Below are 57,671 nucleotides of genomic sequence, written 5' to 3'. Positions count from 1 at the left end.
CAGCTGTGCCTGAACCTCTGGGTCTAATTTATCACTCAAGCTTAATTCAGCCAATTTCTTAGCCGTTAAATACTGCACACGCTGTGCTAGTTTCTCGCTCATTGCGGTGTCTGAACGATGGTCAAATACATATCCATATGTCTGACTCAGTAGGTCATCTAAGCTAAACGCTGCTGATGTTCTTGCTCCTTGCTGCGCAACACGATTTAACCTCTGAGTATTAAATAACAAATTAAGTGTATGGTTCACTGATACTTCAGGTAATGCCATAGCATCAAATGTTAAACCGGTACGTCCATAAACACTTTCTCGTGTTTTAGACTCCCCATAAGCTTTGGGGGGTAACAACGCCAAAATTGATTCTGGTATTTGCAGTGTCTTTACATCAAGGGTTGCCAACATCGCCTTTAGTGCCTGTTGTTGCTGTGCTTTTGCAACAACTTGTGCCCCTTTTATGGGATGTTCACCACGTATTTCGTAATCATAATCAACGCCGCCAATCAATTTAACCGCTGACTCAACTTGAAAACGATGAAATAAATATAATGGCACTAACTTTTCTTCCAATTGTGATAGCGCTTCACCCGTTTGCAAATTATTAATCCCAAACGTGCTCAAAGCTTGGCTACGCACATCTAACACCCTTAATAACTCTAAAGATGGATCATTACCATTATCCCAAAGATGCGCTGTCGGGTGAGCACCGCCTTTCGCTCGCGCATCTCTATCAGAAATAAACTCCAATCCTTGGGTGCGATTTTCAGCCAAAATGGCTTTCAACCCTTGTGCTTCATTAGTCGCTGTGAAGTCACTGTACCCATACTTTATAACTTGCTTATCCCATGCCCCCATGCCTTTTGCATAGCCCTGAGTAATATCCAACTTACCTTCGTTATTAAAGCTCACTAACGGATGTGGATAGTCCATTACTGACGCCCTATCTTTAATCGATGCCGAAAAGTTATGTGCAATACCTAAAGTATGCCCTATTTCGTGTGCACTTAGCTGACGAATACGGTCAAGTGCCATGGCATGTAAACGCTCAGTTACTTCATCGCCCTTAACAAAAGGTGCAGCTAATGCTTGAGCAATTAAAATATCTTGTCGAACACGCAAAGAACCCAGCGTAACGTGTCCTTTAATAATTTCACCGGTTCTCGGATCTATGACTGACGCTCCGTAAGACCAGCCTCGTGTTGCTCTATGCACCCATTGAATAACGTTATAACGAATATCCATAGGATCGGCATTTTCTGGTAATATCTCTACTCGAAATGCATTTTTGTATCCTGCAGCAATAAACGCATCATTCCACCATGTTGCGCCATCTAATAATGCGGTTTTCACAGGCTCTGGCACACCTGGATCAAGGTAGTAAATAATAGGTTTTATTGGTTCACTCACCGCAGCCATAGGATCTTTTTTTGCTAAACGATGACGCGGAATATATCTTACATACATCGACTCCCCCAGCGGAGCAGAGTAATCTTTATGCTCAATACTCCAATACCCTGACTGCGGATGAAATTGACGAGGTGTGTAATTGCTATCAGGCAACTTTACCAAAGAATGGTGCTGATGGACCGTGATTGCATATGGGTCTGCACTGACTTGACGTACAAATTCACCCGGTTTATTGCCTTTAAATGTCAATAAAGCTTCTAATTCGGTATTATCAACAAATGCTTTTGAACGTGGCATAAATACGGCACTTCGTCCGCTATCTAAACTGAAGTTCCCTTGCTTACGTGCTGCAAGGGTGCGACTTACCCCGTGTACATCACTTAAAAGATAAGGGGTATAGTCGACCAATACACTGTCATCATCTTCAGCAACCACTTTAAAGCCATGGAGTATGCTCGATGCAAATGCTTCTTTCACACTTTGTTGTTCTGCTGCATTGTCTGAACTGGCTTGATAATACGAATTTAAAGCACGTAACATCACTTTATTTCCGAAACGTTCAAATTGCACCATATACGTGCCGCCTAGCTGACCTCGGTCTAAACCAATGTCATTTGAGCCAACACCGTATGGCAAGCTGTGCTGTAATAGGAATGGCTGTTTAAGTTTATCAATGTCTAAGTAAATTTTGCCACTGTTGTTATCGGCAAAAAACGTATAATAGCCAGGAAAATGATTAAGTTTATCGGTAAACTCATCAATAGACTTAATTGCTGCGTGCGCTTGAGTTATCATAGCGCCTAGCAAGGTGCAGAGAATATAAGGTAGTAACCTAAATTTTTGCATATTCTTACCTTTGTTATTAGTGGTTTTAATGGTCATCATGAGCCAAGTATATAAAATTGTATACAAAGTTCAGCCATTTTAAGACGAAATTCAGCGCGGTTGCTGTTATCTCTCACATTAATTAACTGCAACCAAAACGTTATCAGGATCCAAAACTATGCGTAGACTGCCCCCAGTGTTAATTGAAGATGGTTGTTCTAGAGAATTACTTTCACTTATTCGTACTATTTTAGCTGCATGTAAAGAAATTTCATTTCGTGTTGGTCAAGGCGCACTGTCTGGCGTACTGGGCTCAACATTAGATGAAAATATTCAAGGTGAAACACAAAAGAAACTTGATGTGTTATCAAACCAACTTCTAAAAGACATTCTACTTGAATCAGGTTACGTTAAGGCGATTGCTTCTGAGGAAGAAGATTATACCGTTGCCGGAAACCCTGATGCAGACTATATCGTGGCTTTCGATCCACTTGATGGCTCATCCAATACCGATATCAATTCATTGGTTGGCACTATTTTTTCAATAATGGTTGCCCCAAAAGATTCTGATCCCGCGGATCCTGCTATTTTTATGCAACCGGGTCACCAACAAGTGGCTGCTGGATATGTCTTATATGGGCCCTGTACCACATTGGCACTGACGATTGGTAAAGGCACGCGTATTTTTACACTTGATAAAACACATGGCAGTTTCTTACTTACTGAAGAGTTTGCGCGTATTCCTGAAGAAACTCAGGAATACGCTATTAACGCCTCGAATCAGCGCCATTGGCAGCCAGCCATGCAGTGCTATATCAATGATTTACAAGCAGGAAGTGCGGGGCCACGCGCAAAAAACTTTAACATGCGCTGGATTGCGGCAATGGTAGGTGATGTACATCGCGTGTTATGTCGTGGTGGCCTATTTACCTACCCTGCCGATACTAAAAACCCAGAAAAGCCCTATAAACTGCGTTTACTTTATGAGGCAAACCCGATGGCTATGCTTGTAGAGCAAGCTGGCGGCGTTGCTCATACAGGTGAAAAACGTATTATGGATATCGAACCGGATGCTATCCACCAACGCGTAGCTGTGATCTTAGGGTCGAAAAATGAAGTAGAAACCTGTTTAAGTTACCACAAGTAAATTATTCAGTTAAATAAGAAAAATAGCGGCTCTTGCTGCTATTTTTCACAGGCCGCAGACTCGCGAATTAATTGCAACCACGTCTCAAGCGCAATCGAACGTCCAACCAGTGCTATTTTTGGCAATCCCCATGCGTGTTCAATCCAATCACAAATGCTTTTCTCTAGCGTTGCTTCTAACTCTAAACACCCTGCATCCAACCAATAATACAGCTCACAATCGAAATCGTCACAGCGGCTCGCATCTAAATAAACACTACCAATGCATTGGTTATTACTTACGGAAAAGACACTAAATGCAAATGCAATTTGCTCTTTAAATTCCTGATGATGCTGGGCAAGTGAAGCACGATTTTCCTCAAGAGTCATGTCGGCTTTAGGCCAATCCATAATGCCTTTAAAGAAGGTGCTCAAGCGCGTTTGATTACGCATAACAACCGCATAGTCAACCTCCGCAACACTAGGCTCTAAAATCACGAGCTTAAACTGGTTATCTTGATAACCATTGAAAATAATTTTTGGTGTCAACACATTCACTTAAAGCCCTTATTTTTGCTTTTACTTGCTATTCTATCAATGTCTGCAGCGTACGTACTTTCTCTAACGTTAATGATCCCATTTGCTCTGGGTTCGCTAGCGCATACAATGCCCCTTCAATTTGACGATGATCTATATCGCCCCTTATCTCTAACAAGCCAGCCCACAATTCTAACTCATCAATAGCAATATCCAACGATAGAACACGTTGTAAAACATAAGCTAAATCCTCACGAGTTAACGTATAAACAACTTTATCTTGCGCAAAGTGTATTAACGCCGAATAAGCGCTTTCTTGCTGCTCTGTAAAACGTACAACGGCAGTAAGTGCATCTAGGTGGGAGAGAGAGTTAACCATAAGTTCCTGTATCTATTAAATCTGTTGTGCAATTTAGCCACATATTGAGCAAAGCATATATTTGCTCAATAACACCTGCCTTCTCAAAGTTATGGTAGTATCTGTGCCTCTTTAAGCATTTTATCTATATGGGTCAAGTTTATGCACTGTGATGACTGCCAACAAGTTTTATCTTGCACCACAGATGAAAAATGCTGGTGTATGACGCTACCAAACATTATGCCTCTACAATCAGATAAAAACTGCTTCTGCCGCAGCTGCTTAATCAAAAATACACGTAATTATATTGAAAATATGGCAAATCAACCTATTCAGCAGCAACTCAAGCTTGCACAACAGCACGCCTCTTCCAACTCCTTTTTAGAGGGGCTTGACTACGATATAGAAAATGGCTTGATGGTCATGACCCGATGGGCACATTTAAAGCGCGGTAAATGTTGTGGTAATGGCTGTCGACATTGTCCATTTTCAAAAGCTTAGTGCGGTTATATCATCGTTAATCACTTTGATTTACTCTCCACTTTCACACCTAATGGGCAATTCGTTACAAAATTGCATACTTCCCCATTCATTCCATGAACCATCATATACTCCCAGCTTAGTATAACCGCATTCATCTGCTGCCAACGCCAATATACAAGCGGTTATCCCAGAACCACAGCTAAATTGTAAAGCTTTCCCTTCACACCCTAGCAACCTGAATAGCGCCTGCAGCTCCCCTATGGAACGTAATAAGCCTCGTTCAGTTAATAATGCGTTATAGTGTAAATTTTTACTATTGGGGATATGACCACTGCGCATACCTGTTCGCGGCTCTTGTTCACAGCCCGAAAAACGCAATGGGCTTCGTGCATCTAACAACAGACTAGACTCGTCTAAAATCGTTCTAAGCACTTCATAACGTTCAATAAACTGCCAACCATCAGCTCCTTGGATAACGGTAAAGTTACCCATTGAGTTAGGCGTACTGTGTTGCTGTTGAACTGGAAAACCATGGAGTAGCCACTCTGGCAATCCGCCATCCATTATAAATACGTGTTCGAACCCCATACTCTTGAGCATCCACCAGCCTCTCGCAGCTGAAAAAAGCCCAGAATCATCATAAAGTACCACCGTATCATTTTGATTCACGCCTAATTGGCGCATGTGTGACTGGAACTGTTTCGCATTACACATCATATTTGATAATTGCGTTTTTGGATCTGATAGTGCATCACTAATATCAAAGCGACCAGCACCTCGCACAACGGCACAAGGCTTGTAAGGGCCTGCCATTCCTGGCTTCACTATCCCAGCATCAAACACAGATACTTTATTTAGATTCTCTGCAACCCAACTACAACTTTTCACATTTTTCATAAGGGCTCTATGTTATAATTTAACTTCAGATATCACGTACTCTAGTACTAAGCCGAATAAAAACAGTAATACACTTTACCCATTGCTATGAAAATAATAAATAACAAAAAAATTATTGGTCCAATATTAATCGTATTACCCAAATTTATTGGGGATGTCATTAATACGCTGCCTGCATTAGAATTATTGAGTAAACTGTATCCCAAGCAAAGCATTTGTGTACTAGCACGTCCCTACTTATGTGAATTATTAAAAAAAACCACCATATCCAACCTCCAAATTATTGAAGACAAGCGTGATGCCGCTTTTCAAAAGCAATCTTTATTGAGCTTGGCCAAATATCTAAAATCTTATAATTTTTCACTGGCAATACTGTTTAGAGGCTCATTACGAGAAGCTATTTTATGTAGATTAGCGCGTATAAAACTCACCGTCGGATATGCACAAAACTTGCGCTCAGGGCTACTGAGTCACGCGCTTAAACTCAACCCATGCCATCACTATATTCATAGATACTGTCGATTAGTCAACGATACTCATGGTCAGCCTTTTAATGATTACTCTCTACCCACATTAGTACCGAGCCCATTAGAAAAGGCCCTGCCTTCAAACTCACTCTTAAAAATCGGACTCTATTTTGGTGGTGAGAACAAAGGCAGTCGTCACTACCCCATTGGGTTATCTCAGCAAATACTCACTCAGTATGCCGATCAGTTTCCGTGTCACTTTTATCTCTTTGGTGATAAAACCGAAAGCAAAGATAATGCACGCTTACAACAACGTTGTACTGATAAGAATATACAGCTGACAGACCTAAGTGGTGCCACGACTTTACCCGTACTTATCGATTATATTGCGGTCATGGATTTAATGATTAGCATCGATTCCGGCCCGATGCATATGGCTTGTGCTGTTAATACCCCCTGTGTCGCGCTTGTCGGTTTCGGCACATCAGCCTGGTCCTCTGTAGAACCCAAAAACAACGCCTTCAAAGTAATTAGAAATACGAGTAAGAGTCTAATCGAAGCCAATATCATCACGTCAATTACACCAAAAAGCGTGGTGATTGCCGGCAAAAAACTGCTAGAGCGCTAACATTCCCAAACACGCATAGTTTTTGGTATTATGCTTAAAACTTCTTTTACTTATACTGATATGTCATTACCTATATTTGTTATCAATATGAAGAACAGCGTTGAACGCTGGCAGAAAACGTATAACCGACTCCAGACCTTAGGTCTTGAATGTCAGAGATTTGAAGCCACTGTTGGCAAGTCACTCGATGAAACAGAAACCTCAAATTGGTATGATCCCACCGCCAATTTAAAAAAGCATCATAGAAATATGACCCCCGGAGAGATTGGCTGCTATGTCAGTCATATGAGAATTTGGCAACATATGGCTGCACACAATATTACTGCTGCTATTGTCTTAGAGGACGATTTAATCATTGAAGATCACTTAAAAGAAACGATTGAGCAAGTGGGTGAATTAGAAAGCTGGGATATGATAAAACTCTCAGACAATCGTGCAAACCCCTTTATTGAAAGTGCATCTTTATCTAAATCACTGACACTCGGCAGCTACCTTAAAGTGCCCAATGGTACACAGGGCTATGCAGTGAGTTTATCTGGTGCTAAAAAGTTATTGCAGAGAAAGCCTTTTTTCAGGCCTGTCGATGTTGATATTCAGTTCCATAGTGAAGTAGAGCTAAATTTAGTGGGTATTAAGCCTTACCCTATCAGTGAAGATCTCTCTTTTGAGAGCGAAATAGCCAATAGCAACTCCGGCACACATTCCAACCAAAGTACATTTTTGCGAAACTTAAAACACCGCTTTGCCATGTATTTACAGCGCAAACACGCCTCAGGCGATATCAAACGCATAATCAAATCTTAATTATTTCGCTACGTAGAGGCGCCATTCTTGCTAATATTTGGTTCTGTAGCACATGAGAAACACCTGCTTCATTCATTGCTGTAATAAGTAGCTCAACGACTATGTTAAAGTCTCGAGTGGTAATATCCATACCTGTGTGTATTTGCACCATAGAATCCCCAGTATATTTGCATGGGCCATCCAACAATGCACACATATGCTGGATAAAACCAGTACGAAAGTGCATAACATTGGCCTCTTTAAAATACTGAATGATTGTTGGGTGTCTTCCTATTTCATTGATAAATGAGTCGATAATTCGCTCAATAGTAGGTTCACCACCGAGCTGATGGTACAAACTGACGTTCGCTTTAGACGTAACACACGCATTTAACAATATCACAATGCAAAGCAGCCCTGTAACACGACCAAATAACCTCCCCATCAAAAGTTACCTGCTAAAGACAAGTACAAACCCTCTTGTGATGGCACTCCTGCAATCGACCCCAAATCTAACCACGCAGCTGTCACGTTCAGTGATTTCATAGGAAACCACCCAATAAATAAATTACGCCAGTGAGATTCGCCAAGTCCTAAATTGTGTGGTTTTTCTCTAAATTCAAACCCCAAAGCAAGCTGTGGAGCAACAAAAACAGCGGAGCTCATTTCAATATGCCAGCGCTTTGAAGCATATTTTCCACCAAAACCAAGCAACCCAATCTGATTTGCTTGTGTGTATCGCGCAGTGATATTCCAAAACCAATTGCGCCCATACAATGCGCCAAGGTGCAGTTTACTGGCTGAAAAATAAACGTCATTTCCTTGGCTAGCATCTGCGCCTAACGCACGAGCAATCGCACTATCACCTAATGACTTGTGCATCAGCCCCACACTCAACTGTGGCCAGTCACTATAAATTACATCACCATATAAACGTATTTTTGCCCCGAGTACCGATTGCTCAATCACACGATTAGACACCGCGACCGTAAAATTTTGTTCTGCGACACTTAGTTCAAGACGATCAAAAAAATTAACTTGTGCACCACAAACGTCTAATTGATAGTCTTGTAATTTAGCCCCACTGCAAAACGCACCCAAACTCCATTCGTCTTCTGTTGCATATCCTGATAATTGAGCCCATGGCACAATGCCGCCACCGCCACTCCCTTCTAATTGAGAAACACCTGGCGTTGCTAACAGCTTTCCTCCAGCATATAACATAGAGTGATACATCAAACATGCAATAACTACAACCCAGAAGCTAGCCCACTTCATGGTATCGACCTAGCCAATCAGAAAAGTCCGTTGCGGTCAGTGGTCTGCTTAAATGATAACCTTGTGCATAATCACACTGCATGTCTTGCAATAAAGTAAGTGATGGTTGATTTTCCACCCCTTCAGCTACCACACAAAATCCAAGCTGATGGCCAAGTGTGATTGTCGAATGAACAATACATTGGTCTTGGTGCGATTCATCTAACTTTAAAATAAAAACTTTATCTAATTTTAACTCATCTATTGGCAGCATTTTTAAACGGCCTAATGACGTTTGCCCGACGCCATAATCATCTAAAGAAATCATCACACCGAGTGCTTTCAATGCTTTTAGTACCGCAATACCTTTTGCTTCATTTTCAATCATATCGCGCTCAGTCAACTCAACGGTAATTAACTGTGCTGGTACATTATTGTCAAGAAGCACTTGTTTTAAATGTGGTAGAAATCCGTCATCTGCAATATCTTGTGCCGACACATTAATGGCCGCTTTCATCGTCAACCCTTCAGATAACCAGTTACTTACCTGCTTAACTACCGTTGCCACAACCCACTGTGTCAATTCAACAATAAGTCCTGACTGTTCAGCTAAATCAATAAATAATTCAGGAGACACCCAGTCACCGTTAGTTCTTTTCCAGCGTATCAATGACTCAACTTTGTCTATTTGCTGATTGATTAAATTCAGCTTCGGTTGATAAGTCATAAATAATTGGCCATCGTCTGCAACCAATGCCTGTTTTAACTCATCTATAATTTGCAAACGCTCTAAATGCTCTTCATCTTCCCCATCTTGGTAGTAATAAATCTCTTCACCCGTTTGCGCTGCCGTGTCTACCGCAATTAACGCTCTACGAATTAAATCATCCGGTGTTTGCGCCTGCGCAGGGTAACACACAACCCCTACACTAAAGCGTAATGTAATGTCTAAACCTTGAATGGTATAAGAGCTTGTCAATGATTGCAGCAATTGGCTTACGCATGCTTGCTTAGTACTATCCGGCTTTGCTGCTAGCACGGTTAAAAACTCATCGCCTCCTAAACGTGCATTAAAGCCATTCAATGATTCTGTCGCTGTTTTCATTCGCTCAGCAACCGCTTGAATACAACTGTCCCCAACTCTTGGGCCCAACTTATCATTGATATGGCGCAAACCTTTAATATCAATCGCCACCAAATAAAATTGCTGTGACGCCGATAAATGCTTACTGAGCAAATCGAGTGCCGCACTGCGATTATAAAACCCGGTTAAATTATCATGACGAGCTTGAAAGCGAATTTGCTTCTCACGAGTTTGAATATCCTCCCCCATCTCGTGAAACGCATCAACCAGCTCACAAATTTCTTTACTGGGTCTCGTCTCGGTTAATGATGCTAAATAATTGCCCTGAGCAAACTGTTTGGCCATCACGGTGAGCTGTTGAAGCGGGGTCGTCAGATTATTCGCCAATATGCCACTGGTAATGAAACCAATTAAGATTGTGCCACAAGATAAGAAAATAATGGTCAGCACTAATTGATCAAACTCGTGATAATGGCGACTCAGGTCGGCACTCAATACAACACTAATAGGATTATTCGATAAGGCAGCTAAGGGCACCTCGGCACTGATAAATACAGGATGCTCTTTAAACCAGCGATTAATTCTCTGGCCATGAATATAACCTAGTAAATCCTGCTCCGCAGGATGTTCAATAATCGAGCTTGCCTTTAGTCCACTCCCATGCCCAATAAAGCTCATTTCCATGCCTGTTAGCTCTTTCAACTCCAAAGCCACTTTTTCGTCAATGGCAAACCCAACAATACTAAATGCAATGGTCCTAGGCGCTTTGATAGGTAAAATAATTGCTTGATAAAGCTTGCCGCTGATCACAATGAAAGTAGAGCGCTCACCATTCGCTAACAAATCCTTCATCAATTCTCGGCTATCATCTGGTAGCACAATATCAGTTTGATTTGCTGAAATGAGCTTTCCTCGTACATCCAATAACAGCATTAAGTCAGCATCAATTCGCTGACTATGGTTGAATAACACACTGCTGATTGTATCTGCGTCTCGCGTTGCAACCGCTTGCTTAAACCCAAAATCCGCGGTAAGTACCGTTGCAGCTGTTACCAATAAGCGCTCTTTTGCTTTTAAATACTGTTGGTATACATTCTGTGCAACTTTTATATCTTGCTGAACTCGCCGCTCATTAAAATGGCTAGTTGACCACCAGAAGCTGACTAAACTCGCCATCGAAGTTAGTAACACTAACCCCACACACAATAAAATAATTCGATTCTTTAGACTAGTGCCCATGATGTTCCTTAAATACTTCACCAAAGGTGTTGCGAGGCAAAGGTGCTAACGTTGTTATTATAGTTATTTGTTGCTGTTTTCGCGCTGACCATTGATGCTGTTCACGCTGATTAATATCACCTACTTGTGTCTCATGCCATACTGTATAATCTTGCGTAAAGTCAGGTAATTCAACCAATCCTTTGTCATTACTGATATATACATGAGGGTGGTTAGCTACATATATATAGCCAACCATTGAATCATGAATATTGCAACCTAGCACAACAATCCCACTTTGTTCAAAAATGATGGGCTTTTTAGGAGTGCCAGCATACAATTTTAATTCAAATGACTTCGCTTGCGAGAAAGAATAGACATGATGACGGATATCGTCACTGTTTGGAAAGCGCACTGATTGCCCTTTAGAGATTGCCAATAACCGTGGCGCAAAGCGTTTGCCTACTTGATCCATTACAGCAACCTCTGATGGCACAACTTTTATCATATCACCATCAAGCAGTTCAACAACAACGCCTGAAAGCGGTTTATGATACTGATCTGTTAGCAGCAGTGTTTTCGCCAATAGCGCCTGCGGGCTCAAACAGCACAATATACATAAAATTATAAAAGTACGAATAACAAACATGAAAGGCGGACCTTGCCATCAAATTTTTACTTTAATTACTCTAAGTAAAAGTGACAGCCAGTCTAATTGCAAGGTATTTGCGAGATAACCCCCAATAAACAACATAAAGTGCTGTTTATTGGGCGAATAATATACTCTATGAAGAATAAATGTTTAGATAATTAATCCATAGTCAGTATCAAGAATCGCAATGACTTCTGCACGAGGGTCTGCTGGTATCTTTAACGGTCGCCCAACAATTTTACTCGCAATGCCCACATAGGTATCAGACACCGACATCATTACCTCTACTGGCAGTTTGTAGCCATGTGCGAGCGCTTCTCGCTCAGTCATACGATCTTTATTAAGCAGCACATCGCTGTCTGGCACGTTATTGATCAATAACTGTCGGAACCCTTCTTTTGAGTTTTCAACAATTTTACCATCACGGTACGCCGAGCCATCCCAAATTCGGCTTGAATCTGGAGTACCTACCTCGTCGATATAAATCAACTTTTGGCTGCCATCTTGCTGCTCTACATAACCAAATTCAAATTTGGTATCTACAAAGATTTGATCGAGCTTGGCCAACTCATCACTAATAAGCGCGAAACCTTCGCTAAGTAGTTGCTCATATTTAGCAACATCTTGCTCAGAGTTAAAATTGAATGCAGCTAAATTATCAGTAATATTTTTGCGGGTAATATTCACATCATCAACGGCTGGTACATCAGCAATACCGGTAATGATCCCTTTCGTTGAAGGGGTGATCAAAACATCGTCTAACTTTTGATTCGCTTCTAAACCTTCAGGTAAATCAATACCACAGAAATTACGGACACCTTTGCTATAGTCGCGCCACATGCTACCAGTAATGTATTGCCGAGCGATTGCTTCTACTTTCACTGTACTGGCTTTTCTCACAATCCACACATATGGGTGTGGAATATCAACAATATGATTGCCAGCAAGACCGGCATCATCAAATAGCTTAAACCAATGCGCTGCCACACTGTTTAACGCAATACCTTTACCTGGTACACCATTCAAACCATTCTCACCTTGCCAAATACAGTCAAAAGCTGAGATACGATCTGAAATAACCATAATCGCTAATTCAGTTCCATGGGGGACATCATACTGTTTATCTGTAATTAAACGGGCACTGTCTTCATCAGTTAACCAATACACTGAGCGTACCTTGCCACTATGTACAGCACCTTTAGTGCGAATTGGCAGATCATCATTTATGTCTAAAACTTTGTAGCTACTCATTATTACTCCAAGGCCGGATGCACCTTGCTAAAGGGCACAAAAATATGAGGGGGTTAGGAGGCGCTATAATAAGCTTTTGGGGCTTAAATCACAATCTATAGCCGCAAAGTTCGTACGAAAAGACAGCCACTCGCCAGAATTCCCTCATGTTGGTGTTTCATCGCCAAAAGCCGGCGATTAAACCAAACTCAGTGTTGCTAAGACGAAAACTGTAATATTATCTCATTGACATTAGCCCGCTTGGTTTCATTATGATCACAATCACAGACCTTATTCATACTTGGCCTACTCAACCTCAACCCACGCTCAACATTCAAGCGTTGCACATAAACAAAGGTGAACGCGTTTTCCTACACGGCCCAAGCGGTTGCGGAAAATCGACGTTGCTCGGGTTGCTAGCAGGTATCAATATGCTGAAATCGGGTCAAATTAAAATATTGAATACTGATTTATCAACTTTAAACAATGCACATCGAGACCGTTTCAGAGCCGATCATATTGGCACTATATTTCAAAGTTTTAATCTGCTTCCGTATCTGAACCCGCTCGAAAATGTGATGTTAGGATGTGAGTTTTCTAAGCTGCGACGCAAGCGTCTAGCTGATAAAAAAACCGATGTTACAACTGAAGCGACTCGGCTGTTAAAGGCACTGGGGTTAAAGGACATAGTGCTAACACAGCACGTGTCAAAACTGAGCATTGGTCAACAACAGCGTGTTGCCGCCGCCCGAGCCTTTATTGGTGAACCTGAACTTATCATTGCCGATGAGCCCACCTCATCACTCGATGCCGACAACCGCCACACCTTCATAGAAACACTATTTAACCAAGCTAAAGATTATCAAGCCACGGTGCTATTTGTTAGTCATGATAATAGCCTAGCTTCCTTATTTGATCGTCAGATCAGTTTGTCTGATATTAATGGGGTATAAAATGACATTGCTTAAACTCGCGATTAAAAGCAGCTTAAACCGTAAAGCCAGTGTTTTTCTCACACTCTGTACCATCGCTATCAGCGTCATGTTGCTGTTAAGCATCGAACGTGCAAGACAAGATGCGAAAAGCAGTTTTAGTAATACGATTTCAGGCACTGATTTAATTGTTGGCGCCCGAACAGGAGATATTCAATTACTGCTATCGAGTGTCTTTCGCATCGGACATACCAACAATGCAGTCTCATGGCAAAGTTATCTCGACATCAGAGAAAAAAAAGGAGTCGCTTGGACCATCCCTATCAGCCTAGGAGACAGTCATAAAGGTCATGCCGTACTCGGCACCGATGCAGCGTACTTCACGCACTATCGCTACGGGAAAAAACAACACTTGGCGTTTCAACACGGTCGACCTTTTCATAATGCCCAAGAGGTGGTGCTTGGCAGTGACGTGGCAAACACGCTGCATTATCATATAGGGCAACAAATTGTCATATCCCATGGCATGGGCAATACCAGTTTTCATCATCATAATGATAACCCAATGACCATTGTCGGTATATTAGCACCAACCGGAACTCCAGTAGATAAAACACTGCATATTCCTTTGATTGCAGTTGAAGCAATGCATGAACAAAATCATAAAAAGCCGATGATGATTGGCAAAAAACCACAACAAAGCAGCCAAGTAGAACATCAATATGGCAACGCACATAATCATGACGAGGGTGACGACAAACCTCATGATAATCACGACCACCTTCATGCTACTCTAGACTCAGAGCCAAGTGATTTAATTGGAACACCGCAACAAATAACCGCTTTTTTAATGGGCTTCGACTCCCCCTTATATACCCTACAAGTCAGACGTAATATTAATATGTATAAAGCCGAGCCTTTGCTGGCTATCATGCCTGGCCTCACACTCCGAGAACTATGGGAAATGCTCGATATTGTAGAAAAGATCCTACTGTTATTCTCTATCGTGGTGGTACTCGTGAGCTTATTGGGTATGTTAACGACATTACTTGCTACACTCAGTCAGCGCCGCAGAGAGTTGGCTATTTTACGCTCAGTAGGTGCTCGTCCAGCTCACATCTTTGCTTTAATGAGTAGTGAAGCCATTCTTATTACGTTTGTTGGTTGTCTCGTTGGCTGTATCTTATTTTATGCACTCTTGATTGTTGCAAATCCAATATTACAAAGCCAATTTGGTATTGGTTTAACCATAGGCTGGCTGACAAACTATGAACTCACACTTTTAGGCGCTATTATGGCCGCAGGAACATTAATGGGGTTGCTCCCCGCCGCCAGAGCCTATTTTTATTCATTGGCTGATGGCATGAGTATAAAAATTTAGGAGCACAATAAGTACTATGAGATTTTTGACGTTAATACTGTTCACTTTACTCAGCTTTTTAGGGTATGCAGCCGCCCCAAAAGAAATTTTTTGGGAAGACTTAATCCCTAAAGGACATGTACAAATCAGCAACCAAGATGCTGCCAGTCATGATGGCGCAGACCAAAACTGGGTGCAACCTGATCTAAACGCTCCGGTCGTAAAAAGTTTAGATGGCCAATCAGTAAGCTTACCTGGTTTCGTTGTGCCGCTTGAAGGCGACAGTGAGATCATTACTGAGTTCTTGTTAGTACCCTACTTTGGTGCTTGTATTCATGTGCCTCCACCGCCACCGAATCAAATAGTGCATGTGAAAATTAAAAATGGCGTCCCTATTGATAGCCTTTATGATGCCATTACAGTTACTGGCATAATTAAAGTAGAAACATGGAAAGGTGAATTAGCGCAAACAGGTTATACCATGCAGGCTGTGGGTGTGGCCCCTTTTCAGCTATAAACGCAGCACGTAATAAACAACTCAATAATAAGTGCAGTAAGCATACCGTTTTACTGCACCACTTTCTTATGCTGGACGGGTGATTTTAAAAACTTCTCCTAAACTTGCATACCCACCACCGCCTAAGCGCGCAATAGGATCTAACGCTAGCGCATCGACTTTACTACGCCCTTTGTGGTCAGTTTCAACTATATCATCATCGATATACGCATGAGTCACCTGTACAAACATCAACTTCATGGGCAATTCTCCCATTTCAACCACTTTATGCAGTTTACACGCAAATGCAACTTTACATTGCGCGACCCTTGGCAAAGTTGATCCGGCAAAGTCGGTGAGCGTCAAATCCAATGTATCCAGTTCAGACTGATCGTTCGGTAAAGTTGCTGCTGATAAAGTCACTTCATCTGCTAGGCGACTATCTGCAATATGAATCACCAGCTCTTCTGTTGCTTCAACATTTAGCGCCGAGTCTTTATATTCGCCACAAGGTTTTACCCCTACCGCATACATCAACACTGCTGGATCGGAGCTTACCGCCGTAAAGTACGAAAATGGTGCTAAGTTTAATGTGCCTTGGGTATTTTCAGATAACACCCATGCAACAGGACGAGGCACCACAGTTTGCGTTAACGTATGGTATACCTTATTTGGAGACAAACTATCAAAATCAAGGATCATAAAACACTCTTACTTAAAATTAAAAACTAAAATCATTAATTCATTACTTTTCAAAAATTAAGTCGCAAATCCTTCTGGCATCGTCGTTTGATGGCCATTCACGGATAATTTTTGAATGACCTTCTCTTCATTTGGGTAGGCTTCAATCAGCGCGTCGGCAATCCCTGCAGTAAAGCAACTCCCCGTGAAGCCTGGTGCCATTGTACAGCCAAATAACGCATACTGGCCGCCCTCGACCAAACATCCTCCCTGCCAAACCCCCGCAGGTATCAAGTACTGACAAACCTGACCATTGGTAAAGTCAGTGCCGAGCACGACTTGCTCCGAATCTCCATTCTGGTATAGAAGCGTCAATTCTAGCGGATCACCACCATAAAAATGCCATACCTCATCGAAGGTCAATTTATGAAAACAGGATACACTGGTTAAGCTATCACAGTACAAGCCTATCATCGCAGTACCCACTGGTTCACCGTGCGTATTGTTACTGCTGGAACGCCATGTACTTTTAAAAAGTGTACTTTCGACAGGTAATCGTTCAAAACGATAATGTCGTAATACCGCCATTATTTCCGGCGTTATAGGTTGATGTTTAAAATGCACTAAGTCACACACATCAACAATCGCATCTGTGTTTAACGCCCCATAAATATGGGGGAAAAGGGCAGGTGAAGACATTGTGGTACTTGGTGCTTCATAACGTAACGGTGAGTTGATTAAACCCACATCAACAACCAACACAGACAAGGCTAAGTGATTATCAAAAAAACGCGATACCACTTCAGCAACTTGGTGATACTCACAAGCATGGATAAATCCTTCACTGTTTAATGATGCGGGTACATAATTTAATTCAGAAGTAATCGATGTAACATCGGCTGTAGGAACAATAATAAATATCGCACTCGTATCAGTCATCTCTGTTCTCAGATAAAAATAACAAAGCACGTATCATGGCATCATAACCCTTTATAGAACATCCTTATTTCTAAAAAGCAATAATTTAGGTGACTTTATCTAGAGGCTGTTGATTTTTGCAGTTCTATTTTTGTTCTCTTTGAGCATGCTTTTATCGCGGCGCTTAATATGTGGCCAAGTAATCTAAGCGAATATTAAGCAACAAAGAGAAAGGGCTGCTCAAAAAAACCGGTAGGCAGCGCTTGATTGGCTTTTCTACTGTGTTATCGGCTGACTCACATGGCATAACCATGCTATGCAGCCTCCATCTTGTATGAAATCCAATCAAATTGTTGTAAAAATGAACCTAACAGATCAACAGCCCCTAATATCAATCAAATCATTAACTTACTTATTGCCCTTACCTGAGTAATAAATCACCACAGGCTCAGAGTAGTTCGGCGCATGATCGTAACTAAATACACCATAATACTTACTCAAATCGGCATTACCAAAATTATCCAGTGTATACGTATCTGGCCCGCCATATAGCTTGACGCCATCAAAAGGAGAACGCGGCGGATGAAAGCGATTTCTGACCACAAAGCAACCCACTAAATCGCCGCTATCTGGATTATCCCAAGTTAACTTAACAACCCCATTCTCATTGTGTGTTTGTAAATTAGTGGGGGAAGGCAGCGGCTCATTACGACGTTCAATATACTGAATATTCAATGTCGTCGCTTGCTCTGCGTGGCAATCAGCCCAATTTATTAAAGCATTGCTCGCTTGTGATTCTGCGGTTGCGCGAATAATAAAGTAATAAGGAGAATTTGCCTTATGCAATCGCGCCAGCTCTTGCAGGCTGTAGCTGTCAAAAATAAAGTTATGCGCAGTACGCTCTTTCAGCTGCTCATTACTCACTTCATAGCCTATGTACTCTATTTTTTGTCGCTGCTTTACATGCTTAAAGTCAACATCTTTAAGCTCGACCAATTCAACCGTAAACCGCACATCTTTCGCTGACGACAAACTATTACGGCTATATAAAGTTAAGCAAGCTTGCGTGAACACCGTCTTTAGTGGGTCTAGATGCTGCAAATGCTCAAATGCCAATTGTCCGTACACGATTTCACCTTGACCATCAAATCCAGATGCCAATTTGTCTGCGACTACTTTGTCTTGGTAAATCGTATTACACGCAGACATTGTCAATGCTAAGCGTTGCTCCGGTAACTGATAAATAAGCTCTAAATTAGGTCGATAATGTAAACCACTACCAAATGGACCGTAGCCGATATCAAACTGCATTACTTGTGAATCATTACCTAACGGCAAAGTATCTGGGCCTTGTATCCGTAATAATAGCGTTTTATCCGCTAATAACTTGTTTAAAAGCGTACGTTCTACGCCATTGAATGACCACTTTAGCCAAATTCCTTGCGTCATTTTATCTGATTCAATGGTTTCACCTAACGTATGTAACGGCGTCGCTTCCATCACTTTATCAAAGTCATAAATGTCCTCTATCAAAGAGGCATCTAAAACAGAAATTGACCACTCACCATACTTCTCTATTTTTGTGGCAACACGATTCATCGGGTATAAGAAGAATTGTGCGGTCTCAATACGTGAGCCATCCTCTATCGTACTTAAATCATAAGCGACTACACCTAAACTCACGCCCCGGCCTTTATCCACTCCGATAAACATGGAGTTATATCCAAAATGTTCTTTATTCTTATTACTAAAATTTTGTGATAAATATCCGACATGCTCTCTCGCTGGAAATAATGTACGGCCGCATTGGTGCGAGGCTAATGTGGTTTTCAATCGTAATTCAGGTCTAAAAGGGGATTTTATCTTGGTGACTTTGTCAACTGCGCGAATATTATAAAAATAGAACTGGCCGCTATTGAGTTGTGTATCTACAAACTCAAGTGACTTAGTAATTGCCACCAAATTAGCTTCCGTACACGGACTTTTATTATGCTCACTGCGATATACTTCAAAATATATATCCTCTCGTGCTTCATATTGCCATTGCAGCTCTACGCTGTCATGCGTGACGTGCCCTATGGTAAAGTCACTCACTCGACTTGGCGCCAATGGAGAATAATTAATTGCTTCGCTTAAAGCATATAACACCGCAGGAATATTTTCCGCGACACTTTGTGACATGTTTTTCATGTAATCTGGAATATTGCGCGTACCCACCTCAACAACAGTTGCAATAATCCCTTTACGATAATAATACTCTCGGCCACTCCCATTAATGAGCTGCGCCGGTGGCTTTCCGCGATGAATGCCATATTGTCGCCCTGTCACTTTGCGAATTTCGTTGTTCATGTTCGCGCAAAGCACATTAAGATCAGTGCCTTCAATTTCAACTTCATGGTTAAACTTATGCGCAGGGAAAAATACATTCCCTTGTGAATGGTAATCTAAAGCAATACGAATATTGTCATGTGCTTCTACAAAATCGCGGATGGCACAGGTTTCCGGTTCAGAAAAAGCATGAGGGCCACCATAAGTATTAGTATGGGTATTGTGGTTGCGCATAAATTTTGCGTCGAAGTTACGATTCAGATCAACGCCAAATGTACCATCTCCGTTATTACGACGGTTCTTTCGCCAAAATGAAAAATGGTTACGTGAGTACTCAAAACCATCGGGGTTTAAGCACGGTACCATATATAAAGTATTGCGCGTCAAGGCTGTTTGTAATTTCGGGTTGAAGCGGTAATTATCTATAACATACTCAATAAACTTAATTGCCAATTCATTACCAATCCATTCTCGCGCATGAATTGAACCGGTATAAAGTAAAGCGGGTTTGTCGTCTGCATAAGTGACATCGAGCGATACCGTGACCAACATGATGGGCCTATTTTCCCAAGTGTTTCCGATGCTTTGTAAGCGAATTAAATGTGGGTGCTCACTCATTGCCTGCTGTAAAAAATCAATGGTATCTTGATACGATGCATATTGGATTTTCATAAATATCTCTTTGGCTAAAAAGTTTAAGACAAAAAACCCGTGCTTAATGGCACGGGTGAGCTGTGGCTATTTGCTGCCAGTGAGAAACTATTTTCTGCAGCTTTTTGTCTTTTAGATTTTTAACAACACACAACTGTTCCGGATCGCTATTGAGTACATCCACCACGCCATGGGCGCCAAATGTGTGCATGATGTCATCAATCATTTTTTGACCAATGCCTTTCACTTCAGCGAGTATGGCACGAACTTGTTCCTCGCTATAAACGGGTAAATGTACGTTATTATCATTCGCCGCTTCATCACTGGCAGGTAAGCTTGGTGACTGTTTACCTGTGCTTATTTCTGATGACGTCAGCACAAAATTATCCTGCAGATTCCAAACTTCACTCGGCCACTCTTCTTTGCTCAAGTAACGAGTATCTAAAATAGGATAGTTTTGTTCATCTAAACCATTGAATACTTCTCCACTGTCTTGGCTGGGTGTATAACGAGAAAAGCCTATATGGCGCATGGTTCGTAATAATCGCGTATCAATTTTCCCAAGCTCCTCCCAATTATAAATGGGTATATTTGGCTTGCTAAACCGGCCATCTCCAAGTAACCACATGAGATATTGCCCAATCCAGTCTCGAATATACGGAAATGCAGCAAAAGCAGTGGCACATTCTAAGATACGCAACTTACCATCTTTACCTAGAGCAATATCACATGCCCAATATTCCGCATTCGCCGATTTTGAAGTGCGAATAGCCAACTCTAATACGGCATCCGGTACGCCTTGATAATCCATGCTACCCCCTTGACTGGTATTAGTTAACCATTCACCTTCGGGGGGTCTGCGCCAAAATGCACACACAGGTTTATGGCCAATAAGCATCACTCGAATATCCGCTTCCATCGGCACAAAATCTTGTACATACACAGGGTAATACTTTTTTTCACTCAAAAGCTGCTGGGCTTGTGCTTCACTATCCACTTTATGTACGAAATACCCACCATAGTTAGAAGGCCCATATGAGCGCTTAATGATTTTTGGATAAGTTGCTTTCGCTAAAAATGCTTGCGCTTTTTCTGGTATATAAAAAATTTCGGTATGTGGGGTTGGCAAATCATATTTACGACAAAAGTGGGTCACATTTTCTTTCGATTTATTTGAGAACTGACTGTCAAGCGACGGTAAAAAACGGACATTAGGGAGTGCTCTGGCAATATCTCGAAATGCTTCATAAGCAGTAGCCGGAATATTACCAATGAGTACATCGATTTTTTTCTTTTTAACTTCATTAATAAAGCGCGCTTTATCGTCTCCCCAATGATAAGTCACTTGCTCTATTTTATCCGGCCAACCTTTAAAGTTTGATTTATCAAAAAAGCGTAATACATAATCTAAATACAGTAATCCAATCTTTGGTAGAGGTGTATGTGTTGTCATTATTTAGGCCACCTTGGCTGAGTGAAGTGCGAGTTTGCGTTGTACTGTTTTATCGATAAGGTCGACCATAGCGTCGAGCTTGTTTTGATTAAAATTAATCCCAAGCGCTTCTTGTTCTGGGGTTGCAAATGCTGGGATAGTGTTGATTTCTAGGACGACATACTCTTCTTTTTCACGATCATAAATAAGATCTACACCCGCAATCTCAAGCCCTAATAACTGAGTAGCTTGTATCGCTAAGTCTATGACTTCTTGTCCGGGCTCACGTACAAACACCGAGCCACCACTGGTGATATTAGTTTTCCAATCATCTTTAGGCGCTTTTCGGCCATAGCACCCAACACACTTACCATCGACAATATCAATCCGATAATCGGTATTGTCATAATTAATAAAGCGCTCGACATAAAAGTACCGAAGATCTGTTCGACTCAAAAAGGGCAATAACATATCAAGTGCTTGTTCACCATCTATCTTAACAATACCCACGCCTCCCCACCCATCCGTTGGTTTGTAGACTAACTTACCACCAAAATCTCGAATCGCACCTTTTAAGCCGTCAATATCATTTTTATGGCATAAACGATAATCTGGGGTTGCAACACCATGACTGCTCAGCAAATGGGATGTGCGAAACTTATCTTCTGCAAGTGAAAATGCATTGAAATTATTAAGTGTCGGAATTGCTTGGCTAAGCACTTGATATAAATATAACTGGTATTGAGTTTGCTGCCCGGCGTTATAACTTAAAAAGACATCAAGCTGCTCCATGGCGACACCATTGCATATCACTTCACCACCTTGTGCTCGCGCATCGCGTAAATTTAACCCGGTACTGGTTTGGATCCCTCGCTCTGCCAATGCATGAACTAGTTTTCTCTCGATGGCCGATCCCCCACCATTTTCATACATCCAAATACCCACATGTGGTGCTGTCACTTTTTTCTCCTTGGTAAGCTGTATTGTTTTTAAACTGAACGCTAATTTAAAAGGATCTGTATGACATATTTTTGACCAAAACCGACGGACAAAATTTGTTCATAAAAGCTTCACTGAAATGCAACCCGATATCGCGAGGATCTGCCACAACGAAATTCAGGGAGTTGATAATGACACAGATAAACTTTGATGAATTAGCGAGCCTAATTCGTTGTAATTCTCATAGTAAAAATAAAGTAAATGTAGACTTACATGGGGAGCAAATGATTGAGCTGCTAGGGCCGCTCGGCTTTTCGCTGACACGTTACCAAAGGGAGCATATAGGTGATCATTTATTATTTCATACTCCAAAGAAAACGGGTCGAAAAGTCTTGCTGTTAGGCCATTTAGATACTGTATTTCCCGATGGGACTTTTAATGAGTTTCATCAAGATGACGAGTGGGTGTATGGCCCTGGCGTATGTGATATGAAAGGCGGAAACTTTGTTGCTTTGAATGCGCTGAGACAATTGCGTCAACAATGTGGCCCCCTTTATAACATAGACTTTTTACTCGTCAGCGACGAAGAGATTGGTAGTGATGACAGCAAAGCCTTAACAACCGAGCTCGCCACGCATTATGATGCGTGTTTAGTTTTTGAAGCAGCAGGGAAAAATCATGAAGTTGTGGTTGCTCGCAAAGGCATCGCAACTTTTGATATCTGTATAACAGGCAAAGCGGCGCATGCTGGCAACCATTATAGTGAAGGCATTGATGCCAACTTTGCTTTAGCCAACTTATTACTGGAAATGACCAGTCTCAGCGACTTAAAGCGCGGTAGTACCGTCAACGTTGGGAAGATTTCTGGTGGATTAGGGGCTAACACTATTTCACCGAAAGCCAACATGTTAGTCGAAGCGCGGTTCACATCAAAAACAGAACAACAACGATTACTCAAAGGCATTGAGAATATTTGTTTGGCGGTTGAAATTACGGGCGTAGAAATCGCTATCAATGGCGGTTTACAACGTGGTGTCATGGTACCAAACGACGAGCAGCAGTATCTACTCGAACAAATATCAAAAATTTTAGGCTCCCCACTCGCTGTAGAACATCGTGGTGGCGTCTCCGATGCCAATACAGTCTCCGCTGCTGGCACAGCCACACTAGATGGCTTTGGCCCTTATGGTGATGGTGATCACACCATTCATGAGCGTGCGCTAAAATCAAGTTTTGCACTGCGTATTGAACAAGTCAGTAAAATTCTATCCGCTTGGTGCTTTAATACACCTTTTGAATCCATTAATACCTCTGAGCAGGTGGTGACCTCTTAGATCTAAAACTCACACAGCGCATGCACCATTACTTCTGACACTTATGACAAAAAATGGTGCTTCGCTGACCAAGCCTAATTTCTTGTAATTGGGTATCGCATGTAAAACACGGCTCACCTTTACGTCCATAAACAAGCAGCTGTTGAGCAAAATAACCCGGTTTTCCATCCGTTTGTGAAAAGTCTTTCAGTGTCGTGCCACCTTGCTCAATCGCAGCTGAGAGTGTGTCTTTAATGATTGGGGTTAATGCTTGAAAACGCTTTAACGATACTTTTCCTGCTTCTTTTTTAGGGTGTATTCCTGCTTTAAATAAAGATTCATTCGCATAAATATTGCCTACACCTACCACCACATGGTTATCCATAATAAATTGCTTAATAGGTATTTTTTTACCTCGAGAACGCTCATATAAATGTAGCGCAGTAAACGCCCCCGTTAATGGCTCTGGTCCGAGCTTTGCAAATAATGTATGGCTTGTACCTAGTGCCTGCCATAAGCATGCACCAAAACGCCGCGCATCATTTAATCTTAACGCCTTACCATTCTCAAAGTGAATTTCCACATGATCATGCTTTTTCAATGGCTCCTCGATAGGTACTATCCGCAAATGTCCAGACATACCTAAATGTAAAATGACGCTACCGACCGCCGTATCTAATAACAAATATTTGGCTCTGCGCCGTACATTCTCAATCTTCAAATTAACAATGGTCGTTACATCATCGGGTATCGGCCATCGCAGGCTTGGGTTATGAATAAGCACTTGTGTTACCGTTTGATCTTGAACGTGTGGGTGTATGCCTAAACGGCTCACTTCTACTTCTGGTAATTCAGGCATAAAATACTCTGTAATAATTAATTCGCAAATCCCGTGTTTTCAGACTTGCCAATTTCTAAAGGTAAAAATAATTGCGGTACTAATTCCATCGGCACCGATAACCAGAGGTGCTGCTGTTTATCAAATAAGTAGTACTGCTCATTATCCAAATATAGTTGATAACTTAACGGTAATTCTTGCCCGGCTAGCCAAAACCGTGCAACTGTTATGGCTTTATCTGCACTTAACCTTATGTCGACAACTTCTAGCTGCAATGATAACCATAAGTTTACCAAAGACTGCATTTTCTCTGGCTTTGCTTGCCAAGGTCCATCTATACGCCACGACGTTCCTATACGCTCAATTTTATAACCTGGAAACGCTAACGTCAGTACAAAGCTTTGCGCTGGTAACAAGGCTTTTGGCCCGGAAACCTGACTCTCTGGAGCCAATTTATGGTGTACACCATTGAGAAAAAAAATCATCAAAAGCATCGAGAAAATCACAACGTTATTCCACGCTTTACGACTTAAGCCCATAGCAGTTTCCTTCATAAATATAGCTCGCAGTGTAGCTACATTTAGCTACACACACAAACCCAACTATACTAATATTAATTCTTTCAATCTGTTAGCTCACTGCCATCACAATAACTGTATGCCAGCCAAGCATCATAAGGGCCAGCCTTATCTGGTTGGAAGTTATAGCTCCAATGTTTTACTTTATAAATAATTCCTTGAAAACCCACTTTCTCAGCAATGGCTGAATAAGCTCTATTTGGTTGCCATTGCGGCGCGGCACACTCTCCTAATCGATAGCCAACGGTAAAAGGGACAGACAATTTTCTGCCAAAATCAGCTTGTAAAGCTTCCACCCTACGACCCCGTCAACGAGTGACGGATCATGAATAGCGATACTTCCTTGCCCTTTACGCTGATTTAAAAATGGAAATGCTAAACCATCTTGCGCTGTATCATTCACTTCTAGATTGTAACAGCCTACTGGCAAATCCAACTCTAATATATGCTCAGACGAGGCGTTAAACTGATGCCATTGTTTAACAAGATGATGATCTCGATCTTTGATGCTTACGCTGGTTTCGTCTGCAAACTTACCGGTCGTTAAATACAATTTTGCCCGATTACTAAAAGTCTGAGGTAAATCAAAGTTACTCACAGCAAAATCATTACGACTATTTTCATCTTCTGCCGTGATAGCCTGTACTTTTAAGCGTGCATTGGACGATGTGAATTCTCCCCAATAACGAGCAGGTAAGGTAAGGATTTGGCGTTCGCCTGGATTTAACTCTCCATGCCATAAATAATGTTGCTGCTTAGTGACTCCATACCAAAAATCAATGTCTGTAATATCCGTTTGCCCTTGATTTACCACCGCAATGGTTACCTCGCCACAACGCGTATTTGTTCGGCTATCTATGTCATTATTTGGTGCTAAAATCTGCTCAATAGCCAAATCTGTATTCAGCCTGACAGGTCCATATGTCACCAATACAGCACTCACAATATACCTCGGTGCATCAGACCCATATTGTGATGGCTGCCAAGTATAAGTCTGCCAATCGATATCTAACATAGACTGAGCGCGGCGTGTATCAAGCTCATAACTAAATGGCTCAACCACTTCTCCTGGGCACCAATTTGCTCGGGCATAAATATAGGTGCCACCTTGTGGGAATGTTGCACTTTGATCGCAATCGGTACGCCAAAGCGGTGTACGTGCTAACACACGCTCATTTTGTAATAGCTCAAAATAACGCTCGCACCACTCGCCACATAACTCCGCCTCTTGCGCTGGGTTATCAAAAGAAAGCGCGTGACCATGTGCGGAAACAATTACCTTCAATTGAGCTTTGATGTCATCAGCAGAAAAAGTCACTTCTTTTGCAGGTAAAAACGACGAAAATTCATTCGCCGATTTATAAGGCCACCCGGCTGACGCTGAATAATACACTGGTACAACTTTATTTACTCGCCTTGCAACAGTACCTCGTGTTATCAATTGTGCGCTAAAGCCAAATGCTGACTTTTTGACGCCCCAGCCACCATAATGCACATTCAAAGTTCCCTCTCCTTTGAGTACCGGCGCCAAATGTGAAATATCAAAGACATACTTTCGCCTCCAGCTACGGTTAAAACCATGCATTCCCCTTTGCATATAGCCCGCATAAGGGGTAATTAAACGACCGAATTCATATCGATGCCCGTCTTTTAACCATTCGAAACGCACTGTGTAATCCCAATCACTGCACCCTTGCACTGCACAACCTAATTCAACCTCTAAAAACTGCTGCTGCTTAAAATTGGCTTCACTTGGCAGCGTAAGTAAATAAGCATGATCGCCATGGTGTTCAAACGATTGATAAGAAACTAGCTCAGTCTCTCCAGCGTATAAAACACACGTGAATAGTGAAAATATACTGTATAAAAAACCATATTTAATGAATGCCATTACATTTCCTTGTTAATAAAAGGTTAAACAATATCAACAAAAAATAAAAATACCATCGAACAAATACGCCTTATTCACTTTCATAGCACCTGAGATATTTAAAATCTCATGCTCGGAGTAACACTTATGTCTAATTTAACGATACAAGGCTATTTTATTACCAACAGAGTTTGATAGAATATCGGCCAAAATTTAAGGAGCTCCGTCCATGGCAATGTATGTAGTGGGTCATAAGATCCCAGATTCAGATTCTATTTGTGGTGCAATTGCACTTGCGTATTTAAAGAACCAAATTGGTGAAGCAGCCGTACCTACACGTTTAGGTGATATTTCTCCTGAAACACAATTTATTCTTGATCGTTTTGGCTTTGAAGCACCTGAGCTGAAGCTTAGCTATGCAGGTGAAGAAGTATACATCGTTGATCATACTGAAAAAACACAAGCCCCTGATGATATAGACGAGGCAACAATTGTTGGCGTTGTGGACCATCACAAATTAGGTGATTTAACCACCTCTACACCGCTAGAATGCTGGATCCGCCCTGTTGGCTGCAGTAATACCATCATTAAAATGATGTATGACTTCTATAATATCGAGATCCCAAAAGATATCGCTGGCTTAATGTTATGTGCAATATTAAGTGATACTGTTATTTTTAAATCGCCAACTTGTACTACAGCGGATATCAAGTGTGTTGAAGCTCTTGCTGAAATTGCTCATGTTGCAGATGTTAAAGAACTAGGTATGGATATGTTCAAGGTGAAATCTGCCGTTGAAGGTACACCAGCTCGTGATCTAGTAATGCGAGACTTTAAAGATTTCAACATGAATGGAAAACTTGTTGGTATTGGCCAATTAGAAGTCATTGACCTTTCTGTATTTGACGACATCAAAACTGACTTAGAAGCTGATATCGCTAAACTGAAAGAAGAAGGTGGACGCCACTCTGTATTATTACTCCTGACAGATATTATGAAGGAAGGCTCACAAATGCTTATTTCATCTGATGATGAAGGCATTATTGAAACAGCCTACGGGGTTAAACCAGAACACAGTCGAGTTTGGCTTGATGGCGTATTAAGTCGTAAAAAGCAGGTAGTACCGCCACTACAAGATGCCTTTGCGTAGTAACCTCAGCGCGTAAAAAAACCGAAGCAATTGCTTCGGTTTTTTGTTAGTTTAATTACATGACTATACTTTTCATCGAACCCGGTATTTTGGCGGTCCATACGCAAGTATTAGATACCACCTCACATCAGCATGCCTTGCAACAAGTTACACTCCCTATGAGTCACATGAGCTTGACTATTCAATTAGATCAACTCACTACCTATCGCTGTAACAGCACTGCATTCATACTCAAGTCTCATGTCTCACATCAACTCTCGATGCAATCAGGCTGGGTCATTCTTATCGAACCCAGCAGTGCTTTAGGTCAATGTATTGATACACGATTGGCGCAAAACTCCTTAATTCAATGTCCACTACAAACAATGCCCACAATACACAGTGATTTAAAAGACTTACTGGCGCTTTGCCATTTAAAATACGTGCAAAACAATCGTCATTTAGATGTGCGGATCCAATCACTTTTAGTCCAGTTAGATCAATGCTTCACAACCAGCTGCATTAAACCAGAACATTGGCTTGCAAAAGATATTGCTACACAGTTAAATTTATCAGAGAGTCGATTTTTGCACTTATTCAAACAAAATATGCAACTACCTTGGCGCCCATATTTACTATGGCGACGACTAATCTGTGCTATTAAGGTTATTAGTAAAGGTGGAAGCGCGACTCAAGCTGCATATATTGCGGGGTTTTCAGACAGTGCTCATCTAAGCCGCACTTTCAAAAAGCAATTTGGTATTACTTTACAAAAACTTCTTTCCAGAAAAAACACTCAACAGTAACTTGCGAAATACTGTATAAAAATAAAATCAAGTTCAAAAATCAATCAATTAATTGACTTCCTGTTAAATTTTAATCAACATAATGGGCCACAAGGTCTTGTGGGTAATAAATTTGGACTCTGTCCCTTTCAACCATTTAAAAGGATTAATTTATGAAGAAAGCACTCATACTTGCTCTGTCATTATTTTCAATGAGCACCTTCGCCAACACGAATGACTTCACGATTGAAGCACAAAAGTCAGGTATTCAAGGTTCATTCACGGATCAGGCATATTCCACAAGTAAAGTCGGGAAAAATAACCGTATTAATTTTAAGGCATCTGGCTCTGCGGCTGATATCTTTAATGCAACCATTGAATATAAAGATAATGTATTTCTCCTGGCGCTTGATAATGTTAATAAACAAGTTGTAATTAACGGCTTTACTAAGCAAAAATCGGAGCTTGTTGTTACCAAAGAACTGCAATCTGATATCAAAAATATGCTTCATAGTGCACAACTGCATGCTGAAAAAATTAAGGGCTTTCAATCTACGCTCGATAATGAGTCTAATACTGCTTTATTGAAGTTTTTCGAATTTTTAGCAACCTACCCAATTGATCAGCCAATCCAACAAACGCTGAGTGCATCTACGGGTTCACGCATCCAGGGGTGGACGGATATTTGTTATGCAATGGGAAACAGAAAAACCGCTGTTTGGGACCTTGATAATGGTTCTGTGAAAACAAAGTCCTACATTGTTGGTGGTCACGGGTTTTGTGCTGGTCGCTGTGGTGCGGGTTGCCCAATGTTTGGTGATGGGCAATACAGTCAAGATTGCTTAAATCACGACGCATGTGCTGATGTAGAAGGTGAACAACTTGGTAATTGCAGTGATGAGTGGGTATCTGCCTCTGATGATTTCTGGTTTTCACCTGACTGTGAAACACCGCATTCATCTTAATAATCTATACGCTTTATACAGAGAGAAGTTATTCTCTGTATAAAGTTAAAAAGCATTCTAAGCACACCATGTGTCGTTCAATTAAATACGTCCTTCGCCTCTATAGCCAGTTTATTCAATTTTTATTGCGCGTATTCAGTCATAGTGCCTTTCTAAAAAAGAGAGGATACTATGCACAATTACTTATCAAATACTAAGCTTTTAAATTATCAACACATTCAAATCCAAACTCTTATTACCAACAAAAATTGGTTGGTAATAAATCAAACTCAAGCTTTAAAGTCTATCTATGATTTTGTTATGAATGACATAAAATTTGCCTACAGCAGCGAGGATTCTTTAAGTGCATCTACAGTTTTATATCAAGGCTATGGCCAATGTAATACAAAAGGAACCTTACTGATGGCACTATTAAGAGCGGTGGGTATTCCCTGTCGATTACAAGGCTTCACCATTAGTAATAATTTAAAACAAGGTGTTATTCCTAATTGGATTTTAACGTTAGCACCAGCGCAAATTATTCACAGTTGGGTTGAAGTATATCTAGACGATAGATGGCTAGAGTTAGAAGGTTACATTATCGATCAGGATTATTTAAATGCAATTCAATCGCGTTTTAAAACGCATCTTGGCAGCTTTATAGGCTACGCAATTGCAACTCCCTCCTTGCAAAACCCCAACAATCAATTTAACGGACAAAATACTTATATTCAGCATAAGAGCATTATTGCATCTCTAGGCCACTTTGATAATCCAGATGATTTTTATCAACGACATCATAATCTATCTGGCGTGAAAAAGTGGCTATATAAATACTTATTACGGCATATAATTAACCGGAGAATAGCTGGGATTAGACACTCAATAACATCGAACGTCAAATTGGAATCGTGAAATATAAGGAAATACAAAATGTTATGTAAAATAAAACTGCAAAGACTGGCGAGATACCTTGCAATACTGGCCATGTTCCCCTTGCTCATTGTAATGAGTGCAGAGCTCACAGTAGCGCTACTACAATGTACGGTGAAAGAAGCACTACCGACGGACTGTAGGATTTTTAATTATGATATTGGCATGATACTCGCCGTAAGTTACACCGCAGGTTGGGCTGCACTATTAACGCTGCCAATCGCTGGTGTGGGGGCATATATCTGTTACATTAAATCATTGAGGCTGAGAAAACCTTAAGCGTATCTGCATCGTTCACTTAAAATAAATACACCACCAACAAAAATGGCGCTCAATGGCGCCATTTCATGTGTAATCAAATCATTATGACTTATTACGGTTTTCTTTAGTAAATGCTCTGAGCTTACGCTTTTGCGACAGCGTCATCTTATTTGTGCGTCCTGAGAATGGGTTGTCCCCTTCTCTAAATTCAATTTTTATCGGTGTGCCCATGATATTCAAAGCTTTTCGATAATAGTTCATCAAGTAACGCTTGTAACTATCAGGCAAATCGTGGACTTGATTACCGTGAATCACGATTCTTGGGGGGTTATAACCCCCTGCATGGGCATACTTGAGTTTCACTCGACGACCACGCACCAGTGGCGGTTGGTGATCGGCCTGTGCCATATCCATTATACGACGAAGCATTGCTGTACTAATACGCTTAGTTGCAGACGCATACGCTTCATCTACCGATTCAAATAAATGACCAACACCTGTGCCATGCAGTGCCGAAATGAAATGCAAGCGGGCAAAATCAATAAACCCGAGACGACGGTCAAGCTCAGTCTTAATTCGCTCTTTTACGTAATCATCTAGGCCATCCCATTTGTTGACCGCGATCACCAGTGAACGTCCTGCGTTTAACGCAAAACCTAACAAGCTTAAGTCTTGATCTGAGATACCTTCACGTGCATCCACAACAATCAACACCACGTTCGCATCTTCAATGGCCTTCAATGTTTTGATGACTGAGAACTTCTCCACAACATCGCTGACTTTCTTACGTTTTCGAACACCAGCGGTGTCAATCAAAACATACTCGCGTTCATTACGCGTCATTGGAATATAAACTGAATCTCGGGTCGTACCGGGCATATCATAAACAATAACCCGTTCTTCACCTAAAATACGGTTGGTTAACGTGGATTTACCTACATTAGGACGACCAATAATGGCAAGCTTTACGGGCTTGTCTTCAAAACCAGTTTTACCATCTTCATGCGCCCCTTCATCACCTTCGAGATATAAATCAGCCAAGTCAGCATCATCTTGCGCTAGTTCATCTTCTTCAGCCGCTAGCTCTGCAATCACAGGCTGTAAAGTGAGATCTAACAACTGGGTAATACCACGGCCATGCGCAGCAGCAATCTGATATACTTCGCCGATCGCTAGCTGGTAAAACTCTGCACAATTTGAATCGGCATCAATCCCATCCGTTTTGTTCGCAACAAGAAAACATTTCTTTTGCTGTTTACGCAAGTGCTGTGCAATAGCCTGATCTGCAGCGTTCATTCCTGCTCGAGCATCCACTAAAAACAGAACAATATCCGCCTCTTCAATCGCCAACAGCGATTGCTCAGCCATTTCCGTTTCAATGCCTTCTTCAGAACCGTCAATACCACCGGTATCCACAACGATAAATTCATATCCATCGTAACTGGCTTGGCCATATTTACGGTCACGTGTTAGACCTGGGAAATCCGCAACCAACGCGTCACGAGTACGTGTTAAACGGTTAAATAGCGTGGATTTACCCACATTAGGTCGCCCTACAAGAGCGATCACAGGAAGCATAGACTACCTCTTTAATAAACAACAAAAGGCTTCGCAAAGCGAAGCCTTAACAAACTTAATAATAACTAAGTGTTATGGAATTTTAACGGCGCTAACTTCACCATCACGGGTGTATACAATTAGCTTGTCGCCAGCAATCACTGGTTCAACAAAAAACCCAGAACTATCAAAACTTTCTCTTGATACTAGCTGACCACTCTGTTTATCTAACCAGTGTAGATTACCTTCTTGGTCACCTACAACTAAATAGTTCCCAGCCACTGTAGGCGTCGTTAAGTACCACCCACGTAACGCAGGTTGACTCCAACGTTCAATGCCTGAGTCCTTATCTAGTGCATAAATAACACCTTCGCTATCTACAATATAGATGGAATTGGTTTCAATGCTAAAGTCTCTATAACTACTGTACTCTCGTTTCCAAACGACATTACCGTTTCGTACGTCAACAGCAGCTAAATTGCCATTATACGCAATTGCGTATACATTGGTGCCACTCACTAATGGTTTTGTATCAATATCAACCAATCGCTCAAACTCTGACGCACCTTTTGCCAAGGCAACATCAACGCTCCACGCGGAATAACCGTTTTCAGCAATTAATACTGATAGTTTACCACTTTCTTCACCGAACAGCACTCCACCATTTGCACTCGTAGGTGAACTCAAACCTCTCAGTGTTAATGCCGGGACTTCTTGTTCATGCCGCCAACGTTCTTCACCGGTATCTGGGTGTAACGCAAGCAACTTACCTGACCCTAGGTTGACATAAATTAACCCATCGCCCGCCGCAGGTGAAGATAACGCTTCTCCAGGCACGGCTTTACGCCACACAATTGCACCCGTTTCACGGTCTAAAGCAATCACTTCACCATGCTCTGAACCAATATAAATTTTACCAAAAGCTTGTAAGATACCACCAGAAAGCTTCGCACTATCGCTGTCTTCCCAAGGCCAAAAGGCTTGGTTTTTACGTGAATCGGTTTCCCAGAGTGTTTTACCTGTATTTACATCTAACGCTTTAACTTCACCATAGCGTTCAGCAACAAAGACGGTGTCTTCGTGTACAGTCGGCGTTAACCTAGAAAAGTAATGCTCGACACCACCTCCCACACTTTCTTGCCACTGAACTTGTGTTTCAAACTGGTTATTAATCTCAGGTAATACTAAAACCTCTTCATCTTCATCATTTGATGAACATCCACCCAACAACGACGCCATACACAGCGCTAAAGTGGCTATACTAAGCTGTTTCATTTTAGCTCCTTATACTGCGGTCTGCGCAATGGCTAAATCATCTAGCTTATTTTGTAGTAACGTATTATTGCCATCTTCACTTGCAGAAACAGCAGCTTGATAATGTGTTCGAGCCGATTGCTTATCACCTTTTTCAAGGTACACATCACCTCTAATTTCTGATACTTGGGCATTAAAACTAGTGGGCATTTCGGCTTCTAAAGTAGCCAGTGCATCATCTAGCTTTTTATCTGCTAGTTGCACTCGTGCTAAACGAGTTAAAGCTGTTGCCTTTAATTCTGGATTCTTTACGGAATCTGCAGCAAAGCGCAATTTCTCAGCCGCTACACCGTATTGATTACTATCTACAGCTTCTTTTGCCGCAACAAACGCAGCCAACACCGCATAGTTTGACTCGGCATTATCTTTAATAAAAGAGTCTGCACTAGCTAAAATCTCCCCACTTTCAGCAATACTGCTATACGCACTAGACGCAGCTTCTGCATTGCTAATTTGGTTTTGGTTATATGCCTTCCAGCCATATAAACCACCAAGGCCAATCACAATACCTAGCGCTAAAGACACCCCATTATCACGGAAAAACTGCTTTATTGCTTCTGCTTGTTGTTCATCTGTTGAATAAATTTCCATTCTTACCTCTTATCCAGCCAAGTCTGATAGCAAGGCTTTAACCTCAGCTATTGACAAGGTAACTTGTTCTTTTTGTTCGCGAAGATATTTAACGGTTACTTTACCTTCAGCCAATTCATCTTCACCTAAGATCAAAGCAACAAGAGCGTCACTTTTATCTGCGCGTTTTAATTGTTTTTTGAAGTTGCCGCCACCTGCGTGCACCATAACACGTAAACCCATTACGTCGCTACGCAGTTCCTCTGCAATCACCGGTGCCTGAATGCTGGCTTTATCACCCATTGCCGCAACGTATACATCCGCGTTACGACGAAGCTCGCCAACACACTCTAACTCTTGCAGCATCAACACTAGACGTTCTAACCCCATAGCAAATCCAACCGCTGGGGTTGCTTTACCACCGAGTTGTTCTACTAATCCATCATAGCGGCCACCGGCACATACAGTCCCTTGTGCGCCTAAACTATCTGTCACCCACTCAAATACAGTGCGATTGTAATAATCTAAACCACGAACCAGCTTTTCGTTAACCTGATATCTGACGCCAGCTGCATCCAAACGTTCACATAAATTTGCAAAATGTGTGCGAGATTCTTCATCTAAATGCTCTGAGAGTTTTGGCGCATTAACTAAAATAGCCTGCACATCAGGGTTTTTACTATCCAATACTCGTAGCGGGTTTGAATGCATGCGGCGCTTACTATCTTCATCTAAATGCTCAATATGCTGTTCTAAAAACGCCACAAGCGCATCTCGATATTCAGCACGCGCTTCATTTGAGCCCAGTGAATTTAGCTCCAATCGTACATGTTCTGTTATACCAAATGCTTGCCATAAACGCGCCGTCAATAAAATAACTTCCGCATCAATATCTGCGCTGGCCATGCCAAATGTTTCTACGCCAAACTGATGGAATTGACGATAGCGACCTTTTTGAGGACGTTCATGACGGAACATTGGGCCCATGTACCACAAGCGTTGCTCTTGGTTATATAACAAACCATTTTGATTACCAGCACGCACGCATACCGCAGTCCCTTCTGGTCGTAAAGTAAGACTATCTCCACTGCGGTCTTCAAAGGTATACATTTCTTTTTCAACAATATCGGTAACTTCACCGATAGAGCGTTTAAATAAGTCAGTAGATTCTACAACAGGAAAACGGATCTCTTGATAACCATAAGACGCCACCGTTTGACGTAATGTTTGCTCTACTTTCTGCCAAATCTGTGTAGTACCTGGCAGACAATCGTTCATTCCACGAACTGCCTGAATTTGTTTCGCCACTGAAAATCCTAACTAAAAATTATTAAAACTGATACAAGCACGCTAAACGCACAATAATGCGCTGAAAATTAATCGCTCATTATACCGCGCTCGCTTAAAACGTAAACGACTCAACGCAGATAATCCCATATGAGTCGCTTAGTTATTTCCATTATTCGACTATTTTTATATCTATCGCAGGCTGCGCTTCTTTCTTTGCGACAAAATCACGTACTTGCGCTTCTAACTGCTCAACAATATTATCATTATCAATACGCATTTTTTGGCGTTCGCCATTAATATATAACCCTGAGCGTCGGTTTGCACCTGCAAGGCCAATATCACTGATTAAGGCTTCACCCGGTCCATTCACCACACAGCCAATTACAGAGACTGACATTGGTGTTACGATATCTTCTAAACGTTCTTCCAGTTGGTTCATGGTATTAACCACATCAAATTCTTGACGTGAACAACTCGGACATGCAATAAAGTTAATGCCTCGCGAACGAATGCGTAACGACTTCAATATATCAAAGCCCACTTTGATTTCTTGAACCGGATCCGCTGCTAATGATACCCGCAATGTATCACCAATACCTTCAGCCAATAACATGCCCAGTCCCACTGCTGACTTCACTGAGCCAGATCTAAAGCCACCCGCTTCCGTGATCCCTAAGTGTAATGGCTGATCGATTTCTTTTGCTAACAAACGATAAGCCCCAACAGCTAAAAATACATCAGAAGCCTTAACAGATACTTTAAACTGATCAAACTTCAAACGTTGTAATATTTCTACATGACGCATCGCTGACTCTAGTAACGCCTCAGGTGTTGGCTCACCGTACTTTTCTTGTAAATCTCGCTCTAGAGATCCGCCATTAACCCCAATTCGAATTGGGATATTGCGTTCACCCGCCGCATCAACCACAGTACGTATTCTGTCTTCGCTGCCAATGTTACCAGGATTAATACGCAAACAATCTGCCCCATATTCAGCTACTTTAAGCGCTATACGGTAATCAAAATGAATGTCCGTTACCAAAGGAATATCAACTTGCTCTTTAATACTCTTAAACGCTTCAGCAGCATCCATGGTTGGCACTGAAACACGTACAATATCAGCCCCGGCATCTTGAATTGCTTGGATCTGTGCAACCGTTGCGTCAACATCCATGGTATTAGTGTTAGTCATTGATTGCACGGCAATAGGGGCACCGTCACCAATAGGAACATGGCCTACGTTTATTCGGGTCGACTTTCTGCGCTTAATAGGTGATTCTGAAAACATGACGGTTACTCTACTAACGGTAATTTAAATTTTGCTAATCGGTTCTTCGGTAAAGATGTTAAATCAACACGTTGACCATCTAATTCAACATCTACCATCAAATGCTTGTTTAGGATCACAGCAAACGGTGCCTTACCCTGCACTGTCATAGTATACCCTGCTTTTTTAATCCCAAATGCTACGCGCTCTTGTGTTGCATCAAATATTTCTACCCAACAGTCATCACTGAATCTCATCACTATTGTGCTAACACCTTCTGGTAAAGCTTGCTCTTCGGTGGTTGATGTCTCTGGATCTGCCACCGTATTTAATGACATGTTTTGAGTCTCTAAAACAATGTCATCACTATCTATACCTGCTTCACCAGAGTTTTCTCTTGATTCCAATACAACCTCAGCCTGATTTTGAACTTCAACTCTCTCTTCATCCACATCTTCATTTATCTGCTCGTTGATTGATCCGTCAATACGCCCATCAGCATGCATTGCCGTGGTAGCTTCAGTGTTTTCAAGTGCAAGCTCTGTGTTTTTGATATCTAATTGCGAAGTGGTATCCGTTGATTGCCACCACCAAAGACCAGAAGCGCCTAATGTCACTATCAAAATCACATAACTAATAATCATTAAACGATTATCGCTCGCTTCTTTTTCAGTGCGACGGGAAAAACTTTGCATTTTCTTGCTTACAGCTTGCTTTTCAGGGCTTTTAAATAAGCCCATCGTTTCTTTGGCCGGTAACTTTAAAATGGCGCAATAGCTCTTTAAATAACCTCGAATAAACGTTAATGGTCCAAGTTTATCGTAGTCATCTCGTTCAAGCTGATTTATTTGTTGTGGACTTAACTTTAAACGTTCAGCAATTTCTTCGATGGAAAACCCAGCAGCTTCTCGAGCCACTTGCAATGTATAGCCTAAAGTAGGTGGTACGTCTTGTTGTTCGGTAAGTTCTTGATTCATAAAATGTAACTGTTTGGATTTACAATTAGTAAACTATGACCTTCACTCAAGATCACGTCGGGTGTTAATTTGTTCCATCGCATTAAATCATCGATCTGCAATCCATGCTGAGTCGCAATATTATACAAGGTGTCATCTGACTGAATAGCATAGGTTATATGTGGGTTATTCAAAAAGATTTTACTGCCTGCTTTCACTTTGTCTGAGGCTTTCAGGCCATTCCACGTTAATAATTTCGCTATTTTGATATCATAACGAACCGATAAACTAAAAAGGTTTTCAGCTACCTTCATTATGTGAAACGGCACATTCGGCATTACTACCTCACTGTTAAGCAAAGGCACAGTAATATTCACGGAATGATCTCGACGGCTTTCTTCTGCGATGATATCAGTCGAATGAGCGGCAGATTTTTTAAAAACCACCTTGCTTGGGTCTGGTTTATAAAACTTGACAGTGCCTTGGCCTGTGTCTGACGTCTCGGTACTTTCTCCAAATGAAATTACCCGTATACTGTCTTCATTAATGCGTGCTTTCACAGGTAATTGAGTACTTTTGACTGTGCTCGCTACAGGAGTAATTGTGGGTGAATTTCCCGTGTATTTCTCGGTGTTTTGACGTAAAGAAATACTCGCTTGTGTAACATCAGCGGCTGGTTTAACCACAGAGACTGTTTGCTTAGCTACTTTTTTACGCGTAATTTTGATCTTGGGTTCATTGATGACACGCCCTGATCCCGTTTTAGTTATTTTCTTTATTTGCGCTTGACGATACTGCTCTGTTAATTTTTCAAACTCAGACTCCAGCACCTTTTCTCGCAATAATAAAGCGGCTTGCCTTGAGTTAGGGTAGTTTTGAATTAAGGTTGTTGACAATGATTCTGCACGCTCTAAATGGCCCATCCTTTGATGCAGTAAGTGTTCTAATAATAGGGCTCTAGCAGACATAAATCCCCTGTTGCGATAAGCCTCAAGGATATTTTCGGCTTGATGTAAGTCACTTTTTGCATAAAAAAGTGCAGCTAGTCCAATCAATGCCGACTGGCTTCTTCCATTATGCTGAACTGCATTTTCTAAATACTCTAATGCCAAGTCAAACTTGTCTTGCTTGACAGCACATAGCGCTAAATTTTCATAACTTTGCGCAACTCTCAAATAACTTGGAATATTAATGGCTTTCAATAACTGTGCACGTGCGCCATCGTAATCCTCAATACGGCACAAAAAAGTGCCGTAGTTATTTAACGCATTTGGGTCATCAGGGTTTAGTGCCAATGCTTTTAAGTATGCTTTTTTGGCCCATTGTTGTTCACCGACTTTTTCATAATAATATGCCAAAGCATAGTGGACTTCGGTGAGGTGAGGGGCAAAGGAAGCTGCCTTTTCTAAATTAAACTTAGCTTGAGTAGTATTGCCTGCATTTAAATACTGCATCGCGAGTGCAATCCGCGTTTTAGCAGCATCTTGACTACTCACTGTATTTTTGGCACTAGGATTGTTACGTGTGACGGAGCTTGTTTCGGTGACGCACCCAGATAAACAAAGCAAAGCCACAGATAATATTAAGCAAGAACGCATGCACCATCCATTATGTAATAACATCGAGCCTCTATATTACCTAAAAGCCCTTATGTTTCATCTGTTTTTTAGACAAAAGGGCTTTTAATAAACTAATTTACTTAGCTGGCCTTCACAGAAACCGCAATCGCGTTATCTTCACGCATTTGTTTTTTCGCTAAACGTTTCGTTCTATCGACAACGTCCCCCACTAATTGACCACAAGCTGCATCGATATCATCGCCTCGTGTGCGGCGCACAATACAAGTTAAACCTGCGGCTTGTAATACTTTAGAGAAGCGGTCTATACGGCTATTACTTGAACGACCATACTCATTACCAGGGAATGGATTGAATGGGATCAAATTAATTTTTGATGGTGTCCCTTTTAAGACTTTTACAAGTTCATGAGCTTGATCTGTGCTGTCGTTAATACCTTGCAGCATGACATACTCAATAGTGACATCTTTATTGGCTTTAGAACCATCAATATAACGACGACAAGCCGCTAAAAACTCTTCAATTGGGTACTTTTTATTAATTGGCACCAAAACATCACGTAAATCATTGGTTGGTGCGTGCAGCGAAATAGCCAGCGCCACATCAATACGCTCTTTCAAAATGTCGAGTGCCGGCACTACCCCTGACGTACTCAAAGTGACACGGCGCTTAGATAAACCAAATGCCCAATCATCCATCATCAATTCCATCGCAGGAACAACATTGTTCACGTTAAGTAGTGGCTCACCCATCCCCATCATTACAACGTTCGTCACTGGGCGCTTAGTGCTATCACCGTCATGTAAACCAATATCTTTTGCCACTCGCCATACTTGACCAATAATTTCAGATACTTTTAGATTGCGATTAAAGCCCTGCTGAGCCGTCGAGCAAAATGTACACTCAAGTGCACAACCAACTTGTGAAGACACACATAATGTGGCTCGGTCTTTATCTGGGATCCACACAGTTTCAACTTCCTGCCCACCTTCAAGTACCAAAGCGTACTTGATGGTGCCATCGCTGGCTTCTTGTCGAACTGAGATCTCTGGCGCGACAATCTCACAGTCAGCAGATAATTTTGCTTTAAGCTTTTTGTTGATATTGCTCATTTGCTCAAAATCATCAATACCAAAATGATAAATCCATTTCATCACCTGATCCGCGCGAAACGGCTTTTCTCCGTACGATGCAAAAAGTTCGCGCATCCCCTCGCGATTAAGATCAAGTAAGTTAATTTTTTTCTCAGTGGTGGCCATGAAACAACCTCAATTCAGGTGACGGTATAACAACGATAAGGTAGCCGCGCATTGTACAAAAAACAGGCAGGCTTAACAATCATTGTTGATTGCTTTGCAAAAGGTTCATACCAAAGGCTGGTTAAACATTTTGCAAAACAGACTTTAAACAGAGACAAAAAAAGGGCTCGAAAGCCCTTCTTTCCTTGCTTACACTCGATATTAACGAGTGCGTGCGCAAAGCTCTTCTTCAGCGAAGAAGTAAGCAATTTCACGTGCAGCAGACTCTGGAGCATCTGAACCGTGTACCGCATTCTCATCAATGCTGTCTGCGTAGTCAGCACGTAAAGTACCAGCTAGTGCTTCAGCAGGGTTAGTAGCACCCATGATTTCACGGTTTTTAAGTACTGCGTTCTCACCTTCAAGAACCTGAACCATTACTGGGCCAGACGTCATGAAAGAAACAAGTGCACCAAAGAAAGGACGCTCTTTGTGCTCTGCGTAGAAGCCTTCAGCTTTCTCTTGAGAAAGGTGAACCATTTTAGAAGCAACGATCTTAAGACCAGCTGATTCGAAACGGTTATAGATTGCACCGATGTGGTTTTTAGCTACCGCATCAGGCTTGATGATTGAAAAAGTACGCTCTAAAGCCATCTTTTTTGCTCCAAAATAGTTTATGAATATTAACGGCCGCGAATTATACGCTTTTTGCTAGAAAAAACCTACTAGATTCGCCCGCTATCTTGACAAGGAAAAAGAGAGGCAAAGTAAATCGTCAGTCAATGAAATAATGATCTGCATCAAATAGCCACAACCAAGTGGCTATTATACTGCGCCGCTTTTCACTTTCACGTCAATTTTTGGCCCCAACAGCTGGTTTGTGCCCAGTTCTATGATGAGGTTTATTTACTATGTTTATACCAGAACTCCTTTCACCTGCCGGTAGTATAAAGAATATGCGTTACGCTTTTGCGTATGGTGCAGATGCAGTTTACGCAGGGCAGCCGCGTTACAGCTTAAGGGTACGTAACAATGAGTTTGATTTAGACAATTTAGCACTGGGTATAAATGAAGCACATCAACAAAATAAAAAACTGTATGTCGTATCAAATATTGCCCCGCACAATAGTAAAGTAAAAACCTATCTAAGAGATATTGAACCCGTTATTGCTATGCAGCCAGATGCGTTGATCATGTCGGATCCGGGCTTGATCATGTTAGTACGAGAAAAATGGCCAGATATGCCGATCCATTTATCTGTGCAGGCCAATGCCGTTAATTTTGCCAGCGTAAAGTTTTGGGCACAACAGGGGATAGAGCGTGTCATTTTATCCCGTGAATTATCACTTGAGGAAATTAGCGAAATTCGTACTCTGTGCCCTAATACAGAGCTAGAAGTATTTGTTCATGGCGCTTTATGTATGGCGTACTCTGGTCGCTGCTTGCTATCGGGATACATTAATAAGCGCGATCCAAATCAAGGGACATGCACCAACGCGTGCCGCTGGGAATATGATGCAAAGCCCGCAAAAGAAAATGAAACCGGCGATCTTGTACATAAAATTGATCCCAATGCTGTGATCCCAACATTAGGCACCGGTGCGCCCACCAACGCCACATTTATGCTTGAGGAGCCAGGTCGACCAGGCGAATATATGCCCGCTTTTGAAGATGAGCATGGTACTTACATCATGAATTCAAAAGATTTACGTGCGGTACAATACGTCGAGCAACTTACAAAAATGGGTGTACATAGCCTCAAAATTGAAGGCAGAACCAAGTCTTTTTACTATGTTGCCCGCACGGCACAAGTCTATCGAAAAGCAATAGACGATGCGGTTGCTGGTAAACCTTTTGATCCGACATTAATGCGCACACTAGAGAACCTAGCACACAGAGGTTACACCGAAGGTTTTTTAAAAAGGCATGCGCATCAAGACTATCAAAATTATGAATACGGCCATTCAATCAGTGACAAACAACAATTTGTGGGTGAAATCCTTGGCAGACACAGCAATGGTTTAGTTGAAGTTGATGTTAAAAACAAATTTTGTACCGGCAATAGTCTTGAACTCATGACCCCAAAGGGCAATATTGCCTTTAATTTAGCGCATATGGAAAACAAAAAAGGACAGCGTATTGAAGATGCAAAAGGGTCGGGTCATATTGTACAGATCCCACTTCCAAAAGACATTAACTTAGATCATGCTATTTTAATGCGTAATTTGGGTGAAAACCAAGATACACGAAACCCATTTAAATAGGATTAACGATGGCTTTGTTAATTAATAATAAATGTATTAACTGTGACATGTGTGATCCGGAATGTCCGAATCAAGCCATTTATTTTGGTCAGAAAATTTACGAAATAGACCCAGATAAGTGCACTGAGTGTGTCGGCCATTATGATACACCAACTTGCGTACGTGTCTGCCCGATTGATTGTATCAAGCCGGATCCCAATAGGCAGGAAAGCCTAGAACAATTGGCCGAAAAGTATTTACACTTAACGAATCAAGCATAATGTAGTTATGCTAAATTAGCCCTCTACAGCTAATTTAGCAATGAACTGATTTTAAGGTCCTAAATAACGACTAACCTCGTACGACTCTACATCTTGTAGCTGAGAGTATTTCCTTGTTAATTTACTAAAATAAATAGGCATTTTGAGCTTAAGTCGATGCAAACGCTGATAATGAAATATATCTAGTATCGTATTATTTAATAAGTGCTCAAAAATAACCTTTTGCTCTTTATTTAAATAACCGACTTTGAAAGGAATAACTCGATCCAGAAATAAATGGAAAGTATCTCTCCCGAATTTATAACCATTTAAATACGGAAACCTCTCAATTAACTCTAATGCATGATCATAACTGCGCTCTGATATGCTTTTGTACAGCAAAGAAGGCGTTATTTTCCCAGTAGCTCGATAGTCTACCAAAAAGTGATGATATTCACCTGTTATAAGCTCCTGTGAAGGAAACTTATAAAAATCGATATACCAAGAACTCTTCATTGCGATATCAAGTGCTTTCTGGCCGATGCTAATGTACAACTTGTAAGTCAAATAGTTTTGTTCATGAGGAAGAGATTGATTACCTAGCTGAACAATCTCCGGCATTATTTCATTGAAATTCTTCACACTACTATCAATCTTTGAAAAATCCTTAGTATCTCCTTTTGATATTAAATCCAAAATAAAAATTTCAGATAACACCGGGGATATATTAAAAAGAAAAGATACTTTCTCAGCATTACTATTGGCTGTCTTCCCTATCAAATATTCATCAGGCCTAAAACTATGAAAGTTGGGTTCAATTTTTTCCAATGCTTGCTTCAGCTTTTGACAGCGATATCTATCTTCACTTAACTGCTCTTTCTTGTCTAACACCCCTCTCATTTCATCGACTAAAAGCACTTCTCTATCAATATTTCCAACTGTGCTCTGTATTTCAAATTCAATAGAATGTCTTAGCTCTATTGGCAGTTGAACACCTCCCGTCCCTAAAAGAGCACCTTTTTTATCTACGATGGGAACAACTCCGTGCTTTGCTAACTTTTTTAAATAAACTATATTATTTTCAGTAAGATTATTCGCAAGTAACTTATCTTTAATATACTTATTGGCTGGTGGAGTTAGCAGGTTATCCCTTTTAAATTTACCGCTTCTTTTTAGTACGATAGTTAGCTCAATGTTCTCTGACAATACTGAAGCTGTTAGCAAATCACCTAGATGACCATCTGAAAGCAATAATGGAGTTGTTAATTTATTACTATTATCAACAATGTCTTGTAAATTCTCAGGCTTAACATTTGCACCAATGGCTCCGTATAAAAGCGAAGAGCTTAAATTATTTGTTCTAAAAAAATAATCCCTGCTACTCTGTTGTATTTTTTCCCAATACAGTCCAAAAATAATTTCACTTGAAATAATTGAAAATTGATCGTTTTCACGCCAAAAAAAATGTTCATCTAACAAATGCAAATTAGATTCAAGCCAAGTATTGACACTATTTTCATCATTACTTTCTATTAAAGTAACTAATTTTTTATTTCGCTCTAACAGTCTTTCCCGTTCTTGGCTTTTTAAAACATCGTCACTCTTAACAATTTTCCTCTTAATTTCTTTATTTATATAATAATTCTTGTATAAAGAAATGGATTCATCGCCACTTATAATGTTTGCTTTTCGCAACTCATATAATGATTCTTCTATATCATTTCGCATCAGAAACGCGTCTAGTAATACAGCTTTCTCTGAATTAAACAACTTCAAATTACTAGCCAATTCAGAGTGACATTGTTCAGAATCATAAGCCAACTGAATCAGCTTCTCATCAAAAAAGATTACATCTTCTGTTGACGAGTTAATATTTTCGCTCTCAAATAGTTCTTTCTCTTTTTTAACCACCGAAGCTGAAGCTTCTTCATATTGCGTTTCATTAATTATATTTAAGTGACTTAGGCTCAACTCATAAAACAAAAAAAACATTGCACAACAAAAAAAGGTAATAAGACTTCTTCTCAACATACCGTTTATCTACTATTCTTTTCAATGATCACTTTTTTATTATCGCTATAAAAATCAAGCAATTCTTTATAATCCATATTCAATTTATAAAACCCTGAAAAATCACAATACCTTCCGTCTACATATTTATAGAAAACTTTAACCTTCCTCACCCACCCCATTGATTCAAAAGAATAAAAAATATAAACATTAACAAACTCAAGCTCCTTCATTTTTATTTCTTCATCGTCTAAAGACAAATAATCTTTATCCAAAACAACATGGCTGTATGATTTAAATGAGAAGACAAGAGAGAAAATAAAATATACAAAAAACATTGGCGTTAAGAAATAAAGTATCCTTATTTTACTCTCATCAATAAACTCAGGGTTAAAATGTAGAAAAACCCCATAAATAGAAAAACAAAGTGACACAACCACTTCATGATTAAGCAGTTTCTTTTTTAGCTTAAGCATAAGCTTCCTTAAATATAAAATGGGGGTTTCCCCCCAAACGTTAAATCATATATGACTAAGGTATTTCACGATTTCTACAGTAAGGATCTGGAGAAATAACTTGATACATACATCTCAAGCTCCTCAATATTTTGTGCCTCATCAATGAGCAAGTTCAGTAAGAGTCCTCCTTTAGGTTGATTTTTCCACATTTTTTCTACTGGAATATCAAAACAGTCCCCATTAACATAACACTATCATATTCGTTATGCGTTCAAATTCCATATTTATTATTTTCATTTTATAAATAATGGAATTTTAACTTTATTTCCGTTTTTATGAAGGGTATGTTCGCAAGACGAGCGGGGATTTCACTTAGAAATACAAAAACTGATGGGTTATCGGTAACGTAGTTGAACTTTTAAAATGTCACTAAGTAGTTAATATTAGTAAATACAAAAAAAGCTCATATGATGAGCTTTTTTTTCTGAGGTTACTCTTGTTATTAGAACTTATATTCAATACCTGCGGCAACATAATCACGTTCAACTTGATTATCACCATCAAATGTTGAGTAGAAGCCATATAGCTTGGTGACTTTATTCAATTTGTGGTCAATGCCCACAGAAATACCGTCAATTTTGTCACCCTGATCAAAATCAATCACTTGATATTGGGCTTTGAATGTATTTGCACCCACACTGTAAGCCGCGTTTAGCATATATCCATCAGCTTCATCTGAGCCATCTGAACGTTCCTGCATTTGATAAATCGCGCCCACTTTAATATCAGAGAATTTACCATGGATTGCAAAACGAACTGCATCATAGCCTTTTACTTCACTGTCTACAGCAATTGCTGCATAAACCGAACTCTTCTTCAGTTTACTGTCACCATATGTTAGCGCGGTTGAATAACCATTCTTACCGTCGCGGTCATCTTCAGCAATAAAAGTCCCTAGTAATTTAAAGCCACTAAAACTGTTCGACTTATATGAAATAGAATTTCCGAGTCTATTTTCACCTTTAAACAAATTTTTAATGTCGCCTTCAAGGTCATTGAATTGATCTAGTTTGCCTTGAGATTGTTTGTAAGCCGTATCATTTCGACCTATCACTACCTCACCGAAGTTGCCCTTTAAACCAACATATTGATTACGTGCTGTAATGTTATCTTTATCACCTTTTGAATCCGCATCAGACAAATCTACCTGAAACTCCAGCTTATAGATAACTTCTAAATCACTTCCTAGTTTTTCTGATCCCTTAAAACCAAAACGCGATGCGTTGCTTTTAATTTCAGTTGCAGAACCTTCACCTTCATCTGTTGATTGCACAGATACGTTTGCTTTACCATACACCTTAACATCAGCGTAGGCGTTGAATGATAGTGCACTTAATACAGACAGCAAAAGCGTTGATTTAACTAGTTTCATGTTTATATTCCTCAATATCGCAACACGTAATTTTTAGACAGGCGCAGTGTGCCAGCTCATAATGACAGAAATATTACATGGGAAATATTTTGGTAAAAAAGACTACTTGCAAATGAAATTAAAATGACATCAAGCTGACATAATAACCATAGATTCAATGATAAATAGCGAAACCAATATAAGACGATGAAAAAACAACGCCCCCTATTACACAGAAAAACCGCTACATAAATGCGGCCAATGAATCTACAGCAACCTCAATGGCAGGTAACTGACCACTGTCTTTGTGATAGACCGCAAACACCTCCTTAGATGACCCAGCCACAACATTAATATGGTACACCTCGCCACTTTTGAGCATGTCAGAAATTAGGTTCTGTGAAATAAAAGCACCGCCACCACGATTCATCATCAAATCAAGCGCAATTCGCCCAGTACTTGTTTTAAAGTAATAAGGCATCTGACCCTGGAACTGCTTTGCATGCCAAGTTGAAAATGTCTGTCCCCAATCAACGTACACATATTGAGTATCAAAAAACATCACAGCATCCGAGCACTCAAATGTACTAACGGGTAGGATGCTTAAGTGGCCGATAGATTTAACCACTAATCCATCGACTTTAGGCGGATCAAATAATACTGCTACATCTAAAGCTCGATCCAATAGCAACCGGGTACACTCTTGCAATCCTTTCACTTCAGCAGTTAATGACACATCAGGCAATGCAATAACCAGTTTACCCATGTTAGACTGCAAAACTGCATCCCAAATATTAGCCGTCCCAGCGATTGATAATTGTGCCACCATATGATTGGAAAGCGCCACTTCTGCTTTCACACGTTGCATACCTGTAAGTATCATCTGCGCATGAGGCAACAACCGCTCCCCTGACGCCGTCAATTGAATGTTATTTCTTTGCCTAATAAAAAGCGTGGCACCAAGACTCTGCTCTAACTGCCGAATTCTAAAGCTGACTGCCGACTGTGTAATATATAAACCTTCCGCAGCACGACCAAAATGCCGTGTATTGACAACTTCTACAAACGTCCTCAATAGTTCAGTGTCCATTGCTTCTCCTCAATATAAAAATCCGTAATGTCGCTTTCTGGCTCGCAATTTACATTGCCAACTTGGGATTGATATGCCATAACCTGTGGAAGTGTAGTCCACTTGTGGTGCAATTTGAGTATTATTAAAACTTAGGGAGTTAGGAGGTAAATTACGGGGTAGTTAATTACCCAGCAGCGGGAAAATAAGAGACACTCTTGCAATGCGTCACCAAAGAAAATACCATGAGCCTACAAGTTAATAAGCGTGTATCGCGATACATTGCGCGCCTCACTACCTATTTCGGAATAACATACTGGCAGTGATATATCCTTCTAAATTGAGGAATTGCGTTCCTTACTTGTTATCGTCATTATTTCGTCTAGTATTATTACAATATAACGAAAAACAATTAGTTATAAACCTGTACCCCACATTAGTCATTGCTTTTTTGGCGAGATAGGTTTACAACTATGTTGTGCGTATTAGCGAACGACTAGGCTTATGTAAGTGACTCGACGAATACTTATCATTGAAGATACACCCACAATTGCCAAAGTACAGAAACACATCGCAGTGTCTTCTGGTTATACGGCTGATATTGCCGGTTCACTCGCGGAAGCTAAAGCGCTTGTAAGCCAAAATCAGTACTTTTGCGCCGTCGTTGATTTCATTTTACCAGATGCCCCCAACGGAGAAGCAATTCCGTGCACCATTAAGGCAGAAATTCCAACCATCGTTATGACGGGAAATTTAGACATCAAAACACGGGAAACCGTCGAAAAATATCCCATTATTGATTACATCACAAAAGAAAATAAGCAAGCCTACCAATATTTAAAAAGACAACTACAACGTTTACCTCGTAATGAAAATGTACAAGTACTCGTTGTTGATGACTCTCGACAAACAAGGCGCTATATCAGCGCACTTCTAGAGCGACATAAATATCAGGTCTTGGAGGCAAAAGATGGTCAAGAAGGGCTTGAGGTACTACAAAACAATCCCGAGATCTCGGTGGTTATTACCGATAATGAAATGCCACGAATGAGTGGTGTTGAGCTGTGTGGTGAAATTCGTCGACTCTACAGTGACGATGATATTGCCATTATTGGTATTTCTGGATCTAATGCATCTCATTTATCTGCGCGCTTTTTGAAAAATGGCGCGAACGACTACCTTCGAAAACCCTTTAATGCCGAAGAGTTTTATTGCCGTTTGAGTCAGAACGTAGATATGCTCGATAATATCGCAACTATCCGCCTTCAAGCTAATACGGATTATTTAACCAAATTACCTAATCGGCGTTATTTTTTCGAGCAAACCACTAAAGTACTTAAGTCAAAAGCGCTGAAGCAACAAAGTAGTACCTTGGCAATGATTGATATTGATCATTTTAAAAGTATTAATGATCAATATGGCCACGATGCGGGAGATGATGTGCTCAGTGCACTCGCGGTCTGCTTCAAGAAATTCTTCGAACATGATTTGGAGGCACGCTTAGGCGGCGAAGAATTTGCCGTTTTCTTCCTCCAAGGCAGTGTAGAAGAGAACTTGAAACAACTAGAACTCTTTAGGCAGTATTTAGATGCAAACAGTGCCTCTATGACTCCCCACAAAATCCACTTTACTATTTCTATTGGATTTGTATCTCTGGCAGAGCAAAAAGTAGATGCACTTTTAAAAGCCGCCGACGTAAAGCTCTATGATGCAAAAGAGGAAGGTCGAAATAGAGTGGTAAGTTAGGACATACTGATTGCCCTAACCAGTTATTCGTTATTTTGATGAACGATATGTATCCCAACTAAATAGCGCCAATGCACTCCAAATACATGCAAAAGTCACTATACGCTCAGTAGAAAAAGACTCCCCATATAATGCTACAGCCAATACAAACATCAAACTAGGGCCTATATATTGAAACAAACCTAATGTTGAATAGGCTAAACGTTTAGCCGCAGCAATAAAGCACAATAATGGCAAAGTGGTGACTATGCCCGCACTAATCAAAAGTAGATTAATTAAATCTGAATTTTGAGCCATATTCGTGGTTGTTGATGGTTCACTGACCCACCAGTAAATAATGGCTGCGGGTAATAAAATTAAAGCTTCGAGCAATAGCCCAGGTAAAGACTCTACAGGCATTTTCTTTCGCAATAAGCCGTAAATCGCAAATGAACTGGCCAGTGAAAATGCAATAACAGGGAAAGAGCCAAAGCTAATCACTTGTAACGAGACACCGGCTACAGCGAGCCCTACAGCGACTTTCTGCCATTTTCTCAACCGTTCCGCTAAAAAGACCACTCCCAAAAGGACATTAAGTAATGGGTTAATATAATATCCGAGACTCGCATCTAGCATATGTCCATTATTGACCGCCCATATAAATAAGCCCCAATTAAAACCCAATAAAGTGGAGCTTAAGCATAATAACAACACTAACTTTGGTTGCTTTATGACCGGGGCTACTTTATGCCATTGCTTCATTAGCGCAATAATCGCCAGTAAAAACAACACTGACCATACGATTCGGTGAGTTAAAATCTCTAAAGCATCGATATGATCGAGTTGCTTAAAGTAAATCGGTGCAAGCCCCCACATTAAAAATGCAAGTACTGCGTAAATGTACCCTTGTTTGTTAAGACTGTTTGGCATATGTATCATATCTGATGCAAAGAGGAGGGCATTATACGTGCTAATTATGAAATAATGCAGTTTCAGTGATATAAAATATTTAGCCGACTAAATAGGTCCCTGTACCAAAGGCGATTTGTATTCCTTCATCATTATGAAGCTCCATTCTACACACACATACTTTGTTACCAGCACGAATAAGACTGGCACTTGCTATGAAGTACTTCCCTCGGCCTGGCCGTAAGAAATCAGTACGAATGTCTATTGTGCCAAGGGTTGCTAACTTTTTTGGCACTGTATGGAGTACGTCAACCTCAAGTTTATCAACAATCGATGCTGCTGCCAGCATTCCACCAACATTATCTAATACGGCAGAAATAACACCGCCATGTAGAATCTTTTGTGACGGATTACCAATTAACTCATCTTTCCAAGGTAATTGAATTTCTGCACATTCCGCATCTAAATGATTAACCCTAATAGCCAAAAACTGATTAAACGGCATTTTATCAACAAAAATTTCAGCTACTGTAGTTATGATTTGTGACTTATCCATACTCACCCCTCTCCTCTGACCAGTTAACGTTACGCGCAATTGCGTATTTTTTCAAGGTTGGAAAGTTACAGACAAGTGGGTTAAAAACCTCTAAAATGCTCGCGATGGATAATCTTGCACACACCAATACACAACATGATGCTAAATCTGTACTCAAAAATATTTTTGGTTATAGTGAATTTCGAGATGGCCAACTCGCCGTTATCGAAGCAGCCCTAGCGCGTCAGGATAGCTTAGTTCTACTTCCCACTGGAGGTGGAAAATCGCTATGCTATCAAGTTCCTGCATTGGTTCTTGATGGTATTACCGTCGTTGTTTCGCCCTTAATTTCTTTAATGCAAGATCAAGTTACGCAATTGCAAGCACTGGGTGTGGCTGCTGAATATATAAATAACAGCGTCCCAAAAGAACAACAACAAGCCATATATCAACGCCTGCATCACGATGAAGTTAAGCTACTTTATGTTGCACCTGAAAAAGTGTTGCAGTACGACTTTATCGAACGCATGCGACATTTAAAAATCAGTTTATTTGCCATTGATGAAGCGCATTGTGTGTCACATTGGGGACATGACTTTAGACCTCACTACTGCCGCCTCAGCGAGTTAAAACATCACTTTCCAACGATTCCAATGATGGCATTAACGGCAACAGCAGATACCGCAACGCGCCATGACATTGTTAACCAACTCAGTTTACAAAGTCCTTATGTGCATACGGGTAGCTTCGATAGACCCAATATTCGCTATACTATAGAAGAGAAATTCAAGCCATTATCGCAGCTAATGCGCTATTTAAAAGAGCAAAATAATCAAAGCGGTATTATTTATTGTACGAGTAGAAAGCGCGTTGATGAGATCTCTGAAAAGCTAGCTGATGCCGGTTTTAATGCCGCGGCATATCACGCTGGGATGAGCAATGAACAGCGTCAATTTGTACAAAGTGCTTTTGCGCGAGATGACATACATATTGTAGTTGCAACGGTTGCATTTGGAATGGGGATTAATAAACCCAACGTACGATTTGTGCTGCACTACGATATTCCAAAAAGTATTGAAGCGTATTACCAAGAAACAGGTCGCGCTGGACGTGATGGTTTAGCTGCCGAAGCCATTATGTATTTCGACCCTGCTGATATTGGTCGCGTAAAACGCTTTTTTGAGGACATTGAAGACGAACACCGCCGGCGCGTTGAAGAGCAACGCTTTAACGCTATGGCAAGCTTTGCAGAAGCACAAACTTGCCGTCGCCAAATACTGTTAAATTATTTCGGTGAATATAAAAGGGAGCCATGTGGCAACTGCGATATTTGCCTAAATCCACCCACGTGCTTTGATGGCACTTTAGTGGCCCAACAAGCGTTATCCTGTGTATACCGTGCCGAGCAGCGCTTTGGCTTAGGTTATATTGTAGATGTGCTACGCGGTGCCAATACCAGTCGCATTCGGGATAATCAACATCATGAGTTAAGTACTTATGGGCTAGGCAAAGACAAAAGTAATGAGTTTTGGTTAAGTGTACTAAGACAACTCATCCACCATGGACTTCTGAATCAAGATATTACTCAAGGAGCAAGTCTTAAACTCACTGAGGCTGCACGTTCAGTGTTAAAAGGGGAATACGCCTTACAATTGGCTGAACCACGTTTACAGGCGAAACACGTTTATCAAGATAAACTCGCCCAATTTAATTACGACAAGAAATTGTTTGCTAAGTTACGCAGTCTACGTAAACAGTTAGCCGATGAAGACGATGTACCTCCTTATGTGGTATTTAATGACAAAACACTCGCTGAAATGGCACAACTCACCCCGACGACTGATGGCGAGTTCCTATCGGTGTCTGGCGTTGGTTTTACTAAACTCAGTAAATATGGCGCGCCGTTTATGCAACTTATCCGTAATTACCTTGCCTCATGCTAATCTAACTTAGGGCCATTTATGACACAAATAACATTCGATGCCGCCTACAATGTGCTCTTAATTCATGTTCCTGAAATACCAGAAGCAGATGAATATTTATTTTGGGCAAAACTATTTTTGCATCAAGAAGCGCTCACTATAATTGAAGAACTCGAGGGGGCCGATCGTCATCAAACCCGCTTTAGCTATGGAAGTAGCACATTTAATATGAACTTCGAGCATTATACAGACAGTATTTGGATAGCGCCTGAGGGCACCGAATCTGAAGAGCAACTCGTTAATTTATCTAAATATTTACTAACAAGTTTTCAATAATCAGATAGACTTAAGAAATAGATTATGGTCATAGTGATCATAATAAATTTCAGTCAATTGATTGTTTGTGGAGCTTTATGCTAGCGAGTATAAAAACACAACTTGCACTCGTACTGTGCTTAGTTGCCTCATTTTTTGGCTACAGTGAAACTTCTGTGTTCGCCCACACTGACTCAACTCAATGTGCAAATAAGGGCGATAATGTCGTTCACGATATACCATTGACTCGGCAACTTGATACTCACGCACAATTACCTGTGCAGGCTCCGGGGAAAACCATAACGGCTATCAAACTACAGCAATTGAATGTTTTTGACACTAACCTGCCCGAAGAAGATAACCCCGTATTTCGCTTTGCAAACCGAACGCATATTACCACCAAACCAAACGTCATCATGGCGCTCCTATTGTTCGAGCAAGGTGATGACTATTCAATAAAAAAAGTAGTGGAGTCGGAGCGCTTATTGCGACAGCAGAGCTATCTGTATGATGCTCGAATTTACGCTGATGAAAATTGTGATGGCACTATAAATATCACGGTCGTCACGCGCGATTTATGGACGCTCTTACCTGACTTAAGTTTTAGCCGCAGTGGCGGTGAAAACTCATCTCGTATCGGCTTTAGAGAGAGTAACCTATTTGGTTGGGGAAAACGCTTATCACTCACCCATACTAAAGATCAAGACCGTTCTGGTTACCTATTTGTATACGATGACCCAAACATTTTATCTACGCGTTATCGTGGCCGTGTTGAATATGCTGATAATGATGATGGTTCACGGCATTATGTTGGTATCAATTACCCCTTTTTTTCTACCGATACGCCATACAGCTACGGTATATTAAATTATAAAGATGAACGAAATGAGTCTCTATATCAAGATGGAGAAACCATTTCTGAGTTCTCACAGCACAGCGATGTTAGCCAAATTTACTTTGGTCATGCCCAGCAGCTTAATAATAACTGGACACAGCGCCTTACTCTGGGCTATCAATACGATCAGCAAACCTTTAAAAAGTTAGCCAGTACCACTTTGCCGCTGGCCCACAATCGCACATTGAGTTACCCCTATATACAAGGTCAATGGTTAGAAGATAAGTTCATAAAGGTCCGTAATTTTGATTCGATATATCGTACTGAAGACTTGAACCTAGGTTGGAATATTAATGCACTGCTTGGTTATTCAGATAAAGCACTCAGTGATAATGACAATCACTTTATCTACCAATTTTCCGCGAGCAAAGCCCATTACACTTCAGATCACAGTTTGTGGCGTATCAACCTATCACTGTCTGGTCAGTGGAATAGCCAAGCAAATACCGCAAGAAACTTTGTTACCCAAGTAGGCGCCCAATATTACTTAAATACCACTATCCAAGACTCATGGTATGCCAATATACAACTGAGATTTGCAAAAAACTTAACAGCAGATCAACAACTTACCTTGGGCGGAGAAACTGGCTTAAGAGGCTTTCCCATCAACTACCAGCATGGCAGCAAAAGCGTACTCGTAAACATAGAGCGGCGCTATTATTGGGAATATGATTTACTGCAACTCTTTAAAGTTGGCGGAGCCGTTTATTTTGATATTGGTCGAGTTAGAGGTAACACACTGGTGCATAGTGATCCTAATTATTTGAAAAACCTTGGAGCGGGACTGCGCTTAGCTCCCAGTCGTGCCAATGCCGGACTCGTCTTACATTTAGATGTCGCAGCCCCCCTTAACGGCCCCGATGACGTAGACAATGTACAATGGCTTTTTACTGTCAAAAACCGCTTTTAAAGGTTTAACGTACCACTATGGCTATACATATTTAACGAGCACTTTTATTTTGACTGACCTAACGCTATTTTTAGATTTTATTTTGGCACAATACAAACTGGTCATCACTGGCCTAATCATCCTACTTTTTCCTATATTAATGCGCTTGAGCATACATTTACTTACCCAGCTCACTCGCGGAAAAATTGATATGCACCGCCAACAAAGAGCCAAGCTTTTACTGCGTGTCATTGTCGCAGTGTTGTTAGTTTGCCTATTGCTTATGTTTTGGGGGATCGAACTAAAAGGGTTATTGGTGCTAGGTTCTTCGTTGTTTGCCATGCTCGGTGTAGCCTTGTTTGCAGGGTGGTCGTTACTGAGTAATTTAACGTCCTTTCTCATTCTGTTTATTCAAAATGACTGCCGTATAGGGTTTTGGGTACGGGTTATTGATGGCAGCAACTTTGTTGAAGGTTGTATTTCTGAAATGGGCTTAATGAATGTGATTCTAGAACATATTGACGGCCATAAAGTTATTTACCCGAACAATATATTTGTCACTCGCCCTGTTATGATTTTATGTAAAGCGCCGAACAAGCGCAGTTCATTACCAGAAAAGCGTCTATTGAGGCCAAAAAAATCAAGGTAGGCCACATGATCGAAGCCACCTTATTATTGAACCTGCACTTAACTGATAAATGTTACAAAGCACTTACAAATCAAATAACTAACAACTCAAACTTGACAAATTAGTCATTTTTTATAGTGCAAACCGTCAGTGCTAACAATCGTTGACTATGACTAAAAAATTCAATGTAGTCATATCTAAAAGTAGCGGTGTCGAATTATTTCACTCACTGTGCCTTTAGATTACTTATCGTCTTTTAATATTACGGATACTGCCATGCTTACCTTATCTGGGTATTCAAATAACACTTGGTGACTCGCATTTTCTAACGGAATGTGCTCACCTTCTGTGTTGCTCGCTATCATCCTACTCCGCTCAGTACCCTGTACTTGCCATCGAATCAATGCAGCTTGCTCTTCCCTTCTGCCTTTGCTATATCTAAACGCTCGACCATACACTCAATGCCATCACATGGAGCGCCAACAACAATGAGCTCTACCTTGCTAATAAAAAATCACTGTTTCTTTTTGATTTCAAAACCAAACAATCACACCTTATTGCACAAATGAGCAGCCCAATTCACTCGTTGGCTACGAGCTTAATCAATGATCACAATACACTCTTTGTTAGCTTGTTTGATATCAGCACTAAATTACAAACATTCAATATCAAACAAAAATCGACCCAAACTTTTTATAGTAATGCTGCATTAAACCAATTGCCACAGGCCCTCCACAAAAATACCATGATGTTTATTTCAAATGCTGCCCACCAGCACGATCTATGACTATATAAAAATAAGCAAAAAAAACACGTCGTTTTACCTTTTGAGTTTGGCTTCACACGCTACCAACCTAATTTTGATCATGAATATATCACTTTTGAAAAGTTCGGAGCGGTCTATGAATATGAGATTAAAACTGGAAATACCACTAAAATATTTGAGGAATCACATCAGGCATACGTCATAAATTACGATGAAAATAGTCAAAACCTAATATATAGCAGCAATAAAAGTGGCCAATGGCAATTGTGGCTATTCGATCGTCAAGACAACAGTCATCAACAATTGACGACTAAAGGAGGGTATAGTGGTTATGCATACAATGGATAGGTATACTTCAGTAAAAGAAATCACTCGGGCCTTTGGGGTCTAGAAAATCAAACTGAACAACTTATCATTAAAGATTTCAGTAATATAAATTGGCTCAATTGGCAGTTAATTGACGGTAAAGTTTTTTCTATCGCGCTGAGTCCGGCGTTTGGAAATTTGATTTAGATTCAAACACTGAACAGC

54 protein-coding genes (1 of these 54 running past the window's edge) are annotated in these 57,671 nt (G+C 40.8%); 20 read left to right on the top strand and 34 right to left on the bottom strand.

Annotation, left to right across the window (positions count from 1 at the left end; all coding sequences use genetic code 11):
• On the bottom strand, positions 1 to 2,250 hold the 5' portion of the coding sequence (locus J8L97_RS04485; protein ID WP_211048038.1) for a zinc-dependent metalloprotease. Its footprint begins 180 nt before the window's first position; 2,250 of the gene's 2,430 nt are visible here — the first part of the coding sequence; the start codon lies at positions 2,248 to 2,250; its stop codon lies off the left edge, out of view.
• 157 nt (positions 2,251 to 2,407) lie between these two features.
• Here J8L97_RS04485 and J8L97_RS04480 point away from each other — a divergent pair, with 157 nt between their 5' ends.
• Positions 2,408 to 3,376: a class 1 fructose-bisphosphatase gene (locus J8L97_RS04480; protein ID WP_211048037.1), complete on the top strand. Its 969-nt coding sequence runs from the start codon at positions 2,408 to 2,410 to the stop codon at positions 3,374 to 3,376.
• 38 nt (positions 3,377 to 3,414) lie between these two features.
• On the opposite strand, the gene J8L97_RS04475 is transcribed toward J8L97_RS04480, so the two are convergent.
• Both J8L97_RS04475 and J8L97_RS04470 read right to left on the bottom strand, forming a co-directional pair.
• Entirely contained in the window at positions 3,415 to 3,912 is a 498-nt protein-coding gene (locus J8L97_RS04475; RefSeq protein ID WP_211048036.1) for a hypothetical protein, read from the bottom strand.
• A gap of 28 nt (positions 3,913 to 3,940) precedes the next feature.
• Positions 3,941 to 4,270: a hypothetical protein gene (locus J8L97_RS04470; RefSeq protein WP_211048035.1), complete on the bottom strand. Its 330-nt coding sequence runs from the start codon at positions 4,268 to 4,270 to the stop codon at positions 3,941 to 3,943.
• Between the two features lie 201 nt (positions 4,271 to 4,471).
• On the opposite strand from J8L97_RS04470, the gene J8L97_RS04465 reads away from it, so the two are divergent.
• Positions 4,472 to 4,750, top strand: coding sequence for a DUF5522 domain-containing protein (locus J8L97_RS04465; protein WP_211048034.1), 279 nt, complete (start codon positions 4,472 to 4,474; stop codon positions 4,748 to 4,750).
• 30 nt (positions 4,751 to 4,780) lie between these two features.
• On the opposite strand, the gene J8L97_RS04460 is transcribed toward J8L97_RS04465, so the two are convergent.
• A complete protein-coding gene (locus J8L97_RS04460; protein ID WP_211048033.1) occupies positions 4,781 to 5,629 on the bottom strand; it encodes a sulfurtransferase in 849 nt (282 codons plus the stop codon).
• 87 nt (positions 5,630 to 5,716) lie between these two features.
• On the opposite strand from J8L97_RS04460, the gene J8L97_RS04455 reads away from it, so the two are divergent.
• Both J8L97_RS04455 and J8L97_RS04450 read left to right on the top strand, forming a co-directional pair.
• Complete coding sequence (locus J8L97_RS04455) at positions 5,717 to 6,724, top strand: glycosyltransferase family 9 protein (protein ID WP_211048032.1); 1,008 nt, start codon at positions 5,717 to 5,719, stop codon at positions 6,722 to 6,724.
• Positions 6,725 to 6,754: 30 nt separating this feature from the next.
• Positions 6,755 to 7,528: a glycosyltransferase family 25 protein gene (locus J8L97_RS04450; RefSeq protein ID WP_247688529.1), complete on the top strand. Its 774-nt coding sequence runs from the start codon at positions 6,755 to 6,757 to the stop codon at positions 7,526 to 7,528.
• On the opposite strand, the gene J8L97_RS04445 is transcribed toward J8L97_RS04450, so the two are convergent.
• From J8L97_RS04445 to J8L97_RS04425, 5 genes are all read right to left on the bottom strand, one after another.
• Entirely contained in the window at positions 7,518 to 7,952 is a 435-nt protein-coding gene (locus tag J8L97_RS04445) for a group 1 truncated hemoglobin (RefSeq protein WP_211048031.1), read from the bottom strand. The two genes, J8L97_RS04450 and J8L97_RS04445, sit on opposite strands and share 11 nt — an antisense overlap.
• Entirely contained in the window at positions 7,952 to 8,785 is an 834-nt protein-coding gene (locus tag J8L97_RS04440; RefSeq protein WP_211048030.1) for a DUF3034 family protein, read from the bottom strand. Before J8L97_RS04440 ends, J8L97_RS04445 begins: the two co-directional genes overlap by 1 nt.
• The gene (locus J8L97_RS04435) at positions 8,772 to 11,087 is read right to left on the bottom strand and encodes an EAL domain-containing protein (RefSeq protein WP_210996522.1); all 2,316 of its coding nucleotides are present in this window, start codon (positions 11,085 to 11,087) and stop codon (positions 8,772 to 8,774) included. Before J8L97_RS04435 ends, J8L97_RS04440 begins: the two co-directional genes overlap by 14 nt.
• On the bottom strand, positions 11,077 to 11,652 hold the full coding sequence (locus tag J8L97_RS04430; RefSeq protein ID WP_247688528.1) for a methylamine utilization protein: 576 nt from the start codon (positions 11,650 to 11,652) through the stop codon (positions 11,077 to 11,079). The genes J8L97_RS04435 and J8L97_RS04430 overlap by 11 nt, the downstream gene beginning before the upstream one ends.
• A 216-nt stretch (positions 11,653 to 11,868) precedes the next feature.
• Complete coding sequence (locus J8L97_RS04425) at positions 11,869 to 12,969, bottom strand: phosphoribosylaminoimidazolesuccinocarboxamide synthase (protein WP_211048029.1); 1,101 nt, start codon at positions 12,967 to 12,969, stop codon at positions 11,869 to 11,871.
• Between the two features lie 251 nt (positions 12,970 to 13,220).
• Between J8L97_RS04425 and J8L97_RS04420 the strand changes: the two genes are divergently transcribed.
• From J8L97_RS04420 to J8L97_RS04410, 3 genes are read left to right on the top strand one after another with little or no spacing between them, the layout of a single operon-like run.
• The gene (locus J8L97_RS04420) at positions 13,221 to 13,901 is read left to right on the top strand and encodes an ABC transporter ATP-binding protein (RefSeq protein ID WP_211048028.1); all 681 of its coding nucleotides are present in this window, start codon (positions 13,221 to 13,223) and stop codon (positions 13,899 to 13,901) included.
• Position 13,902: 1 nt separating this feature from the next.
• A complete protein-coding gene (locus tag J8L97_RS04415) occupies positions 13,903 to 15,261 on the top strand; it encodes an FtsX-like permease family protein (RefSeq protein ID WP_211048027.1) in 1,359 nt (452 codons plus the stop codon).
• 16 nt (positions 15,262 to 15,277) lie between these two features.
• On the top strand, positions 15,278 to 15,757 hold the full coding sequence (locus J8L97_RS04410) for a DUF3299 domain-containing protein (RefSeq protein WP_211048026.1): 480 nt from the start codon (positions 15,278 to 15,280) through the stop codon (positions 15,755 to 15,757).
• Positions 15,758 to 15,823: 66 nt separating this feature from the next.
• Here J8L97_RS04410 and J8L97_RS04405 read toward each other — a convergent pair whose 3' ends face one another.
• The 5 genes from J8L97_RS04405 to J8L97_RS04385 form a co-directional block, all read right to left on the bottom strand.
• Positions 15,824 to 16,438 carry a flavin reductase family protein gene (locus tag J8L97_RS04405; protein WP_211048025.1) on the bottom strand — a complete coding sequence of 205 codons (615 nt, stop codon included), beginning with the start codon at positions 16,436 to 16,438 and terminating at the stop codon, positions 15,824 to 15,826.
• A 57-nt stretch (positions 16,439 to 16,495) separates the two neighbouring features.
• Entirely contained in the window at positions 16,496 to 17,356 is an 861-nt protein-coding gene (locus J8L97_RS04400) for a cupin domain-containing protein (RefSeq protein ID WP_211048024.1), read from the bottom strand.
• 387 nt (positions 17,357 to 17,743) lie between these two features.
• The gene (locus tag J8L97_RS04395; RefSeq protein WP_211048023.1) at positions 17,744 to 20,335 is read right to left on the bottom strand and encodes a M14 family zinc carboxypeptidase; all 2,592 of its coding nucleotides are present in this window, start codon (positions 20,333 to 20,335) and stop codon (positions 17,744 to 17,746) included.
• Positions 20,336 to 20,378: 43 nt separating this feature from the next.
• Positions 20,379 to 21,767, bottom strand: a complete 1,389-nt coding sequence (locus tag J8L97_RS04390; protein ID WP_211048022.1) for a RimK family alpha-L-glutamate ligase — start codon at positions 21,765 to 21,767, stop codon at positions 20,379 to 20,381.
• 3 nt (positions 21,768 to 21,770) lie between these two features.
• The gene (locus J8L97_RS04385) at positions 21,771 to 22,706 is read right to left on the bottom strand and encodes a RimK family alpha-L-glutamate ligase (protein WP_192505876.1); all 936 of its coding nucleotides are present in this window, start codon (positions 22,704 to 22,706) and stop codon (positions 21,771 to 21,773) included.
• A gap of 170 nt (positions 22,707 to 22,876) precedes the next feature.
• Here J8L97_RS04385 and J8L97_RS04380 point away from each other — a divergent pair, with 170 nt between their 5' ends.
• Positions 22,877 to 24,019 carry a M20 family metallopeptidase gene (locus J8L97_RS04380; RefSeq protein ID WP_211048021.1) on the top strand — a complete coding sequence of 381 codons (1,143 nt, stop codon included), beginning with the start codon at positions 22,877 to 22,879 and terminating at the stop codon, positions 24,017 to 24,019.
• Positions 24,020 to 24,047: 28 nt separating this feature from the next.
• Here J8L97_RS04380 and mutM read toward each other — a convergent pair whose 3' ends face one another.
• The 4 genes from mutM to J8L97_RS04360 form a co-directional block, all read right to left on the bottom strand.
• Entirely contained in the window at positions 24,048 to 24,857 is an 810-nt protein-coding gene (gene mutM, locus J8L97_RS04375) for a bifunctional DNA-formamidopyrimidine glycosylase/DNA-(apurinic or apyrimidinic site) lyase (RefSeq protein ID WP_210996511.1), read from the bottom strand.
• A 17-nt stretch (positions 24,858 to 24,874) separates the two neighbouring features.
• Positions 24,875 to 25,375: a hypothetical protein gene (locus J8L97_RS04370; RefSeq protein ID WP_192506072.1), complete on the bottom strand. Its 501-nt coding sequence runs from the start codon at positions 25,373 to 25,375 to the stop codon at positions 24,875 to 24,877.
• Positions 25,376 to 25,458: 83 nt separating this feature from the next.
• Complete coding sequence (locus J8L97_RS04365; protein WP_211048020.1) at positions 25,459 to 25,677, bottom strand: hypothetical protein; 219 nt, start codon at positions 25,675 to 25,677, stop codon at positions 25,459 to 25,461.
• Entirely contained in the window at positions 25,644 to 27,305 is a 1,662-nt protein-coding gene (locus J8L97_RS04360; RefSeq protein WP_211048019.1) for a peptide-N-glycosidase F-related protein, read from the bottom strand. Before J8L97_RS04360 ends, J8L97_RS04365 begins: the two co-directional genes overlap by 34 nt.
• A gap of 208 nt (positions 27,306 to 27,513) precedes the next feature.
• Here J8L97_RS04360 and J8L97_RS04355 point away from each other — a divergent pair, with 208 nt between their 5' ends.
• The 5 genes from J8L97_RS04355 to J8L97_RS04335 all read left to right on the top strand — a co-directional run bounded on the left by J8L97_RS04355 (position 27,514) and on the right by J8L97_RS04335 (position 31,354).
• Complete coding sequence (locus J8L97_RS04355; protein WP_192505880.1) at positions 27,514 to 28,434, top strand: manganese-dependent inorganic pyrophosphatase; 921 nt, start codon at positions 27,514 to 27,516, stop codon at positions 28,432 to 28,434.
• Between the two features lie 59 nt (positions 28,435 to 28,493).
• Positions 28,494 to 29,219 (top strand): helix-turn-helix domain-containing protein, encoded by a 726-nt coding sequence (locus J8L97_RS04350; protein WP_211048018.1) that lies wholly within the window; start codon positions 28,494 to 28,496, stop codon positions 29,217 to 29,219.
• A gap of 152 nt (positions 29,220 to 29,371) precedes the next feature.
• A complete protein-coding gene (locus J8L97_RS04345) occupies positions 29,372 to 30,163 on the top strand; it encodes a hypothetical protein (protein WP_211048017.1) in 792 nt (263 codons plus the stop codon).
• Positions 30,164 to 30,334: 171 nt separating this feature from the next.
• Positions 30,335 to 31,057 (top strand): transglutaminase family protein, encoded by a 723-nt coding sequence (locus J8L97_RS04340; protein WP_211048016.1) that lies wholly within the window; start codon positions 30,335 to 30,337, stop codon positions 31,055 to 31,057.
• An 18-nt stretch (positions 31,058 to 31,075) separates the two neighbouring features.
• The gene (locus J8L97_RS04335) at positions 31,076 to 31,354 is read left to right on the top strand and encodes a hypothetical protein (RefSeq protein WP_210996506.1); all 279 of its coding nucleotides are present in this window, start codon (positions 31,076 to 31,078) and stop codon (positions 31,352 to 31,354) included.
• Positions 31,355 to 31,438: 84 nt separating this feature from the next.
• Here the strand turns inward: J8L97_RS04335 and der are convergent, their stop codons facing one another.
• The 9 genes from der to ndk all read right to left on the bottom strand — a co-directional run bounded on the left by der (position 31,439) and on the right by ndk (position 41,759).
• Positions 31,439 to 32,914 (bottom strand): ribosome biogenesis GTPase Der, encoded by a 1,476-nt coding sequence (der, locus tag J8L97_RS04330; protein ID WP_192505885.1) that lies wholly within the window; start codon positions 32,912 to 32,914, stop codon positions 31,439 to 31,441.
• A 72-nt stretch (positions 32,915 to 32,986) separates the two neighbouring features.
• On the bottom strand, positions 32,987 to 34,168 hold the full coding sequence (gene bamB, locus J8L97_RS04325) for an outer membrane protein assembly factor BamB (RefSeq protein WP_211048015.1): 1,182 nt from the start codon (positions 34,166 to 34,168) through the stop codon (positions 32,987 to 32,989).
• A gap of 9 nt (positions 34,169 to 34,177) precedes the next feature.
• Positions 34,178 to 34,798, bottom strand: a complete 621-nt coding sequence (locus J8L97_RS04320) for a tetratricopeptide repeat protein (RefSeq protein ID WP_211048014.1) — start codon at positions 34,796 to 34,798, stop codon at positions 34,178 to 34,180.
• Between the two features lie 9 nt (positions 34,799 to 34,807).
• A complete protein-coding gene (gene hisS, locus J8L97_RS04315; protein ID WP_211048013.1) occupies positions 34,808 to 36,085 on the bottom strand; it encodes a histidine--tRNA ligase in 1,278 nt (425 codons plus the stop codon).
• A 151-nt stretch (positions 36,086 to 36,236) separates the two neighbouring features.
• Positions 36,237 to 37,355 (bottom strand): flavodoxin-dependent (E)-4-hydroxy-3-methylbut-2-enyl-diphosphate synthase, encoded by a 1,119-nt coding sequence (gene ispG / locus J8L97_RS04310; RefSeq protein ID WP_211048012.1) that lies wholly within the window; start codon positions 37,353 to 37,355, stop codon positions 36,237 to 36,239.
• A 5-nt stretch (positions 37,356 to 37,360) separates the two neighbouring features.
• The gene (locus J8L97_RS04305) at positions 37,361 to 38,311 is read right to left on the bottom strand and encodes a RodZ domain-containing protein (protein WP_211048011.1); all 951 of its coding nucleotides are present in this window, start codon (positions 38,309 to 38,311) and stop codon (positions 37,361 to 37,363) included.
• Positions 38,308 to 39,888, bottom strand: a complete 1,581-nt coding sequence (gene pilW, locus J8L97_RS04300; RefSeq protein WP_211048010.1) for a type IV pilus biogenesis/stability protein PilW — start codon at positions 39,886 to 39,888, stop codon at positions 38,308 to 38,310. The genes J8L97_RS04305 and pilW overlap by 4 nt, the downstream gene beginning before the upstream one ends.
• Positions 39,889 to 39,989: 101 nt before the next feature.
• A complete protein-coding gene (locus tag J8L97_RS04295; protein WP_010364188.1) occupies positions 39,990 to 41,126 on the bottom strand; it encodes a bifunctional tRNA (adenosine(37)-C2)-methyltransferase TrmG/ribosomal RNA large subunit methyltransferase RlmN in 1,137 nt (378 codons plus the stop codon).
• Positions 41,127 to 41,327: 201 nt separating this feature from the next.
• Positions 41,328 to 41,759, bottom strand: a complete 432-nt coding sequence (gene ndk, locus J8L97_RS04290; protein ID WP_192505892.1) for a nucleoside-diphosphate kinase — start codon at positions 41,757 to 41,759, stop codon at positions 41,328 to 41,330.
• A gap of 257 nt (positions 41,760 to 42,016) precedes the next feature.
• On the opposite strand from ndk, the gene yegQ reads away from it, so the two are divergent.
• Together yegQ and J8L97_RS04280 are read left to right on the top strand one after the other, a co-directional pair.
• Positions 42,017 to 43,369: a tRNA 5-hydroxyuridine modification protein YegQ gene (gene yegQ, locus J8L97_RS04285; RefSeq protein ID WP_211048009.1), complete on the top strand. Its 1,353-nt coding sequence runs from the start codon at positions 42,017 to 42,019 to the stop codon at positions 43,367 to 43,369.
• A gap of 8 nt (positions 43,370 to 43,377) precedes the next feature.
• Positions 43,378 to 43,629, top strand: coding sequence for a YfhL family 4Fe-4S dicluster ferredoxin (locus J8L97_RS04280; protein WP_211048008.1), 252 nt, complete (start codon positions 43,378 to 43,380; stop codon positions 43,627 to 43,629).
• 51 nt (positions 43,630 to 43,680) lie between these two features.
• Here the strand turns inward: J8L97_RS04280 and J8L97_RS04275 are convergent, their stop codons facing one another.
• The 4 genes from J8L97_RS04275 to J8L97_RS04260 form a co-directional block, all read right to left on the bottom strand.
• Complete coding sequence (locus tag J8L97_RS04275; RefSeq protein ID WP_211048007.1) at positions 43,681 to 45,639, bottom strand: hypothetical protein; 1,959 nt, start codon at positions 45,637 to 45,639, stop codon at positions 43,681 to 43,683.
• Positions 45,640 to 45,644: 5 nt separating this feature from the next.
• Positions 45,645 to 46,094 (bottom strand): hypothetical protein, encoded by a 450-nt coding sequence (locus tag J8L97_RS04270; protein WP_211048006.1) that lies wholly within the window; start codon positions 46,092 to 46,094, stop codon positions 45,645 to 45,647.
• 484 nt (positions 46,095 to 46,578) lie between these two features.
• Positions 46,579 to 47,508 carry a porin gene (locus tag J8L97_RS04265; protein ID WP_211048005.1) on the bottom strand — a complete coding sequence of 310 codons (930 nt, stop codon included), beginning with the start codon at positions 47,506 to 47,508 and terminating at the stop codon, positions 46,579 to 46,581.
• Positions 47,509 to 47,731: 223 nt separating this feature from the next.
• Positions 47,732 to 48,577, bottom strand: coding sequence for a LysR family transcriptional regulator (locus J8L97_RS04260; protein WP_210996496.1), 846 nt, complete (start codon positions 48,575 to 48,577; stop codon positions 47,732 to 47,734).
• A 489-nt stretch (positions 48,578 to 49,066) separates the two neighbouring features.
• Here J8L97_RS04260 and J8L97_RS04255 point away from each other — a divergent pair, with 489 nt between their 5' ends.
• Positions 49,067 to 50,302: a response regulator gene (locus J8L97_RS04255; protein ID WP_211048004.1), complete on the top strand. Its 1,236-nt coding sequence runs from the start codon at positions 49,067 to 49,069 to the stop codon at positions 50,300 to 50,302.
• A 30-nt stretch (positions 50,303 to 50,332) separates the two neighbouring features.
• Here the strand turns inward: J8L97_RS04255 and rarD are convergent, their stop codons facing one another.
• Together rarD and J8L97_RS04245 are read right to left on the bottom strand one after the other, a co-directional pair.
• Positions 50,333 to 51,220 carry an EamA family transporter RarD gene (gene rarD, locus J8L97_RS04250; RefSeq protein WP_192505900.1) on the bottom strand — a complete coding sequence of 296 codons (888 nt, stop codon included), beginning with the start codon at positions 51,218 to 51,220 and terminating at the stop codon, positions 50,333 to 50,335.
• A 70-nt stretch (positions 51,221 to 51,290) separates the two neighbouring features.
• Entirely contained in the window at positions 51,291 to 51,746 is a 456-nt protein-coding gene (locus tag J8L97_RS04245) for a thioesterase family protein (protein WP_192505901.1), read from the bottom strand.
• 104 nt (positions 51,747 to 51,850) lie between these two features.
• Between J8L97_RS04245 and recQ the strand changes: the two genes are divergently transcribed.
• From recQ to J8L97_RS04225, 4 genes are all read left to right on the top strand, one after another.
• A complete protein-coding gene (gene recQ / locus J8L97_RS04240) occupies positions 51,851 to 53,668 on the top strand; it encodes a DNA helicase RecQ (protein ID WP_211048072.1) in 1,818 nt (605 codons plus the stop codon).
• Between the two features lie 18 nt (positions 53,669 to 53,686).
• Positions 53,687 to 53,983, top strand: coding sequence for a DUF3630 family protein (locus J8L97_RS04235; protein ID WP_211048003.1), 297 nt, complete (start codon positions 53,687 to 53,689; stop codon positions 53,981 to 53,983).
• A gap of 77 nt (positions 53,984 to 54,060) precedes the next feature.
• Complete coding sequence (locus tag J8L97_RS04230; RefSeq protein ID WP_211048002.1) at positions 54,061 to 55,767, top strand: hypothetical protein; 1,707 nt, start codon at positions 54,061 to 54,063, stop codon at positions 55,765 to 55,767.
• A 49-nt stretch (positions 55,768 to 55,816) separates the two neighbouring features.
• Positions 55,817 to 56,395: a mechanosensitive ion channel domain-containing protein gene (locus tag J8L97_RS04225; protein WP_247688527.1), complete on the top strand. Its 579-nt coding sequence runs from the start codon at positions 55,817 to 55,819 to the stop codon at positions 56,393 to 56,395.
• A 221-nt stretch (positions 56,396 to 56,616) separates the two neighbouring features.
• Here the strand turns inward: J8L97_RS04225 and J8L97_RS04220 are convergent, their stop codons facing one another.
• Positions 56,617 to 56,832 (bottom strand): hypothetical protein, encoded by a 216-nt coding sequence (locus J8L97_RS04220; protein WP_211048000.1) that lies wholly within the window; start codon positions 56,830 to 56,832, stop codon positions 56,617 to 56,619.
• Positions 56,833 to 57,671 lie beyond the last annotated feature (839 nt).

Source organism: Pseudoalteromonas sp. MMG012, from assembly GCF_018100875.1.
GTDB classification, from domain to species: domain Bacteria; phylum Pseudomonadota; class Gammaproteobacteria; order Enterobacterales; family Alteromonadaceae; genus Pseudoalteromonas; species Pseudoalteromonas aurantia.
This window is presented reverse-complemented; position numbering and strand designations above follow the sequence as displayed.

Coding starts and splice junctions, on each gene's coding strand:
- J8L97_RS04425 (WP_211048029.1), bottom strand. CDS start 12,969: ATGAGTAGCTACAAAGTTTTAGACATAAATGATGATCTGCCAATTCGC.
- rarD (WP_192505900.1), bottom strand. CDS start 51,220: ATGATACATATGCCAAACAGTCTTAACAAACAAGGGTACATTTACGCA.
- J8L97_RS04275 (WP_211048007.1), bottom strand. CDS start 45,639: ATGTTGAGAAGAAGTCTTATTACCTTTTTTTGTTGTGCAATGTTTTTT.
- J8L97_RS04380 (WP_211048021.1), top strand. CDS start 22,877: ATGACACAGATAAACTTTGATGAATTAGCGAGCCTAATTCGTTGTAAT.
- recQ (WP_211048072.1), top strand. CDS start 51,851: ATGGATAATCTTGCACACACCAATACACAACATGATGCTAAATCTGTA.
- J8L97_RS04360 (WP_211048019.1), bottom strand. CDS start 27,305: ATGGCATTCATTAAATATGGTTTTTTATACAGTATATTTTCACTATTC.
- J8L97_RS04460 (WP_211048033.1), bottom strand. CDS start 5,629: ATGAAAAATGTGAAAAGTTGTAGTTGGGTTGCAGAGAATCTAAATAAA.
- yegQ (WP_211048009.1), top strand. CDS start 42,017: ATGTTTATACCAGAACTCCTTTCACCTGCCGGTAGTATAAAGAATATG.
- J8L97_RS04480 (WP_211048037.1), top strand. CDS start 2,408: ATGCGTAGACTGCCCCCAGTGTTAATTGAAGATGGTTGTTCTAGAGAA.
- J8L97_RS04415 (WP_211048027.1), top strand. CDS start 13,903: ATGACATTGCTTAAACTCGCGATTAAAAGCAGCTTAAACCGTAAAGCC.
- J8L97_RS04260 (WP_210996496.1), bottom strand. CDS start 48,577: ATGGACACTGAACTATTGAGGACGTTTGTAGAAGTTGTCAATACACGG.
- J8L97_RS04235 (WP_211048003.1), top strand. CDS start 53,687: ATGACACAAATAACATTCGATGCCGCCTACAATGTGCTCTTAATTCAT.
- J8L97_RS04440 (WP_211048030.1), bottom strand. CDS start 8,785: ATGAAGTGGGCTAGCTTCTGGGTTGTAGTTATTGCATGTTTGATGTAT.
- J8L97_RS04410 (WP_211048026.1), top strand. CDS start 15,278: ATGAGATTTTTGACGTTAATACTGTTCACTTTACTCAGCTTTTTAGGG.
- J8L97_RS04465 (WP_211048034.1), top strand. CDS start 4,472: ATGACGCTACCAAACATTATGCCTCTACAATCAGATAAAAACTGCTTC.
- J8L97_RS04320 (WP_211048014.1), bottom strand. CDS start 34,798: ATGGAAATTTATTCAACAGATGAACAACAAGCAGAAGCAATAAAGCAG.
- J8L97_RS04305 (WP_211048011.1), bottom strand. CDS start 38,311: ATGAATCAAGAACTTACCGAACAACAAGACGTACCACCTACTTTAGGC.
- J8L97_RS04265 (WP_211048005.1), bottom strand. CDS start 47,508: ATGAAACTAGTTAAATCAACGCTTTTGCTGTCTGTATTAAGTGCACTA.
- J8L97_RS04420 (WP_211048028.1), top strand. CDS start 13,221: ATGATCACAATCACAGACCTTATTCATACTTGGCCTACTCAACCTCAA.
- J8L97_RS04355 (WP_192505880.1), top strand. CDS start 27,514: ATGGCAATGTATGTAGTGGGTCATAAGATCCCAGATTCAGATTCTATT.
- J8L97_RS04450 (WP_247688529.1), top strand. CDS start 6,755: ATGCTTAAAACTTCTTTTACTTATACTGATATGTCATTACCTATATTT.
- J8L97_RS04390 (WP_211048022.1), bottom strand. CDS start 21,767: ATGACAACACATACACCTCTACCAAAGATTGGATTACTGTATTTAGAT.
- bamB (WP_211048015.1), bottom strand. CDS start 34,168: ATGAAACAGCTTAGTATAGCCACTTTAGCGCTGTGTATGGCGTCGTTG.
- J8L97_RS04395 (WP_211048023.1), bottom strand. CDS start 20,335: ATGAAAATCCAATATGCATCGTATCAAGATACCATTGATTTTTTACAG.
- J8L97_RS04350 (WP_211048018.1), top strand. CDS start 28,494: ATGACTATACTTTTCATCGAACCCGGTATTTTGGCGGTCCATACGCAA.
- J8L97_RS04470 (WP_211048035.1), bottom strand. CDS start 4,270: ATGGTTAACTCTCTCTCCCACCTAGATGCACTTACTGCCGTTGTACGT.
- J8L97_RS04445 (WP_211048031.1), bottom strand. CDS start 7,952: ATGGGGAGGTTATTTGGTCGTGTTACAGGGCTGCTTTGCATTGTGATA.
- J8L97_RS04280 (WP_211048008.1), top strand. CDS start 43,378: ATGGCTTTGTTAATTAATAATAAATGTATTAACTGTGACATGTGTGAT.
- J8L97_RS04345 (WP_211048017.1), top strand. CDS start 29,372: ATGAAGAAAGCACTCATACTTGCTCTGTCATTATTTTCAATGAGCACC.
- J8L97_RS04405 (WP_211048025.1), bottom strand. CDS start 16,438: ATGATCCTTGATTTTGATAGTTTGTCTCCAAATAAGGTATACCATACG.
- ndk (WP_192505892.1), bottom strand. CDS start 41,759: ATGGCTTTAGAGCGTACTTTTTCAATCATCAAGCCTGATGCGGTAGCT.
- J8L97_RS04230 (WP_211048002.1), top strand. CDS start 54,061: ATGCTAGCGAGTATAAAAACACAACTTGCACTCGTACTGTGCTTAGTT.
- der (WP_192505885.1), bottom strand. CDS start 32,914: ATGCTTCCTGTGATCGCTCTTGTAGGGCGACCTAATGTGGGTAAATCC.
- J8L97_RS04335 (WP_210996506.1), top strand. CDS start 31,076: ATGTTATGTAAAATAAAACTGCAAAGACTGGCGAGATACCTTGCAATA.
- J8L97_RS04340 (WP_211048016.1), top strand. CDS start 30,335: ATGCACAATTACTTATCAAATACTAAGCTTTTAAATTATCAACACATT.
- J8L97_RS04455 (WP_211048032.1), top strand. CDS start 5,717: ATGAAAATAATAAATAACAAAAAAATTATTGGTCCAATATTAATCGTA.
- J8L97_RS04400 (WP_211048024.1), bottom strand. CDS start 17,356: ATGACTGATACGAGTGCGATATTTATTATTGTTCCTACAGCCGATGTT.
- pilW (WP_211048010.1), bottom strand. CDS start 39,888: ATGCGTTCTTGCTTAATATTATCTGTGGCTTTGCTTTGTTTATCTGGG.
- J8L97_RS04370 (WP_192506072.1), bottom strand. CDS start 25,375: ATGGGCTTAAGTCGTAAAGCGTGGAATAACGTTGTGATTTTCTCGATG.
- J8L97_RS04435 (WP_210996522.1), bottom strand. CDS start 11,087: ATGGGCACTAGTCTAAAGAATCGAATTATTTTATTGTGTGTGGGGTTA.
- J8L97_RS04295 (WP_010364188.1), bottom strand. CDS start 41,126: ATGGCCACCACTGAGAAAAAAATTAACTTACTTGATCTTAATCGCGAG.
- ispG (WP_211048012.1), bottom strand. CDS start 37,355: ATGTTTTCAGAATCACCTATTAAGCGCAGAAAGTCGACCCGAATAAAC.
- mutM (WP_210996511.1), bottom strand. CDS start 24,857: ATGCCTGAATTACCAGAAGTAGAAGTGAGCCGTTTAGGCATACACCCA.
- J8L97_RS04245 (WP_192505901.1), bottom strand. CDS start 51,746: ATGGATAAGTCACAAATCATAACTACAGTAGCTGAAATTTTTGTTGAT.
- J8L97_RS04270 (WP_211048006.1), bottom strand. CDS start 46,094: ATGCTTAAGCTAAAAAAGAAACTGCTTAATCATGAAGTGGTTGTGTCA.